General features: G+C 64.3%; 54 protein-coding genes, 1 tRNA gene and 1 pseudogene (2 of these 56 only partly in view). 30 read left to right on the top strand and 26 right to left on the bottom strand.

Features of this window, described 5'->3' with window-relative positions; all coding sequences use genetic code 11:
* A protein-coding gene (locus XH85_RS20955; protein WP_128933293.1) for an AzlD domain-containing protein crosses the window boundary here: on the top strand, positions 1-110 show its end. Its footprint begins 241 nt before the window's first position; 110 of the gene's 351 nt are visible here — the last part of the coding sequence; its start codon lies off the left edge, out of view; its stop codon occupies positions 108-110.
* 31 nt (positions 111-141) lie between these two features.
* Positions 142-633 carry a tRNA (N6-threonylcarbamoyladenosine(37)-N6)-methyltransferase TrmO gene (tsaA, locus tag XH85_RS20960; RefSeq protein ID WP_091889533.1) on the top strand — a complete coding sequence of 164 codons (492 nt, stop codon included), beginning with the start codon at positions 142-144 and terminating at the stop codon, positions 631-633.
* A 213-nt stretch (positions 634-846) separates the two neighbouring features.
* Here tsaA and XH85_RS20965 read toward each other — a convergent pair whose 3' ends face one another.
* The 4 genes from XH85_RS20965 to XH85_RS20980 all read right to left on the bottom strand — a co-directional run bounded on the left by XH85_RS20965 (position 847) and on the right by XH85_RS20980 (position 4009).
* On the bottom strand, positions 847-1275 hold the full coding sequence (locus XH85_RS20965; RefSeq protein ID WP_128933294.1) for an HIT family protein: 429 nt from the start codon (positions 1273-1275) through the stop codon (positions 847-849).
* A 60-nt stretch (positions 1276-1335) separates the two neighbouring features.
* A complete protein-coding gene (locus XH85_RS20970) occupies positions 1336-2577 on the bottom strand; it encodes a GNAT family N-acetyltransferase (RefSeq protein WP_128933295.1) in 1242 nt (413 codons plus the stop codon).
* Positions 2578-2789: 212 nt separating this feature from the next.
* A complete protein-coding gene (locus XH85_RS20975) occupies positions 2790-3536 on the bottom strand; it encodes a glycerophosphodiester phosphodiesterase (RefSeq protein ID WP_128933296.1) in 747 nt (248 codons plus the stop codon).
* A gap of 5 nt (positions 3537-3541) precedes the next feature.
* Positions 3542-4009, bottom strand: coding sequence for a RidA family protein (locus tag XH85_RS20980; protein ID WP_018321130.1), 468 nt, complete (start codon positions 4007-4009; stop codon positions 3542-3544).
* A gap of 228 nt (positions 4010-4237) precedes the next feature.
* Here XH85_RS20980 and XH85_RS20985 point away from each other — a divergent pair, with 228 nt between their 5' ends.
* Positions 4238-5083 carry a cell envelope integrity EipB family protein gene (locus tag XH85_RS20985; RefSeq protein WP_128933297.1) on the top strand — a complete coding sequence of 282 codons (846 nt, stop codon included), beginning with the start codon at positions 4238-4240 and terminating at the stop codon, positions 5081-5083.
* Positions 5084-5287: 204 nt separating this feature from the next.
* Positions 5288-5689, top strand: coding sequence for a RidA family protein (locus XH85_RS20990; RefSeq protein ID WP_128933298.1), 402 nt, complete (start codon positions 5288-5290; stop codon positions 5687-5689).
* A 90-nt stretch (positions 5690-5779) separates the two neighbouring features.
* Here XH85_RS20990 and XH85_RS20995 read toward each other — a convergent pair whose 3' ends face one another.
* A complete protein-coding gene (locus tag XH85_RS20995; RefSeq protein ID WP_128933299.1) occupies positions 5780-6187 on the bottom strand; it encodes an ACT domain-containing protein in 408 nt (135 codons plus the stop codon).
* A 199-nt stretch (positions 6188-6386) separates the two neighbouring features.
* On the opposite strand from XH85_RS20995, the gene XH85_RS45245 reads away from it, so the two are divergent.
* Positions 6387-6542, top strand: coding sequence for a hypothetical protein (locus XH85_RS45245; RefSeq protein ID WP_008548553.1), 156 nt, complete (start codon positions 6387-6389; stop codon positions 6540-6542).
* Between the two features lie 16 nt (positions 6543-6558).
* Here XH85_RS45245 and XH85_RS21005 read toward each other — a convergent pair whose 3' ends face one another.
* Positions 6559-7848, bottom strand: coding sequence for a DNA polymerase IV (locus tag XH85_RS21005; RefSeq protein WP_128933301.1), 1290 nt, complete (start codon positions 7846-7848; stop codon positions 6559-6561).
* Positions 7845-8156 (bottom strand): DUF3572 domain-containing protein, encoded by a 312-nt coding sequence (locus XH85_RS21010; RefSeq protein ID WP_091895933.1) that lies wholly within the window; start codon positions 8154-8156, stop codon positions 7845-7847. Before XH85_RS21010 ends, XH85_RS21005 begins: the two co-directional genes overlap by 4 nt.
* Positions 8157-8396: 240 nt before the next feature.
* Between XH85_RS21010 and XH85_RS21015 the strand changes: the two genes are divergently transcribed.
* Together XH85_RS21015 and XH85_RS21020 are read left to right on the top strand one after the other, a co-directional pair.
* Positions 8397-8762 carry a response regulator gene (locus XH85_RS21015; RefSeq protein WP_008566616.1) on the top strand — a complete coding sequence of 122 codons (366 nt, stop codon included), beginning with the start codon at positions 8397-8399 and terminating at the stop codon, positions 8760-8762.
* A 14-nt stretch (positions 8763-8776) separates the two neighbouring features.
* The gene (locus XH85_RS21020) at positions 8777-10150 is read left to right on the top strand and encodes a PleD family two-component system response regulator (protein ID WP_128933302.1); all 1374 of its coding nucleotides are present in this window, start codon (positions 8777-8779) and stop codon (positions 10148-10150) included.
* Positions 10151-10446: 296 nt separating this feature from the next.
* On the opposite strand, the gene XH85_RS21025 is transcribed toward XH85_RS21020, so the two are convergent.
* Positions 10447-11055: a TetR family transcriptional regulator gene (locus tag XH85_RS21025; protein WP_128933303.1), complete on the bottom strand. Its 609-nt coding sequence runs from the start codon at positions 11053-11055 to the stop codon at positions 10447-10449.
* A 130-nt stretch (positions 11056-11185) separates the two neighbouring features.
* On the opposite strand from XH85_RS21025, the gene XH85_RS21030 reads away from it, so the two are divergent.
* From XH85_RS21030 to XH85_RS47405, 3 genes are all read left to right on the top strand, one after another.
* The gene (locus tag XH85_RS21030; RefSeq protein WP_091895942.1) at positions 11186-12418 is read left to right on the top strand and encodes an MFS transporter; all 1233 of its coding nucleotides are present in this window, start codon (positions 11186-11188) and stop codon (positions 12416-12418) included.
* A 216-nt stretch (positions 12419-12634) separates the two neighbouring features.
* Complete coding sequence (locus tag XH85_RS21035; RefSeq protein ID WP_276486175.1) at positions 12635-14341, top strand: adenylate/guanylate cyclase domain-containing protein; 1707 nt, start codon at positions 12635-12637, stop codon at positions 14339-14341.
* Between the two features lie 121 nt (positions 14342-14462).
* Positions 14463-14585: a hypothetical protein gene (locus XH85_RS47405; RefSeq protein ID WP_276339337.1), complete on the top strand. Its 123-nt coding sequence runs from the start codon at positions 14463-14465 to the stop codon at positions 14583-14585.
* 192 nt (positions 14586-14777) lie between these two features.
* Here the strand turns inward: XH85_RS47405 and mdoH are convergent, their stop codons facing one another.
* From mdoH to topA, 8 genes are all read right to left on the bottom strand, one after another.
* Positions 14778-16946: a glucans biosynthesis glucosyltransferase MdoH gene (gene mdoH / locus XH85_RS21040; RefSeq protein WP_245474187.1), complete on the bottom strand. Its 2169-nt coding sequence runs from the start codon at positions 16944-16946 to the stop codon at positions 14778-14780.
* On the bottom strand, positions 16934-18394 hold the full coding sequence (locus tag XH85_RS21045) for a glucan biosynthesis protein G (RefSeq protein ID WP_128937367.1): 1461 nt from the start codon (positions 18392-18394) through the stop codon (positions 16934-16936). Before XH85_RS21045 ends, mdoH begins: the two co-directional genes overlap by 13 nt.
* A 526-nt stretch (positions 18395-18920) precedes the next feature.
* Positions 18921-19088 carry a 50S ribosomal protein L33 gene (rpmG, locus tag XH85_RS21050; protein ID WP_007603295.1) on the bottom strand — a complete coding sequence of 56 codons (168 nt, stop codon included), beginning with the start codon at positions 19086-19088 and terminating at the stop codon, positions 18921-18923.
* Positions 19089-19212: 124 nt separating this feature from the next.
* A complete protein-coding gene (locus XH85_RS21055; protein ID WP_128933305.1) occupies positions 19213-20538 on the bottom strand; it encodes an LLM class flavin-dependent oxidoreductase in 1326 nt (441 codons plus the stop codon).
* Positions 20539-20819: 281 nt separating this feature from the next.
* On the bottom strand, positions 20820-21572 hold the full coding sequence (locus XH85_RS21060; RefSeq protein WP_128933306.1) for an NUDIX hydrolase: 753 nt from the start codon (positions 21570-21572) through the stop codon (positions 20820-20822).
* Positions 21573-21603: 31 nt separating this feature from the next.
* Complete coding sequence (locus XH85_RS21065) at positions 21604-22044, bottom strand: DUF983 domain-containing protein (RefSeq protein WP_128933307.1); 441 nt, start codon at positions 22042-22044, stop codon at positions 21604-21606.
* A complete protein-coding gene (gene rnr / locus XH85_RS21070) occupies positions 22038-24392 on the bottom strand; it encodes a ribonuclease R (protein WP_128933308.1) in 2355 nt (784 codons plus the stop codon). The genes XH85_RS21065 and rnr overlap by 7 nt, the downstream gene beginning before the upstream one ends.
* Positions 24393-24399: 7 nt before the next feature.
* Positions 24400-27153, bottom strand: a complete 2754-nt coding sequence (gene topA, locus XH85_RS21075; protein WP_128933309.1) for a type I DNA topoisomerase — start codon at positions 27151-27153, stop codon at positions 24400-24402.
* A gap of 322 nt (positions 27154-27475) precedes the next feature.
* Here topA and XH85_RS46765 point away from each other — a divergent pair, with 322 nt between their 5' ends.
* Positions 27476-27619 (top strand): hypothetical protein, encoded by a 144-nt coding sequence (locus XH85_RS46765; protein ID WP_245474189.1) that lies wholly within the window; start codon positions 27476-27478, stop codon positions 27617-27619.
* Between the two features lie 280 nt (positions 27620-27899).
* Here the strand turns inward: XH85_RS46765 and XH85_RS21085 are convergent, their stop codons facing one another.
* Positions 27900-28370, bottom strand: a complete 471-nt coding sequence (locus XH85_RS21085; RefSeq protein WP_128933311.1) for a winged helix-turn-helix transcriptional regulator — start codon at positions 28368-28370, stop codon at positions 27900-27902.
* 123 nt (positions 28371-28493) lie between these two features.
* On the opposite strand from XH85_RS21085, the gene XH85_RS21090 reads away from it, so the two are divergent.
* Together XH85_RS21090 and XH85_RS21095 are read left to right on the top strand one after the other, a co-directional pair.
* Positions 28494-29267, top strand: a complete 774-nt coding sequence (locus tag XH85_RS21090; RefSeq protein WP_164940802.1) for an SDR family oxidoreductase — start codon at positions 28494-28496, stop codon at positions 29265-29267.
* A 166-nt stretch (positions 29268-29433) separates the two neighbouring features.
* A complete protein-coding gene (locus XH85_RS21095) occupies positions 29434-29604 on the top strand; it encodes a hypothetical protein (RefSeq protein WP_128933313.1) in 171 nt (56 codons plus the stop codon).
* Positions 29605-29670: 66 nt separating this feature from the next.
* Here XH85_RS21095 and XH85_RS21100 read toward each other — a convergent pair whose 3' ends face one another.
* On the bottom strand, positions 29671-30279 hold the full coding sequence (locus XH85_RS21100) for an FMN-dependent NADH-azoreductase (RefSeq protein WP_128933314.1): 609 nt from the start codon (positions 30277-30279) through the stop codon (positions 29671-29673).
* 83 nt (positions 30280-30362) lie between these two features.
* On the opposite strand from XH85_RS21100, the gene XH85_RS21105 reads away from it, so the two are divergent.
* The gene (locus XH85_RS21105; RefSeq protein WP_128933315.1) at positions 30363-30809 is read left to right on the top strand and encodes a winged helix-turn-helix transcriptional regulator; all 447 of its coding nucleotides are present in this window, start codon (positions 30363-30365) and stop codon (positions 30807-30809) included.
* Between the two features lie 167 nt (positions 30810-30976).
* Here XH85_RS21105 and dprA read toward each other — a convergent pair whose 3' ends face one another.
* Positions 30977-32119 (bottom strand): DNA-processing protein DprA, encoded by a 1143-nt coding sequence (dprA, locus tag XH85_RS21110; RefSeq protein ID WP_128933316.1) that lies wholly within the window; start codon positions 32117-32119, stop codon positions 30977-30979.
* Between the two features lie 91 nt (positions 32120-32210).
* Between dprA and XH85_RS21115 the strand changes: the two genes are divergently transcribed.
* The gene (locus XH85_RS21115) at positions 32211-33455 is read left to right on the top strand and encodes an amidase (protein WP_128933317.1); all 1245 of its coding nucleotides are present in this window, start codon (positions 32211-32213) and stop codon (positions 33453-33455) included.
* Here the strand turns inward: XH85_RS21115 and XH85_RS21120 are convergent.
* From XH85_RS21120 to XH85_RS21135, 4 genes are all read right to left on the bottom strand, one after another.
* Positions 33447-34652, bottom strand: a complete 1206-nt coding sequence (locus XH85_RS21120; RefSeq protein WP_128933318.1) for a patatin-like phospholipase family protein — start codon at positions 34650-34652, stop codon at positions 33447-33449. The genes XH85_RS21115 and XH85_RS21120 overlap by 9 nt on opposite strands.
* Before the next feature lie 212 nt (positions 34653-34864).
* A complete protein-coding gene (gene plsY, locus XH85_RS21125; protein ID WP_128933319.1) occupies positions 34865-35461 on the bottom strand; it encodes a glycerol-3-phosphate 1-O-acyltransferase PlsY in 597 nt (198 codons plus the stop codon).
* 32 nt (positions 35462-35493) lie between these two features.
* Entirely contained in the window at positions 35494-36795 is a 1302-nt protein-coding gene (locus XH85_RS21130) for a dihydroorotase (RefSeq protein ID WP_164940927.1), read from the bottom strand.
* A 5-nt stretch (positions 36796-36800) separates the two neighbouring features.
* Positions 36801-37748, bottom strand: coding sequence for an aspartate carbamoyltransferase catalytic subunit (locus XH85_RS21135; protein WP_128933321.1), 948 nt, complete (start codon positions 37746-37748; stop codon positions 36801-36803).
* A gap of 250 nt (positions 37749-37998) precedes the next feature.
* On the opposite strand from XH85_RS21135, the gene XH85_RS21140 reads away from it, so the two are divergent.
* Genes XH85_RS21140 through XH85_RS21150 form a run of 3 tightly spaced genes read left to right on the top strand, consistent with a single transcriptional unit; the run spans position 37999 to position 41171 of the window.
* Positions 37999-38718, top strand: coding sequence for a M15 family metallopeptidase (locus XH85_RS21140; RefSeq protein ID WP_128937368.1), 720 nt, complete (start codon positions 37999-38001; stop codon positions 38716-38718).
* A gap of 22 nt (positions 38719-38740) precedes the next feature.
* Positions 38741-40384 carry an acyl-CoA dehydrogenase family protein gene (locus tag XH85_RS21145; protein WP_128933322.1) on the top strand — a complete coding sequence of 548 codons (1644 nt, stop codon included), beginning with the start codon at positions 38741-38743 and terminating at the stop codon, positions 40382-40384.
* A gap of 22 nt (positions 40385-40406) precedes the next feature.
* Positions 40407-41171 (top strand): CPBP family intramembrane glutamic endopeptidase, encoded by a 765-nt coding sequence (locus tag XH85_RS21150; RefSeq protein ID WP_128933323.1) that lies wholly within the window; start codon positions 40407-40409, stop codon positions 41169-41171.
* A 133-nt stretch (positions 41172-41304) separates the two neighbouring features.
* On the opposite strand, the gene XH85_RS21155 is transcribed toward XH85_RS21150, so the two are convergent.
* Together XH85_RS21155 and ruvX are read right to left on the bottom strand one after the other, a co-directional pair.
* A complete protein-coding gene (locus XH85_RS21155) occupies positions 41305-42228 on the bottom strand; it encodes an AEC family transporter (protein ID WP_128933324.1) in 924 nt (307 codons plus the stop codon).
* 3 nt (positions 42229-42231) lie between these two features.
* Complete coding sequence (gene ruvX, locus XH85_RS21160; protein WP_164934948.1) at positions 42232-42723, bottom strand: Holliday junction resolvase RuvX; 492 nt, start codon at positions 42721-42723, stop codon at positions 42232-42234.
* A 46-nt stretch (positions 42724-42769) separates the two neighbouring features.
* Between ruvX and XH85_RS21165 the strand changes: the two are divergent.
* A pseudogene (locus XH85_RS21165) lies at positions 42770-42995 on the top strand (hypothetical protein).
* Between the two features lie 309 nt (positions 42996-43304).
* On the top strand, positions 43305-45512 hold the full coding sequence (locus tag XH85_RS21170) for a DNA/RNA non-specific endonuclease (RefSeq protein ID WP_128933325.1): 2208 nt from the start codon (positions 43305-43307) through the stop codon (positions 45510-45512).
* A 42-nt stretch (positions 45513-45554) separates the two neighbouring features.
* Here the strand turns inward: XH85_RS21170 and XH85_RS21175 are convergent, their stop codons facing one another.
* Positions 45555-46445 carry a LysR family transcriptional regulator gene (locus XH85_RS21175; protein WP_128933326.1) on the bottom strand — a complete coding sequence of 297 codons (891 nt, stop codon included), beginning with the start codon at positions 46443-46445 and terminating at the stop codon, positions 45555-45557.
* Between the two features lie 96 nt (positions 46446-46541).
* On the opposite strand from XH85_RS21175, the gene XH85_RS21180 reads away from it, so the two are divergent.
* The 10 genes from XH85_RS21180 to XH85_RS21245 all read left to right on the top strand — a co-directional run.
* Positions 46542-47561: an NAD(P)H-dependent flavin oxidoreductase gene (locus XH85_RS21180; protein ID WP_128933327.1), complete on the top strand. Its 1020-nt coding sequence runs from the start codon at positions 46542-46544 to the stop codon at positions 47559-47561.
* A gap of 147 nt (positions 47562-47708) precedes the next feature.
* Positions 47709-48785, top strand: a complete 1077-nt coding sequence (locus XH85_RS21185) for an NAD(P)H-dependent flavin oxidoreductase (RefSeq protein WP_128933328.1) — start codon at positions 47709-47711, stop codon at positions 48783-48785.
* A gap of 77 nt (positions 48786-48862) precedes the next feature.
* Positions 48863-49150 carry an Asp-tRNA(Asn)/Glu-tRNA(Gln) amidotransferase subunit GatC gene (gatC, locus tag XH85_RS21190; protein WP_007611211.1) on the top strand — a complete coding sequence of 96 codons (288 nt, stop codon included), beginning with the start codon at positions 48863-48865 and terminating at the stop codon, positions 49148-49150.
* Positions 49151-49171: 21 nt separating this feature from the next.
* Entirely contained in the window at positions 49172-49384 is a 213-nt protein-coding gene (locus tag XH85_RS21195) for a hypothetical protein (protein ID WP_027547180.1), read from the top strand.
* Entirely contained in the window at positions 49381-50856 is a 1476-nt protein-coding gene (gene gatA, locus XH85_RS21200) for an Asp-tRNA(Asn)/Glu-tRNA(Gln) amidotransferase subunit GatA (RefSeq protein WP_128933329.1), read from the top strand. The genes XH85_RS21195 and gatA overlap by 4 nt, the downstream gene beginning before the upstream one ends.
* Positions 50847-51149 carry a hypothetical protein gene (locus XH85_RS21205; RefSeq protein WP_128933330.1) on the top strand — a complete coding sequence of 101 codons (303 nt, stop codon included), beginning with the start codon at positions 50847-50849 and terminating at the stop codon, positions 51147-51149. The genes gatA and XH85_RS21205 overlap by 10 nt, the downstream gene beginning before the upstream one ends.
* The gene (gatB, locus tag XH85_RS21210; protein WP_128933331.1) at positions 51146-52624 is read left to right on the top strand and encodes an Asp-tRNA(Asn)/Glu-tRNA(Gln) amidotransferase subunit GatB; all 1479 of its coding nucleotides are present in this window, start codon (positions 51146-51148) and stop codon (positions 52622-52624) included. Before XH85_RS21205 ends, gatB begins: the two co-directional genes overlap by 4 nt.
* Positions 52625-54195: 1571 nt before the next feature.
* Positions 54196-54462, top strand: a complete 267-nt coding sequence (locus tag XH85_RS21225; protein ID WP_092193244.1) for a hypothetical protein — start codon at positions 54196-54198, stop codon at positions 54460-54462.
* 485 nt (positions 54463-54947) lie between these two features.
* Positions 54948-55041: transfer RNA gene (locus XH85_RS21235), tRNA-Ser, on the top strand.
* A gap of 576 nt (positions 55042-55617) precedes the next feature.
* Positions 55618-55836, top strand: the 5' portion of a protein-coding gene (locus XH85_RS21245) for a porin (RefSeq protein ID WP_128933333.1). Its footprint extends 1320 nt past the window's final position; only the first 219 of its 1539 coding nucleotides appear in the window; it begins with the start codon at positions 55618-55620; the stop codon falls past the right edge of the window.

Below are 55836 nucleotides of genomic sequence, written 5' to 3' on the forward strand. Positions count from 1 at the left end.
GCGCGGTGGGAGCGGGGCTCGTCGTCTTCCTGCTGACCCGCCGCGCGATCTTTGCCGGCGTGGTCACGGGCGAAGTCTTCATGCTGGTCGGCAAGTGGTGGTTGGGCTAAAACCGCCGGCGAACAGCAAGGAACAGGAAATATGGTTCGCGAACAGGAGCTCCGCGAGGGCGAGGTCGCCATCGAACTGCCGCCCGCAGAGGATGCCGGCCTCGTCTTCATCGGCCGCATCCGCACGCCCTGGACGTCGCGGCTGGAGACGCCGCGGCAGGGGCGTCACGACGGCCCGGTGTGCCGGCTCGAAATATTCGAGCCGTTCGTGCCGGCCATCAAGGGCGTCGATTTCTACAGCAACCTCGAAGTGCTCTACTGGCTCGACAAGTCGCGCCGCGACATCATCCTGCAGAGCCCAAAGAACAACGAGAAGACCCGCGGCACCTTCTCGCTACGCTCACCGGTACGGCCCAATCCGATCGGCACCTCGATCGTGAAGCTGGTCGGCATCGAGGGCAATGCGATCCTGGTGCGCGGACTCGACTGCCTCGACAACACGCCGCTGATCGACATCAAGCCGGACCGTTGCGAGTTCACGCCCTTGGCGGCGCCGCAGAAGGGCGACTTCGAGACGGAGTGAAGTCTCTCCTCCGTCATTGCGAGGAGCCCTTGCGACGAAGCAATCCAGAGGACGTCTCCGCGGAAGCAGTCTGGATTGCTTCGCTTCGCTCGCAATGACGAGCAGGAGCCAGCGTAGCCCGCATGGAGCGAAGCGGAATGCGGGGACAGTCCCGGATTGCGCTTCGGTCCATCCGGGCTACGGGGCGCGCCCCGGAATGACGAGCGGAGAGATCTACCCCGCCTTCAACGCCGCCATCAGCTTGGCCGCGTGCTCTTCCAGCACCTTCGCGTCTTCCTTGCGGCTCGCGGGCGGCAGCATGGCGACGCCGTCGCGGCGCGGCATCACGTGCATGTGGAGATGAAACACCACTTGTCCGCCGGCGGGCTCGTTGAACTGCTGCACGGTGATTCCGTCGGCTTCGAACGCCTTCATCGCTGCCGCCGCGATCTTGTGCGCGCCGCGGGCGACATGGGCGAAGTCGTCCGGTCTGATGTCGAGGATGTTGCGGGCAGCGGCCTTCGGGATCACCAGCGTGTGGCCAGGCACGCGCGGCATGATGTCGAGAAAGGCGAAGACGTGCTCGTCCTCGTACACCTTGTAGCAGGGCAGCTCGCCGCGCAGGATCTTTGCGAAGATGTTGTTGGTGTCGTAGGCGGTCATGCTAGCTCCTCGGCGGCTCCTCGAGATTTTGCGCTTACTGTCACCAGCAACGGCGAGGCGTCAAGGCGCCTCGTCGGCGCCTTTGCGGAACGGGCCGAGCTCGGCGAGTTCGCGTCCGGCTTCCGCAACATAGGCGCGCTCGCGCTTGAGGTAGTCGTCGATGGCGCGCCGCAGGCCCGGATCGGCGATGAAGTGGGCGGAATAGGTCGTCTTCGGCAGGTAGCCGCGTGCGATCTTGTGCTCGCCCTGTGCGCCGGCCTCGACGTGCCGGAGGCCGCGCTTGATGGCGAAATCGATCGCCTGATAGTAGCAGACCTCGAAATGCAGGAACGGATGATGCTCGACCGCGCCCCAGTTGCGGCCGAACAGCGTGTCTGAGCCGATGAAGTTGATCGCGCCCGCGATCCAGCGATTGTTGCGGCGGGCCATCACCAGCAGCACGTCCTCGCTCATTGTCTCGCCGATCAGCGAGAAGAACTCGCGCGTCAGATACGGCCGGCCCCATTTGCGCGAGCCGGTCTCCATGTAGAATTCAAAGAACGCGTCCCAGGCATCCTCGGTGATGTCTTTGCCCGTGAGCCAGTGGATGGTGATGCCGGCGGCGAGCGCATCGCGTCGCTCCCGCTTGATCGACTTGCGGTGGCGCGAGTTCAGCGTCGCCAGGAAGTCATCGAAGCTGGCAAAGCCGTCATTATGCCAGTGGAACTGCTGGTCGGTGCGCTGGAGGAAGCCGTGCCCGGCGAGCAGCTTCCATTCGGCCTCGCGGGCGAAGGTGACGTGCACCGAGGAGGCCTTGCTGACCCCGCACAGCGCCACCAGCCCGCTCGCCAGGGCCTCGGTGATCCGCCCGCGGTCGACCCCGTCGCGGACCAGCAGACGCGGTCCTGTGGCCGGGGTGAACGGAACCGAGACCTGGAGCTTGGGATAGTAGCGCCCGCCGGCGCGCTCATAGGCGTCCGCCCAGCCGCGGTCGAAGACATATTCGCCCTGCGAGTGCGACTTGAGATAGCAGGGCACTACGCCGGCGACGCTACCGCCGAGCTTGGCCACGAGATGCCGCGGTCCCCAGCCGGTGCGGATCGTCGCTGAGCCCGATTTCTCAGCGGCGGAGAGAAATGCGTGTGAGACGAACGGGTTATAGGCCGACTTTAAGAGACCGGCGGAATCGCCTGGAAGGGCGGATGAGGTTCCCGTGCTATTCCCATTGCAGGCCTTGCCGGGATTGGCGCAGGCGTCCCAATCCTCCGGTGCCACTTCGCCAATCGAAGGTACGGCCTCGAGCGTGATTTCGGATGATGCCATCGTCCCCAAGATCGTGCATTGCAGCAGCGACTTCAAGGGTGGGGAACGCCTCTCTCGTGCCCCGGACGCAGCGCAGCGCTCCTTCAGCGGGGCGCTGCAGAGCCGGCGCCCTTGTGGCAGCACGTTCGCGGAGGGATGGGTCCCGGCTCTGCGCCGCAACGCTTGGAGCGTTGCAGCTTGTCCGGGACACGACCGCGTTCGCATGCCGCACCCTACGGCACGAACCCCTCGAAGATCATCTGATCCGCATATTGACCGACCCGCGTCCGCTGCTCCGGCGTGCGCACGGTCCAGCCGAGCAGGGCGCAGCCGAAGACGTTGCGGGCAATCCAGGGGGCGGGGGCCGGCAGGTGGTCGACTTTGAACGCTACGAAGTGGGGCTGGGTCTGGAAGCCGTGACGCAGGTACAGCATGCTGTCGCGCTGCGCCTGGGTCAGCTTGGCCCAGTACTCGTCCTCATAGGTCCGCTGCGCGACGATGCCGCGCGGGCGGGAGGGCAGCAACTCGCGCAGTGCCAGCACCTGGTCGGGATCGAAGGACATGCCGACAGCGGGACCGTCGTAGGACGCCAGCACCTCGGCCATCCGCTTCACCAGCTTGCGGTCGCCGCCAAAATGGCTCTTCACCTCGATCACCAGCGGTACCCGGCCGGCGACCAGGGCGCAGAGGTCGCCGAGCGACATCATCCGCTCCGGCGTGTCCTTGAACTTGATGGCTTTCAACTCGGCCGCGGTCTTCTCGATCACCTCTCCGGTGGCCTCGGTGAGGCGGCCGAGCGCATGGTCGTGATGCACCATGGCCTCACCGTCGGCGGAGAGCTGGATATCGACCTCGATCGAAAAATTGCCTGCGATCGCGGCCTGGACCGCGCCCGGCATGTTTTCCACGATGCCGCGCGAAATGTCATGCAGGCCGCGATGGGCGACCGGCCGGGCTATCAGCCAATCCGGAGCGCGCATTCGTGTCAGGCGACCTCGAACACGCCATCGACCTCGACCGCCGCGTCGGCAGGCAGCGAGGCGACCCCGACGGTGGTCCGGGCATGGCGGCCCTTGTCACCGAAGGCCGCGACCATCAGGTCGGAGGCACCGTTCAGCACCTTGGGCCCGTCCAGGAAGTCGGGCGCCGAGTTGATGAAGCCGCCGAGGCGGACCACGCGCACGACCTTGTCGAGGTCGCCGAGCGCGGCCTTGACCTGGGCCAGCAGGTTCACCGCGCAGCCGCGGGCGGCCGCAGCGCCGTCTTCGATCGAGACGCCGGCACCCAGCTTGCCCTTGGCGATCAGCTTGCCGGCAGGATCGAAGCAGACCTGGCCGGAGACGAACAGCAAATTGCCGGTGCGCACGAACGGGACATAGTTGGCGACGGGAGTGGGGGCTTCATGCAGCTTGATGCCTTGTTCCGCCAGTTTCTGCTCGACTGTGCCAGCCATGTTCGACCTCGTTGTCCAAGAATTCATCTGCCCCGACGCCTCTGGAGGCCGACGGTCCTGTTTCGCTCATCGTGCCGCCACATGCAAGCAACCGAAGGGGACTGCATTTTGTTGAGGCAGGGGAGGAGGTTCAACACGCGAGCCGCAACTTTACGTGAAACGGCCTCAGTTGCGACGCAATGGATCGGTCATTAAAATGTCGAATCTGCGCTTCCCCAGGGAATAGACATGGTGCACCTTTTCCGGACTTCGCTCGGTGTGATGGCGCTCGCGGCGGCCACTGTCGGCCTTGGGGGCTGGGCGCAGGCCGCCAACGGTCCGTTCCTCGCGCATCAGGCGCTTTATGACCTCAGCCTCGTGAAATCGCGCTCCAACTCGGTCAACAGTGCCCGCGGCCGCATCCTCTACAATTTCACGGGGAATGCCTGCGAGGGCTATACCTCGGAATTCCGTCAGGTCTCCGAGCTCGACAGCGGCGAGGGTAAGGTCACGCTGAGTGACCTCCGCTCCAATTCCTGGGAGGACGCTGCCGGCAAGAGCTACCGCTTCAACATCGAGACGCGGATGAACGAGGCCGATGCAGGCCGCGTCGACGGCTCGGCCGAGCGCGACGGCGACCACATCAACGTCAAGCTGAAGCTGCCGGCGCCGAAGACATTTACCCTCGACGGCAAGATCGTATTCCCGACCGAGCAGATCCAGCGCATCATCGCTGCGGCCAACGAAGGCAAGTCGCTGCTCGAGCTCTCCGTCTATGACGGCTCCGACGACGGCCAGAAGGTCTACAACACGCTGACCGTGATCGGCCAGCCGATCCCGGCCGACCGTGCCACGGCGTCCGACCCGTCGATCTCCGACGAGCATATGAAATCGCTCAAGCGCTGGCCCGTCACCGTCAGTTACTTCGACCGCGAGGCCCAGCAGAAGGAAGGCGAGCAGACGCCGGTCTACGCGATGGCGTTTGAGCTCTACGAGAACGGCGTTTCCCGCCAGCTCGTGCTCGATTACAACGATTTCGTGATCTCCGGCGCGATGGGCAAGTTCGACGTGAAGGACAGCAAGCCCTGTAATTGAGGGGCTGTCTCTCCTCCGTCATTGCGAGCCACCGGGTCCGCGCGCAGCGCGGCCCGATGATAGGCTCGGCGAAGCAATCCAGAATCTCTCCGCGGAAAAATTCTGGATTGCTTCGTCGCAAGAGCTCCTCGCAATGACGGGGCTGGCTCTCCGCGCGCTCTCCCGCTACGCTCCGCCCCAATCACAAACATCCGGGAGCCAACCATGCCCAAGCTCGACCATCTCCGCCCCAGCGGCCTGCATCACAATCCCGCCTATTCCCACGTCGTCACCGCTTCCGGCGCCCGCACCATCTACATCTCCGGCCAGGTCTCGGTGGACGAGGAGGGGCGGATCGTCGGCGAGGGCGATATTGCTGCACAGACGACGCAGGTGATGCAGAATCTCGGCCACGCGCTGAAGGCGGCGGGGGCGAGCTACGCCAACATCGTCAAGATCACGACCTTCGTCGTGAACTACAAGCCGGAGCTGCGCCCCATCATCGGCAAAGCCCGCTCCGTCTTCTTCGAAGGCATGGAGCCGCCGGCCTCGACGCTCGTCGGTGTCACCGCGCTGGCCGCGCCGGAGTGGCTGATCGAGATCGAGGCGGTGGCCGTCGCGGATTGAGGTCCCTCTTGTAGCCCGGATGGAGCGAAGCGTAATCCGGGGTCTGCTGCTAGGATGCGCTGTCCCGGATTGCGCTCCGCTCCATCCGGGCTACGAGTGTCTCGCGCCAGAGATATTCTGTAGAACAGCCATCGCTTCATCGGCCTTGTCGACAGGCACGAAGAGGTGATCGTGATGGAAGGCCGAAACGGCATTCACGCTGATGCCAGCTGCGGCGAGATGGGCTGTGATCGCAGCCAGGAATCCGACCGCGTCCAGCGACGAATAAACCGTCAGGGTGATCAGGCGCGAGGCGAACTCGTAGCGCAGGCCTGCCGCTTCGGCCTCTTCGCGAGGGATCACGAGTGTCGTTCCTTCGCGTTCGCGGAACGTCAGGATCGGGCTGATGGTGGCTGGAATGCTCGCGCTCGGCGCAACCGTGCAAAACACGAAGATGCCGTCCAGGATCTCCGGCTTCATGTTGCTCAGCAGCGCTTCGAGATCGCGTTCGCCTGTCACGGTGCCAGCCCCTGAAGCGGTAGGATCGTTTGAGCCCTTGCGAAGCTATCGGCGACAGAGGCTGTCGGAGCCATTGTCAACATACCTTTGTATATCTCCTCTAATCCTTCTCATGCGCTGACCTTACGCTGGTAGAATTGAGCGACGGCGGGAGATTCTTACAATTTGAGCCCACTCGGGTCACTGCGAGGAGGCTCAAATGAACGTCGTCATTCGAAAGCTCAACGGCTTGTGGCACCTCATCGTCGGGTCTTGTCAGATCCGAACGCCGTTCCTGGAAACTCAGGATCGGCAGTTGGTCGTTCAGTATGCCCGGCGCGCCTATCCGGGTGCACGGATCTTCGAACGCGACTGAGTTGAGCAGGACTCGATCACTCCTGCGCCTTCTCCGGCCCCTCATACGCAATGCCGCGGATCACCGCGGCACTGCCGAACTTCTTGCGCAGACTGTCCACCGCGCGCTCGGCGTGCGCGGCGCGGCGGTCGAGCATGTCGGTGTCGTCGGAGGCCGAGCCGTCACGCAGCGCGCTGACGCCGGCGCCCATCAGGCGGAAGGCGGTGCCGTCGATCTCTTTCGCCAGCATCTCGCGGCAGATCGAGAAGATCTTTGCGGCGAGCTGCGTCGGGGCGGCGATCGACTGTGAGCGCGTGCGCTGGCGGAAATCGGCGGTCTTCAGCTTCAGCGTGACGGTCGAGCCGGCGAGCTCGCTGCTCTTGAGACGCGACGACGTCTTCTCGCACAGCCGCCACAAGATCTTCTCCAGCGTCGCGAAATCGCGGATGTCGCTCTCGAACGTGGTCTCGCTGGAAATCGTCTTGGCGCCGCGATCAGGCTCGACGCGGCGGTCGTCGATGCCGCGCGCAAGCCGCCACAGCCGGCGGCCGTCACTCGGAAACTGCCGCATCATCTCGATCTCGTCGGCCTTCTGCAGATCGGCGATGATGCGGAAGCCGCGCTGCACAAGGCGTTCCTGCGTGGCCGGTCCGACGCCAAAGATGAAGCCGACCGGCCTCGAAGCCAGCATCAAGCGCGCTTCGTCCTGGTCGAGCGCGGCAAAGCCGCGCGGCTTGTCGAGGTCGGAGGCGATCTTGGCCAAGAACTTGTTGCAGGACAGGCCGACCGAGACGGTGATGCCGATGTCGCGCTCGACCTCGCGCGCAAAGCGCGCCAGCACCTTTGCCGGGATCATGCCGTGGACGCGCTCGGTGCCGGACAGATCGAGGAAGGCCTCGTCGATCGAGAGCGGCTCGACCAGCGGCGTCAGCGCCTGCATGGCCTGGCGCACCTCTCGGCCGACCCGGACATATTTCGCCATGTCGGGGCGGATTACCGTCGCATGCGGACAGGCCTCCAGAGCCTTGAACATCGGCATGGCCGAGCGCACGCCATAGGTCCGGGCGATGTAGCAGGCAGCCGACACCACGCCGCGCTTGCCCCCGCCGATGATGACGGGCTTATCGGCGATAGCAGGATCGTCGCGCTTCTCGACGGTCGCATAGAAGGCGTCGCAGTCGATATGGGCGATGGTCAGGCCCGCGAGCGCGCGGTGGCGGACCAGGCGAGGGGATCCGCAGGAGGAACAGCGCCGCACGCCCATGTCCAGATCGGCCAGACAATCCCGGCAGAAGCAGCGGGGCCCGGCCGGATCGGGGGAGGTCACGGCACGTCGCGCTCCCAGGAGGGGTCGCCGAGCGCGTCGCCCAGCACCTGCCGCGCTGCGGCAACGTTGGTCGGATGCAGTTCCGCGGTCTTCGCAAAGGCCTTCACGGTCTCGTCATCGCGCAGCACGAAATCGAGCACGCTGAGCAGGAAATTGGGGTCGGAAGCGGCATTGCGCAGGGTCTCCGGACCGACCCCTGTCTCAGCCAGGAACAGGCCCAGCCGCTCGGGCTCGCCGGCGACGAAGGACAGGGCCTGAATCGCAACGATTTCAGCGACTTCGCGGGGGTTGTGAACAGGCTTTTTCACGGGGCCGGTTTGCCTTTCCGTTAACTTTCGGTCTCTAATTTGGAATCATCATGCCCGAGTCTTCGCCTCGAGTCTTGCGAGCCCGACAAGCAACTGGAAACCACATCGCAGAAAGTCGGCCCTCGGGTTTAACGAAACTAGAGCGAATCTGGGGCTAGTTTGAATCCAGTTTTCGAAGCGCCGGCGAGCGGCGCCTGAGGCGTCACATGTATGGGTCTGCGGACCAATCAGGAGGGCGGGATGGCTAAGACCGTCCTGATCGTGGAAGACAACGAGCTCAACATGAAGCTCTTCCGCGACCTGTTGGAGGCGCACGGCTACCAGACCTCCGGCACCAGCAACGGCTACGAGGCGCTCGATCTCGTTCGCAAGATGCGGCCCGACCTCGTGCTCATGGACATCCAATTGCCGCAGGTCTCGGGCCTCGAGGTGACACGCTGGATCAAGGACGATCCGGAGCTGCGCGCCATTCCCGTCGTCGCGGTCACCGCCTTCGCGATGAAGGGCGACGAAGAGCGCATCCGCGAGGGCGGCTGCGAAGCCTATTTGTCCAAGCCGATCTCGGTCGGCAAATTCATTGAGACGGTCCGGCGTTTTATCGGATAGGAAGTGAGTTCAAAGTGTCCGCGCGTATCCTGGTTGTCGATGACGTTCCTGCCAACGTCAAGCTCCTCGAAGCCCGCCTGTCTGCCGAATATTTCGACGTGATGACTGCGGCGAACGGCGCCGAGGCGCTGGCGATCAGCCGGCGCGCCGAATGCGACATCATCCTGCTCGACGTGATGATGCCCGACATGGACGGCTTCGAAGTTTGCCGCCGCCTGAAGACGGATCCTGCCACCCACCACATTCCCGTCGTGATGGTCACCGCGCTCGACAGCCCGTCCGACCGCAACCGCGGACTCGAAGCCGGCGCCGACGATTTTCTGACAAAACCCGTCTCCGACGTCGTGCTGATCGCGCGCGTGCGCTCGCTGACGCGACTGAAGATGATGACGGACGAGCTGCGCATGCGCGCCATCACCTCGCTCGAGATCGGCATGCAGGCGCCGGAGCGCAGCGCGGTGGCCGATACCGGCAAGGGCGGCCGCATCCTGCTGGTCGACGACCGCGAGTCCTCCTATGAGCGGCTGGCGACGATCCTCGCCGCCGAGCACACCATCGACGTCGAGCCGAACCCGACGGAAGCGCTGTTCCACGCCGCCGAGGGCAATTACGACCTCCTGATCGTCTCGCTCGACCTGAACAATTTCGATGGCCTGCGGCTCTGCAGCCAGGCGCGCTCGCTGGAGCGCACGCGGCACGTGCCGATCCTGGCGATCGCCGACCCCGAGAACTCGACGCGGCTGCTCCGCGGCCTCGAGATCGGTGTCAACGACTATCTGCTGCGCCCCATCGACAAGACCGAGCTGCTGGCGCGGGCCCGCACCCAGATCCGCCGCCGCCGCTACACCGATCACCTGCGCGACAACGTGCAGAACTCGATCGAGATGGCGATCACCGACGCGCTCACCGGGCTGCACAATCGCCGCTACATGGAGAGCCATCTGGCGACGCTCGCCGAGCAAGCCGCGACCCGCGGCAAGCCGCTCGCGCTGATGATTCTGGACATCGACTACTTCAAGTCGATCAACGACAATTACGGCCACGACGCCGGTGACGACGTGCTGCGCGAGTTCGCGGTGCGGGTGCGCAAGTCGATCCGCGGCATTGACCTTGCCTGCCGCTATGGCGGCGAGGAGTTCGTCATCGTGATGCCCGAGACCGATCTGCACGTGGCCGGCATGGTCGCCGAGCGCCTGCGCCGCTCGATCGCGGGCGAGCCGTTTGCGATCCACAAAGGGACGAAGCGTATCGAGGTCACGATCTCGATCGGCCTGACCACGCTGGAGCAGAAGGGTGAGGCGGTCGCCGACGTCCTCAAGCGCGCCGACACCGCGCTCTACCGCGCCAAGCACGACGGCCGCAACCGCGTGGTGGCGCAGGCGGCGTGAGCTGCCGGCACAAAAAGTGCGAAAACAACCCCATGCACAGTAGCCGGCGGTAGCAAGATCAACGGCTTACGCGAGGAGCAGCGCGGTTTGCGCTGGCGGCAGCGCCATTTGACACGTCGGGCAAAACAGGGGCATTCTGCTATCATCCCGAACGGATCCTACAAACTCCGCTGTCATTCCCCGCGCATGCGGGGAATCCAGTACGCCGCGGCTTCTCGGTTCTAGCCTCACCGTCTCTGGAATACTGGATCACCCGCCTTCGCGGGTGATGACACCGAATGGTGCGGCGACGGCGGTTATTGTTGTGGCGCGGGCTTGCGTCCTTTCGCGGCCTTCGCATCAAGCCCCACATCCACCCCCGCATTGCGCAGCAGCACCTTCGCCGCCTCCTTTGCCGCCCTGGCCATCGCCGGATCGTCGCGGACGAGGTCCTGGGCGATGGAGCCGTCGACGAGCAGCACGAGCTGGGTTGCGAGCGCGTCGGCATCGGCGACGCCGAGCTCGGTCAGCCGATCACGAAACCAGAGGCGGCGGCTTTCCTTGAAGGCGATTGCGATCTTCTTCACGGCGCGGTCGGAAGGCCCGAGCTCGGCGACCGCATTCACGAACGGGCAGCCGCGAAAATCCTTGGCGGCGAAGCGTCGCTCCAGCGAATCGAACGTCGCAAGGATCTGCTCGGCCGGCGGCTTGTCGGAGGGGCGCTGAGCTACGAAGCGGCGTTCCAGATAGGCGGCGATCAGCGCGTCCTTGGAGGGAAAGTGGTTGTAGAGCGTGCGCTTGGAGATGCCGATCTCGGCCGCGATGGTGTCGACGCCGATGGCGCGAATGCCTTGCAGATAGAACAGCTTGTCGGCGGTCTGAAGGATCCGCTCTTTCATCGTCTGTGGGGCGGGCGGGGGAGCCATGCGGTAGCGCGCGTCCTGTTCGCTTGACAGCACCGGCCCTTTATAGCCTAAGTACACAGACCTGTGTAACCAAAATCAACGGCAAAAGCAGACGGCGGCTTTCGCGCCGCGCCCAAAAGGGAGAAGAAGAATGCCCCTGTTGCAGGTTCTGCGTCCGACCTTGCCCATCCTGATCGGCGCCTCGATCATGCTGACGCTGAGCATGGGGCTGCGGCAGTCGCTCGGCATCTTCCTGCAACCGCTGACGCATGACATCCACATCTCGGTGTCGGATTTCACACTGGCGCTGGCCGTGCAAAACCTCGCCTGGGGCTTTCTCCAGCCGCTCGCCGGCGCCATGACCGAGCGCTACGGCTTTCGCCCGATCATGATCGTGGGCGCGCTGATGTACATCGTCGGCCTTGCGCTGATGGCGACCGCCAACGGGCTTGTCAGCATCATGATCGGCGCCGGCGTTTTGATCGGCACCTCGCTGGCCTGCACGGCGGCTGCGATCGCGATGTCGGTGGCGGCGCGCGCGGTGCCTGAGACGGTGCGCTCGACCGTGCTCGGCATCGTCTCCGGTGCGGGCTCGCTCGGCGCGCTGCTGTCGGCGCCGATCGGGCAGATGCTCAACGAGGGCTTTGGCTGGCGCATTGGCCTTGCCGGCTTCGTCATCATGTCGGTGCTGATGATCCCCGCCGCCTGGTATGCCGGGCGCGTCGACCAGATCCCGCTGCCCAAGCCGGCCGCCGACGAGATCGACGATGCTACGGCTGCGATCGCGGCGCGGACTGCGTTCGGCAATGCGTCCTTCGTGGTGATGACCTGCGCCTATCTCGTCTGCGGCATGCAGCTGGTGTTCCTCACCACGCATCTGCCGTCGTATCTGGCGATCTGCGGCCTCGACCCGATGCTGAGCGCGCAGACGCTCGGCATGATCGGTGGCTTCAACGTGCTGGGCTCGCTGTTCTTCGGCTGGGCCGGGCAGCGCTGGAATAAGCTGGCGTTGCTGGGCGCGATCTACATCCTACGCTCGCTGGCGCTTGCCTGGTATTTCATGCTGCCGGCGACGTCGTTCTCGACGCTGCTGTTCGGCGCCATCATGGGCTTCCTCTGGATGGGCGTTGGTCCGCTGGTCGCGGGCGCGGTCGCCGAGATGTTCGGCCTGCGCTGGCAGGCGATGATCCAGGGCCTCGCCTTCATGAGCCACCAGATCGGCAGCTTCCTCGGCGCCTACGGGGGAGGGCTGCTCTACGACGCGCTCGGCTCCTACACCATGGCCTGGCGCATCGGAGTGGCACTGGGCCTCGCGGGCGGCATCGTGCAGGTCGCGTTCGCGCTGATCAGGCCGTCGCAGCCGCCGGTGTTGAAGGCGGCGTAGCGAGGGGCGTTGTCGTAAGCGCTAGCCCACGAGTTCAAGCAAACCTCGCGCCGCTTGGCCGCGAATAGCCGCTCGTGCCCCTGAAGCCGACCTGGCGCGCTGTCCAGACCCCGGCCTTTCGTCCGGCTGGGACGGAAGATGTTCATCCTGCTATATTAATTCCAAACTGGCAGGGTGGCGGTGGCTATGGCGCGAGTTGAGAGACGGTTAGCGGCGGTGCTGGCAGCGGACGTTGCCGGTTATTCGCGGTTAATGGGCGCCGATGAGGTCGGCACGCTCGAAGCCCTTAAGGTCATCCGCCGCGAAATCGTCGATCCAGCCATTGCGGAGCACAAGGGCAGGATCGTCAAGACAACTGGCGATGGCCTCCTGGTCGAATTCGCCAGCGCCGTCGACGCGGTGACATGCGCCATGGCCGTTCAAGAGAAGATGGCCGGCCGGGAAGGACAGATTGCCTTTCGCATCGGCATCAACATCGGCGACATTATCAGCGACGAAAACGACATCTTCGGTGATGGCGTGAATGTGGCCGCACGCGTTGAGAACGAGTGCGCACCAGGCGGCGTGTGTCTGTCGGGAAGTGCGTTCGAACAAGTCAGGGGAAAAACGACATTCGAGTTCGATGATCTAGGCGAACGATCGCTGAAGAACATCGATCGGGCGGTTCGACTATATGGGGTCAAACCTGCCAATGCGAAGCCAGCGACGGCGGAGAGCAATCGACTGCTGTCATTACCCGACAAACCTTCAATTGCGGTTCTGCCGTTTCAGAATATGTCCGGCGACCCGGAACAGGAGTACTTCGCCGATGGCATGGTGGAGGACATCATCACTGCGCTGTCGCGCTTCAAATGGCTGTTCGTGATCGCCCGCAATTCGACCTTCACGTACAAGGGGCGGTCCGTTGACATCAGGCAGGTTGGACGCGAACTGGGGGTTCGTTACGTGTTGGAAGGCAGTGTGCGACGGGCAGGCGACCGCGTACGGATCACAGCGCAGCTGATTGACGCGGAGACCAGGGCCCATATCTGGGCAGATCGCTACGACCGCGCGCTCGACGACATCTTTGCCTTGCAGGACGAAATTACCGTGAGCACTGTCGCCGCGATCGAGCCCAGCGTGCGTCAGGCCGAAATTGAACGGGCGAAGCGCAAACGGCCTGACAATCTCGACGCCTACGATCTCGTGTTACGTGCGACGCCGCTGGTGGATACTGGGATGCCGGAAGGCGCGTCGCAGGCAGTGCCACTCCTCGAGCGCGCACTTCTACTTGAGCCGAACTACGCGCTCGCGCACGGCCAAACGGCGTTTTGCAATGAAATACTGTATCTCCGAGCGGGAAGGCGTGAAGACAATCGCACGGCCGCGATAAGGTACGCGCATACTGCAGTGGCGCTTGGTCCCGACGATGCCCCGGCACTTGTCTACGCCGCAATCGCTATCGGTCTTGTCGAACATGACCGTATCTTGGCTCTGGAAACCTTCGAGGCCGCCCTGGCAATTTCCCCGTCGGCGGCGTGGGCCTATTCCTGGGGCGCGTTGATTTTGGGCTGGGGAGGGGAAGCCGAGCGCGCCATCGAATGGGGCGAGCGGGGTATCCGCCTTAGTCCATTCGATCCGTGGATTACCGCTGCGCTGCATGGCATTTGCATGGGCCATTTTCTTCGTGGACGCTATGAAGATGCCGCGGCGGCAGCGCAACGGGCCATTCGCAGCAAACCAGGCTTCAGCGTCTCGCACATGTTTCTGGCGGCGTCGCTTGCCAAACTCGGACGAATGGAAGATGCGAATGCAACCGCCGAGCGCGTGATGCAACTCCAGCCCAATTTCAGCAGCAATGGTCAGTGCTCCGCCATCGGCTGCGTGCCGTTGCTCGCAACACCCCTGATCGAAGCAATGCGCGCTTCAGGTCTGCCTGAATAACCGGGATCCGCCACCAGGCGGCCGATGCGTCAGCACAGTTGACTTTTAACCAAGGTTCCACAGGGCTAGGCTGCCAAGATTAATGATCGCGCTCCCGCCAGATGGTGAGAGGAGGCGTGGCATGATCGAACAGCCGCACTTTGATGCGTATTCAATCCCAGCACGTATCTGCTTTACCGTTGCATTGCTTGGTTGTGCCGTACTGATCGCCGTGTTGGTTACGAGCGTCTACTTCCTGGAATAAGGTGCTGGAGAACCTTCGCAACGAACCAGGCTCGCGCCATCGGCATGGCGGCTGGGAGAAGGCTGACCGCCGGTTCCGACATTGCGGCCACCGGGTCCGCGAAGCCATCGATGGCGGCCAGAGAACGGCGACCGGTGGCTTGGTCTTTGCGCAGCGAAGCAATGCAGAGTGCGTCCTGCTTGCGCGGGCACTCTACCGACGATCCCGAATACTGGGCTCCCTATTCTTACCTGCGCGAGGCATCTCAAGGACCCTCTGGAGCAGCATGGGATGGCCAAGAACGGCGCGCAATTCCGGCCTTTCGAGCCATGCGACTGCATCCTCCAAGCTTTCGCATTCCTCGAGCTTGGTGGTTGCCGTCGCCAAAGGCACGTCGACGGCGCCAAATTTGCGCGGCCTGGCAAGCGATAGCGATCCCAAATGCTGGCCTAGCAGTTCTGGATCCTGGCTGAGCTGGTGCAGGGCCCCGGTTATCGCTGTTGGCTCAGATGCGGCGAGTTCGTTTGCACGGAGCACCACAGCGGGCGGGTCGTTGGTTTCCGGCGTGGCAAAAAGTCCGGGCGTCTTCAGTCGTGCAGACGTCATGAGGCCCAACGGGATTGAAAGCAGAAGACCCAGCACGACAGGCGACATCCAAAGCAGCAGCGGCAGAGAGACCGCGTAGGCACTGAGCAACAGGGCCAATCCGCAGAGCGTGGGGCCGACGAGCTTGCGATAGATTTCGCCTCGAGCCAGGTAGCCATCGCTTCGGCGCTGCACCTGCCAGCCCGCGTCCCGGCCAGCTAGAATTTCAAACACGGCCTTGGTCTGGAGGATCATCATGCACGGAGCGATCAAAGCCGCAAGAAATGTCTCGCAAACGACTCCGGCCAATACGCGAGGATTCCCTGCGAATCCGATCCGCTCTCTTCGATTGCCGATCAGCACCAGATAGGCCAGCAGCTTCGGCAGGATCAGAAGTCCCATGGTCGCTGCAAAGATCTGGGCGGCAAGCACCGGGTCCTGTTGCGGCCAGGTCGGAAACAAGCTGAAGCCTTTGGGAAAATATTCCGGTCGGATGAAGTGCGCCTGCAGTGCAATCAGCAGGCCGAGCACCAGGAATAGAAACCACAGCGGCGCGGTGACATAGGAGCCGATGCCTGTAAGCAAATGCAGCCGCGACACCCAGTGTAGCCCGCGCGCGGGCAACACAGCGAGATGCTGAAGGTTACCCTGGCACCAGCGACGATCTCTTGCCGCAAAGTCCAGCAGTGACGGCGGGGCTTCTTCGAAGCTGCCGCCGAGGGTCGGTGCCAGATAGATTGCCCAGCCCGCGCGGCGCATCAACGCGGCCTCGACAAAATCATGGCTCAAGATGTGACCCCCGAAAGGCTTACGACCGCTCAGCTCCGGCAGGCCGGCCTCCGCAGCGAACGCCCGTACCCGGATGATGGCGTTGTGGCCCCAGTAATTGCTGTCGCCACCGTGCCACCAAGCATTGCCGGCTGCAATGATGGGGCCGTAAACGCGCCCCGAAAATTGCTGCAGCCTACTGAACATTGTGCGCGCGTTGACGATGACCGGCTGCGTCTGGATCAGCGCAGCAGCGGGATGGGACTCCATCGCGTTGACAAGGCGAACTATTGTGTCGCCTTCCATGAGGCTGTCCGCGTCGAGAACGATCATGTGATCATAGGCCGACCCAAACCTCATGACCCAGTCGGCGATATTGCCGGACTTGCGCGCGATGTTGTTGGAGCGATGCCGGTAGTACAGCCGAGCGGCGCCGCAGGCGCGGCGCAGCCGAATGAAGGTCAGCTCTTCACGAATCCAGATGTCGGGATCGGTCGTATCGCTCAGTAAAAACCAGTCGAACTGGTCCCCATATCCGGTCGCTTGAACTGATTCATACATTGCGCGTAGCCGCGCCATGAGATGATGCGGGTCCTCATTATAGGTGGGTAGCAGCATGGCTGTGCGCGAGGTGATAGGAGGCAGTGAGCCCGTCGCATCGATCGGCAGAAAAGACCGGCTGCGCGTGAGCAGCACGAAAAATCCGGCGAGCGCGGACATGAAGGAGAGCGCGACCCATGCGAGCAGCACGAGGAAAAAGCCGAGCAGCACCGCCTCGAGAAAGGTTACACCGCCAACTTTCACCACGTCATACATGCCGTAGCCGCCGGCAAGCGTCAGCACCCCAGTCCCGACAAAAATAAAGAGGCGGCGAACCATCAAAGTGGTACCCGAATGCACCGGCGACCGGTTAGCTTCAGTCGCGCGATCCAGCCGGCAAGGCAGCATCGGCAGCGGACTTTCCGGCGGCAGAAATGGGCTGCCAGGGGCGTTCGGCGAAGGCGTCGGCGACGGTCTCAGGGCGTCCATCGATAGGTCCACACTTCGGAGACTGGCGCTTCGTTTTGCGCCAGGAAAGCTCGTAATTCGATTGCGGCTTGCTTCTTGACCGAGCATTGGAAGCTCAGACGCCATCCGCCTGTCATGGGATTAGGTTGCGTGACGATGTTGCTGACTTCGGCTTTTGCAGCGGTCACCACGCCTTTGATGGTCTTGGCATCGATGCCTTTGAGTCGGTCCCCCATCAGTTCCAGCACGAACAATTTGCTATCGTCACCCCGGCTTCCGATCCCCGTTCGCGTGAACCGTGCGAGCGCCTCCGGTTTGGGGGCGTCCGGCCCCCAGTGCAGCCGATAGGTGAAGATGTGTTCGCTTTTGGCTGTCAGCGGCTGCTTCGGTTGCCACAGCGCTGCGATGTTGTCGTGGACCTCCTCCTTGGTAGGTATCTCGAATAATTTCACTGCTCCTTCGCCCCAATCGCCGATCGGCTCGAACCATAAGCTTGGGCGCTTTTCGAAGTTGGATTCGAGGTCCTGATAGGCGAAGAAATTCCTCTCCCGCTGCATGAGGCCGAAGCCGCCCGGATTGACGTCGGCAAAGCTGCTGACCTGCAGATCGTGCGGATTGTTCAGGGGACGCCAGAGTTGCTCACCTCTACCGTTGAAGATCGCAAGTCCATCCGAGTCGTGAACCGCGGGGCGGAAATCGTCAAAATCTTTGCGATCGTTCGGCCCGAAGAAGAACATGCTGGTCATAGGCGCGAGCCCGGCATGCTCGATGTCTACCCGCGGATAGAGAGCCATCTCGACGTCGAAAACCGTGCTTTGGCCAGGCCGGATCGTGAATCGGTAGCTTGCGGCCGCACTCTTACTGTCCAGCAGCGCGTGTACTACGATGGAAGAGGCATTCGGCACCGGCTTCTCCAGCCAGAAGGCCTTGAACGCCGGGAATTCTTCGCCCTTGCTCTCGCCGGTATCGATCGCTAGTCCGCGCGCGGACAGGCCATACGTCAGTCCTTTCGCGACTGCTCGGAAGTAACTGGCGCCCAGGAACACACAAACTTCATCGTAGTAATCCGGCCTGTTGATCGGAGCGTGAATGCGGAATCCGCTAAACCCGATGTCGACATCCGGCCATTGTCCGAGACCCTCTCCGAACGAGAAGTCGTCGCGCCGATACGGGATCGGCATGAAGCTCCCGTTCACCACCTGAAAAATCTCGACCCGGTTCTTGTAGAAAAAGCCGCGGTGAAAAAATTGCACTTCGAACGGTAGCTTCTCATCACGCCACAACGCCTTCTCAGGCCTGAAGCGAATTGATCGGTATTGATCGTAGTTGAGATTCTTCAGTGCATCCGGCAGCTTCTCGTCCGGAGGCTCGAACGATTTCGCGGCAAGGGCGCGGGCAAGCTCGCGCACGTAGGACGGGCTGAATGGCGGGGCGGAGCCCGTCTGAGCCTTCGCTGCACGCAGCAGCATGGTGGCAGCCGAGAAGGCAGCCGATGCGCGAAGGACTTGCCGGCGGTTCACGCTTGCGTCTCCCCGTTCAAAACAGGTGGGGAAACGGCCTATGTTCTCCGGAGTTCCATGCGGGTAAGGGGATGTGACACCGCTGACTCCAGAAAAAAATGTGCGGACGGACTCAGGAGAGGGTCTGCAGCAATGGCAGAACGGTCCTGGATTGCTTCGTCGCACCAGCGACAAAATTGCTTTGCAATATTGTCGCGGGCTCCTCGCAATGACGGCGTGGAGAAATGGTAGCGCGTCAATTTCTGTCTCGTGCCCCGGACGCAGCGCGGCGCCTCTTCAGCGGTACGCTGCTGAGCCGGGGCCCATGTATCAGCATCGCGTTGTGTTGCTTCCTGGGTCCCGGCTCTGCGGCGCAGCGCGACCGGACGATGCTACGCATCGCCTAGGCTGTATCACGTTCGGGACACGACAGGGGTCGCAAAATAAAAACGGGGCCCGAAAGGGCCCCGCAAAACTCTTCAACGCTCAGCCGATCTTACTTGATCTTGGCTTCGCGGAATTCGACGTGCTTGCGCGCGACCGGATCGTACTTCTTCTTGACCAGCTTGTCGGTCATGGTGCGCGAATTCTTCTTGGCGACGTAGTAGAAGCCGGTGTCAGCCGAGGACACGAGCTTGACCTTGATGGTGACCGCTTTGGCCATGTTCAGAACCTCAGGAATAAAGGGAATCTGGAGCCGGCCAAACGGCCCGCGTTGGCCGGCAACCTAGCCAGAAACCGTCTGATGTCAAGGTTTTGGGGCCGGAAATCTACCCGAAACGGCCCCATTATGCCTCAAAGAACCGATTTTTCGGCCGCGGCAGGCCCAGATTCTCCCTCAAAGTGGGCCCTTCATACTCTTTGCGGAAAATCCCGCGGCGCTGCAGCTCCGGCACGACCTTGTCGACGAAATCGTCGAGGCCGGCGGGCAGGAACGGGAACATGATGTTGAAGCCGTCCGAGCCGAGCCCGACCAGCCATTCCTCCATCTGGTCGGCGATGGTCTTGGCGGTGCCGACGAAGGACAGCCCGCCATAGCCGCCGACGCGCTGGGCGAGCTGGCGGACGGTGAGCTTCTCGCGCGCGGCGAGATCGACCATGCGCTGGCGGCCGCTCTTGCTGGCGTTGGTCTCGGGGATGTCCGGGAGAGGGCCGTCCGGATCGAAGCCCGAGGCATCGGTACCGAGAATGACGGACAGCGAGGCGATGGCGCTGTCGTAATGCACGCGGCTGTCGAGCAGCGCGCGCTTCTCCTTGGCTTCATCGACGCTGTCGCCGACCACGACGAAGGCGCCGGGCAGGATCTTGAGGTGCTCAGGATCGCGGCCGACCTTCTCCATGCGACCTTTGATGTCGGCATAGAGCTTTTGGCCGTCGGCGAGGCTGCCGCCGCCGGTGAACACGGCTTCCGCGGTCTCGGCGGCGAGCTGCTTGCCGTCTTCGGACGCGCCGGCCTGCACGATCACCGGCCAGCCCTGCACCGGGCGGGCGATGTTGAGCGGACCGCGCACTTTGAGATATTTGCCGTTGTGGTCGAGCGTGTGCATCTTCGCGGGATCGAAGAACAGGCCGCTCTCGACGTCGCGCACGAACGCATCGTCGGCGAAGGAGTCCCAGAGGCCGGTGACGACGTCGTAGAATTCGCGGGCGCGCCTGTAGCGCTCGGCGTGCTCCATGTGATCGTCGAGGCCGAAATTCAGCGCCGCGTCCGGATTCGAGGTGGTGACGATATTCCAGCCGGCGCGGCCGCCGCTGATGTGATCGAGCGAGGCGAAGCGGCGCGCGACGTGATAGGGCTCGTCGAACGTGGTCGAGCCCGTCGCGATCAGGCCGATGCGCTCGGTGACGGCGGACAGCGCCGACAGCAGCGTGAACGGCTCGAACGACGTCACCGTGTGGCTGCGCTTGAGCGCATTGATCGGCATGTTCAAGACGGCGAGGTGATCGGCCATGAAGAAGGCATCGAACTTGCCGGCCTCGAGCTTTTGGATCAGCTGCTTGATGTGACTGATGTTGAAATTGGCGTCGGGCCAGGCGCCGGGATAGCGCCAGGCGCCGGTGTGGATGCTGATCGGGCGCATGAACGCGCCAAGCTTGAGTTGCCGTTGTGCCATCGCCCGGTGTCCGTTTTGGGTGTCGTTGGGGAAAGACATAGGCACGCGGCGGAACTCCGCCATTGGCGGCGGCGGGAAGATTATTTTGTTTTTTGCAGATCTCTCAGCACGTCATTCCGGGGCGCGCCTCTTGGCGCGAGCTATGATGCGCAATCGCGCATCTGAGAATCCATCGAGCCGCAGACACGGTGGATGAATGGATTCCGGGATCGCGCTGCGCGCGCCCCGGAATGACCAGTGGAGAGAGGCGCGCCCCGGAATGACGGAGAGGGGAGCGCCGATCAGCTCAAAACATCCTTTTGCATCTTGCCGCCGTAGAAATGGAAGAACGGCACCGGCGCATCGTGGCGGAGCGGGCCGCTGGCAAGGCGGGTGTCGAGCTCGTTGAGCACGTTGCGCGTCATCGGATGCAGATCCGCGAGCGGTTTTGAGCCGAGCTCGACCCAGACCAGCTCGACCAGCTCGGCATCGGCATGGATCACGCCGTCGACGCGGTGAGTGATCGCGGAGGCATCCGCCGTGAAGAAGCGCGTATCGAAGCGCTTGACGCGGCCGGGCGGGGTGATGGCGCGGGCGATCAGGAACAGGCCGGATGGGTCGGGCAGGAGGCCGGCATCCGCGAATGGCTTCCAGGGGCCTTCGAGCTTGGGCACCTTGCCCTCCGCTTGGCGGCCGAGGCACAGACCAGTCTCCTCGCAGGCTTCGCGGATCGCAGCAATGGCGAGCGACTTCGCGCGCGAGGCCGGGGTCTTCGGGCTGCCCTTGGCGAGATTGGCTTCGAGCTCCGTGGTGATAGGGGCGGCGCAGGGCACGCGATAATCGGCCTTGTCGACGCGGCCGCCGGGGAAGACGAACTTTCCGGGCATGAACACCACCTTGTCGTGGCGCTTGCCGACCAGCACTTTCGGAATGGGCCCGCTGCGATCGACCAGGATCAGCGTCGCCGCATCCCTCGGGCGAAAATAGGGATGGTGGTCGGCTTCCTTCTCATCGTGAACCTTGGCCTTCTCCACTGCTTGCGCAATATCCGTCATATCCTCACCCAAACCGTTTTTTGCTTCTTACTTACACAGGCGGAATACCATCGGGAGGGTTCTCGTCAAACCCGTGCATGCGCAGAGCCCATTGCAAGCCGACCACAGCTCCCTTCACGGGCTGCAATAGCGCGAGTGAGGCGACGAAGGTGAAGGGCAGATAGGCCACGAAACTGAGCCAGATCGGCGTAGTGTAGTTGGTCTCGATCCAGAGGATGGTCGGCACCACGATGTGACCGACAATGACGATGACGAGATAGGCGGGCAGATCGTCGGCGCGATGCGGGGTGAAGTCGAGGCCGCATTTGGCGCAATTGTCCGCCGTCTTCAGGAAGGCGCGGAACAGCTTGCCCTCGCCGCAGCGCGGACAGCAGCCGCGAAAGCCGCGCTTCATCGCAGCCCACACGTCGCGCTTCTCGACGAGACCGGTCTCGCGCGTCCAGATCTTTGGGGCCGTGCTCATCGTCACCATACCTTGCCCTTCTGTCCCTTGCCTTTGCCCTTGCTCTTTCCCTTGACCTTCCTGCCCTTGGCAGATTTTTGCTTTTCCGGCTTGCGTTTTCTCTCCGGACTGCGCCCCGGATGCGCCTTGGACAATTTGCGCTGCGGACGGAACGGCCGGCGCTCGCGGGGACTGGTCTCGCGTTCTGACGACAGCAGTTCGAAGCGTAGCGCGCCTGCGATAGGAGCTGCTTCTATCAGACGGACGTCGACGACGTCACCCAGCTGATGCATGGTGCCGCTGCGCGTGCCGACCAGCGCGTGGCGGCTCTCGTCATAGTTGAAATATTCCGTGCCGAGGGATCGGATCGGGATCAATCCGTCGGCGCCGGTCTCGCTCAGCTTGACGAACAGGCCGGCGCGCGTGACGCCGGAGACGCGGCCCTGGAAGCTGGCGCCGATGCGGTCGGCGAGATGATGCGCGATCAGGCGATCGACGGTCTCGCGCTCTGCCTTCATCGCGCGCCGTTCGGTCAGCGAGATATGCGCGGCGACTTCGCCGAGACTTTCCGGCGTCTCGCTGTCGGGCAGGGCGCCTTCGCCGAGGCCGAGCGCGCGGACCAGTGCGCGGTGCACGATGAGGTCGGCATAGCGGCGGATCGGCGAGGTGAAATGCGCATAGCGGCGCAGGTTCAGGCCGAAATGACCGTAATTCTCCGCGGAATATTCCGCCTGCGCCTGGGCGCGCAGCACGACCTCGCTCACCAGCGGGTAATAGTCGTGACCTTCGAGCTGGGCCAGCACGCGGTTGAACAGGGTGGGGCGCAACGCGCCTGATTTCGCGAAGGGAACGTCCAGCGTCTCCAGAAACTCGCTGAGCGCGTGGACCTTCTCCAGCGTCGGCTCGTCGTGCACGCGGTAGATCAGCGGCAGCGATTTCTTCTCCAGCATCTCGGCCGCGGCGACGTTGGCGAGGATCATGAACTCCTCGATGAGCTTGTGCGCATCGAGACGTTCCGGCACGACGACGCTGTCGACCGTGCCGTCGCTCTTCAAAAGGATCTTGCGCTCGGGCAGATCGAGATTGAGCGGATCGCGCTCGTCGCGGGCGCGCTTGACGCAAGCATAGGCGGCGTAGAGCGGCCTCAGGATCGGATCGAGCAGCGGGCCGGTGGTGTCATCGGGTCGACCGTCGATCGCAGCCTGTGCCTGCGCATAATGCAGCTTCGCCGCCGAGCGCATCAGGATGCGGTGAAAGGTGTGCGAGCGCTTGCGTCCGTCGGGTCCGATCACCATGCGTACCGCGAGCGCGCCGCGCGGCTCGCCCGGCACCAGCGAGCAGAGATTGTTGGAGATGCGCTCGGGCAGCATCGGCACGACGCGGTCAGGGAAATAGACCGAGTTGCCGCGATCGAGCGCGTCGCGGTCGAGCGCGGTGCCCGGCCGCACATAGAAGCTTACGTCGGCGATGGCGACGTTGACGATGAAGCCGCCCTTGTTGTTGGGATCATCGTCGGCCTGCGCATGCACCGCGTCGTCGTGATCCTTCGCATCCGGCGGATCGATGGTGACGAGCGACACGTCGCGCCAATCCTCGCGCCCTTTCAGGTTCGCCGGCTCGGCCGCCTCCGCCTCGCGCTCGGCCGCAGGCGAGAATTGCAAGGGGATGTCGTGGGCGTAGATCGCGATCAGGCTGATCGCCCTCTCCGACTTGACCGAGCCGAGCCTCTCCTTGACGCGGCCGGAGGCGAGGCCAAAGCCGCGCGAGCGGACGATGTCGACGCTGATGAGGTCGCCGTCCTGTGCGCCTTGTGTGTCGGCCTTCGCGATGTTCAATTCGCGGTCGGCGAACTTCTTGTCGACGGGGACGAGCCGTCCGCCGCCTTCGGGCAGTGCTCGGAATACACCGAGGATGCGGCTCTTGGCCTTGTCGATGAGCTTGATGATGCGGCCGCGATAGGCGGGGCCTTCGTCCTCGTCGGTGCGTTCGATGCGCAGCAGCGCGCGGTCGCCGACACCGGCGGCGGTGCCAGGCTTGGGCCGGCGCGGCATCTCAATCAGGATTTTGGGCGGCTCGCCGCTTTCGACCTCGTCCCATTCGGCGCGGGAGGCGATCAATTCGCCGTCGCTGTCGCGCCCGGTGATGTCGGCGAGCAGCGTCGGCGGAAGCGTGTCCGGCTCGGAGACCTTGTGGCGCTTCTTCTTGATGATGCCGTCGTCGGCGAGCTCGCGCAGCATGCGCCTGAGCTCGGCGCGATCGGCATTCTTCAGGCCGAACTCGCGCGCAATTTCGCGGGTCCCGACCTTTCCGTGGTTTGCCTTGATGAAGGCGACGATGGCTGTCCGGTCGGGAAAGCCACGGTCATTCTTGCGTTTCACTTAACCTCTAATTCTTGCCGGCACTCTTCTTGGCCGGAGCCTTGGTGGCGGCTGCCTTGGTCGGCGACGGCTTTGTGGCAGAAGTCTTGGCCGTCGACGGCACGGCGGCGCGCGCCTTGCTGGTGGATTCGGTTTTCGATTTGGCCGCGGCTTTCTTCGCGGCCGGTTTCTTCGGCTTTGGCGCGGCGTCCTCGCCGTCCGTAGCCTTCTTGGCCTTGGCGGGCTTGGCCGCCTTCTTCGCCTTGGTCTTGCCGCCGCCCTTGGCCGCGCGTTCGTCGATCAGCGCGATCGCCTGCGGCAGCGTGATGGCGTCCTTTTCGAACTCGGCCGGGATCGTGGCGTTGACGCCGCCTGCGGTGACGTAGGGGCCATAGCGGCCGCTCTTCACGGTGACGGTGCCGAGCGTCGGATGATCGCCGATTGCCTTGCCGGGATCGGCGCCGAAGCGGCGGCTCGGGCCCTTCGCGACCTTTTCCGCGATCAGCGTCACCGCGCGGTTGAGGCCGATGTCGAACACCTCGTCGCCGGCCTCGAGGCTGGCGTAAGTCTTCTCGTGCTTCACGAACGGCCCGAAGCGGCCGAGGCCGGCGGTGATCGGCTGACCGGTTTCCGGGTGCTTGCCGATCTCGCGCGGCAGCGACAGCAGTTTCAGCGCAAGCTCGAGGTCGACATCGCTGGGCGAGGTGCCCTTCGGAATGCCGGCGCGCTTCGGCTTCTCGCCTTCCGCATAATCATTCTGCTCGCCGAGCTGGATGTAGGGGCCGAAGCGGCCGGCCTTGATCCAGACATCGAAGCCGGTGTCGGGATCCTGGCCGAGCGAGCGGTCGGCGTTGGCTTCACCATCGGCGGCGAGCTGGCGAGTGTAGCGGCACTCCGGATAGTTCGAGCAGCCGACGAAGGCGCCGAACTTGCCGGCCTTGAGGTTCAACCGGCCGGTGCCGCAATTCGGGCACTGCCTGACGTCGCCGCCATCGGCGCGAGGCGGATAGATGTGCGGGCCCAGCATCTCGTCGAGCACGTCCAGGACCTGCGCGACGCGCAGATCCTTGATGTCGTCGACGGCCCCGATGAAGTCGCGCCAGAAGTCCTTCAGCACCTCCTGCCAGGAGATCTCGTTGTTGGAGATGCGGTCGAGCTGCTCTTCGAGGCCAGCGGTGAAATCATATTCGACGTAGCGGCTGAAGAAGCTCTCGAGGAACGCGATCACGACGCGGCCCTTGTCCTCGCCATGCAGGCGCTTCTTCTCCAGCTTGACGTAGCCGCGGTCCTTCAGGACCTGGAGGATCGAGGCATAGGTCGAGGGCCGGCCGATGCCGAGCTCTTCCATGCGCTTGACGAGGGATGCCTCAGAGAAGCGCGGCGGCGGCTCGGTGAAATGCTGGGTGACGGCGAGCGACTGCCGCTTCAGGGCTTCGCCGGCGCTCATGCTGGGCAGGCGGCGGGAATCCTCGTCCTCCTCGTCGTCGCGGCCTTCCTGGTAGAGCGCGAGGAAACCGTCGAACTTGATGACCTGGCCGGTGGCGCGCAGCTCCAGCGTCCGGCCGCCGGCTTTCGCGGTGATGTCGACCGTGGTGCGTTCCAGTTCGGCCGCCTCCATCTGGCTCGCGATGGTGCGCTTCCAGATCAGCTCATAGAGCCGGGCCTGATCGGCATCGAGCTTGCGGCTCATGCTGTCGGGGCGGCGCGAGAGATCGGTCGGACGGATCGCCTCGTGCGCTTCCTGGGCGTTCTTGGCCTTGGCCTGGTACTGGCGGGGAGCGTCCGGCACATAGGCGTTGCCGTAATCCTCGCCGATCACCTTGCGTGCCTGGGTGATCGCCTCGGGGGCGATCTGCACGCCGTCGGTACGCATATAAGTAATGAGTCCGGTGGTCTCGCCGCCGATGTCGATGCCTTCATAGAGGCGCTGGGCGATGCGCATCGTATGGGCCGGCGCGAAGCCGTATTTGCGGCTGGCTTCCTGTTGCAGCGTCGAGGTGGTGAAGGGCGCCTGCGGATTGCGTCGCGCAGGCTTGGCATCGACCGCGGTCACGGCATAGGCGGCCGCTTCCAGCGCCTTCTTGAAGTCTTCGGCCTCCGCGCCGGTGCCGATGTCGAGGCGCTGGATCTTCTTGCCGTCGGCGCCGACCAGGCGGGCCTCGAAGGCATCGCCGCGCGGGGTCAGCAGGGTCGCGACCAGCGACCAATATTCGCGCGGGACGAACTTCTCGATCTCGAGCTCGCGGTCGCAGACGAGGCGCAGTGCCACCGACTGCACGCGGCCGGCCGAGCGCGCGCCGGGCAGCTTGCGCCACAGCACGGGGGAGAGGGTGAAGCCGACCAGATAGTCGAGCGCGCGGCGCGCCATATAGGCATCGACCAGAGCGCCGTCGATCTGCCGCGGATGCTTCATGGCTTCCGAGATCGCCTGCTTGGTGATGGCGTTGAACACCACGCGCTCGATCTTCTGGTCCTTCAGCGCGCGCTTCTCTTTCAGCACCTCCAGCACGTGCCAGGAGATGGCCTCGCCCTCGCGATCAGGGTCGGTGGCGAGAATCAGGCGGTCAGCGCCCTTTAGCGACCTCGCGATATCGTTCAGCCGTCCGGCGGCCTTGGGGTCGACCTCCCAGATCATCTTGAAATTGGCGTCGGGATCGACGGAGCCATTCTTGGCGGGGAGGTCGCGGACATGGCCGAACGACGCCAGAACCTCGTAGGACGAGCCTAGATATTTGTTGATCGTCTTGGCTTTCGCCGGCGACTCCACAATGACGATATTCATGTAGTTCCAGTAACTTATGGGAAAATCTTGGGCCGAAAACGAAAGGACTCGGGTCGGCCGTTTCGACCCGAACATGGGTGGTGAGGCCGGTCCTGTCAAATCGGCGGGTGTTGAAAGCCGCCGCAATGGGAAAAGTTTCATATCGAGAAAGTTGCAAAATACCACCTTGGAGTTGCGGTCGATGTCGGCATAATGTTTCTCCGGGGCATGGATTCGGGGTGGGCTGGTGACTAGGCCAGGAAAGAAACGGGCGCGCGCTTCATCGGGCGCGCCGGGAGGCGCGCGCAACGAGGAACCGGGGGAAGGCGGGGCGGATGAGGCGGTGGCCTTCATTGCCGAGCAGACCGCCGCCCTGCGCAAGCTCGCCGAGCGCCACAAGCTGCACGTGTTACATTATCTCTTGGGCATGACACAGGTCGAGGCCGACGAGCATCTGAGGCTGCGGAGCAGGCGCAAGCTGTCGTAGCGGTGCGGCCAACATCAGATCCGTCATCCTGAGGCGCGAGTGGAGCGATGCCGAGCATCGCGTCGGGAGCCTCGAAGGATGAACGGCCGAGTTGCCAGCCGGGCCGTCGCCCTTCGAGGCTCGCCGAAGAGGCGAGCGCCTCAGGGTGACGGTGATAAAAATGAGTACGCTGCATCAACGTCGTCATTGCGAGCGTAGCGAAGCAATCCAGACTGCCGCCGCGGAAAGACTCTGGATTGCTTCGCTGCGCTCGCAATGACGGTGGGGCGGCAGCGCGTTGCTATCCCGCCGACCGCCGCCGTCGCGCCGGCCGCGGCTTCAGCGCGGTATCGGCGGGGCTGAGCAGGCGGCCGTCCTCGGCGCGCATTTCGAGCTTCTTCACCGGGCGGCCCTTCTCGCGATCGACCAGGATCGTCGCGATCCCCGCGGGGTGATCGTCGAACTCCTCGCTCCATTGCCGTAGGGCCACCAGGATCGGGAAGGTGCCGCGCCCCTTGGGCGTCAGCACGTATTCCTGGTAGGCGCTGCCGTCGGAGGCGGGGGCGGTTTCCAGAATGCCGTGATCGGCCAGCGCGCGCAGCCGCGCCGCCAAGATGTTCTTGGCCATGCCGAGCTTGCTCTGGAATTCGCCGAAACGGCGTAGGCCGAACAGCGCCTCGCGGATGATCAGCAGCGACCACCAGTCGCCGAGCGCCTCCAGCGATCGCGCGATCGGGCAGGCATCGCCCTCAAAGCTCGTTCGTTTCACCATGGTCTCGTCTCTATCGCTTCCGTCGGAGTGGGCGGGTCCGATCACGCGCTTGTGTGGTTGCATCATAAAACCATTTGCCCTAGATGGCAATGTAGTTTCATCATGCAACTACTGGAGGCGAGCGTGAGACTGAAGAACAAGACGGCCCTGATTACCGGCGGCAACAGCGGCATTGGCCTTGCGACCGCAAAGCTGTTCGTGGCCGAGGGCGCCAGGGTCGTGATCACCGGGCGCAACAAGGAGACGCTGGAGGCGGCTGCGAAGGAGCTCGGGCCGAATGCGCTGGCGCTCGCCGCCGACGCCACCGACATCGCCGCGACGGAAGCCGCGATCAAGAAAGGCACCGAGACGTTCGGCAAATTCGACATCGTCTTTGCCAATGCCGGTATCGCCGGCGGCACGCCGCTCGGCTCGGCGACGCTGGACGTCTTCGAGAAGGTCATCAGCACGAACCTCACTGGCGTGTTCTTCACCGTTCAGTCGGCGCTGCCCTATCTCAACGACAATGCCTCGATCATCCTCAACGGTTCGGTGATCTCCGTGCTCGGCATTCCCGGCTACTCCGCTTACGGCGCCGCGAAGGCCGGCGTGCGCGCGATGGCGCGGACCATGGCCTCGGAACTGTCGCCGCGCGGCATTCGCGTCAACGTGGTGGCGCCCGGTGCGATCCGCACGCCGATCTGGGGACCTGCGGTCGCGACGCCCGAGGCCGAGAAGGCGTTCGAGAAGCGGATCGCGCTATCGACGCCGCTCGGGCGGATCGGCGAAACGGATCATGTTGCGAAGACGGTGCTGTTCCTCGCCTCCGATGATTCCGCCCATGTGCAGGGCCAGGAGATTTTCGTCGACGGCGGCGCGGTGGCCTCGCCGAGCGGCGCGCCGATCTATCGCGGCTGATCAAATCAAGCGCAAATTGAATCGGCCGGCGCGGTGCACGCAGTTGCGCCAGCTGGTTCCTGTGCCTTGCGGGATGTTTCCAAAATCTTGCGTAAGGCGTTGAACCTTCGCGCATACCGCCAATACATTCTTACGGGGTCAGAAGACTCATCTGAGGGAGTCTGCGATGCCGAAAGCAGCCCGTATTTTTTCCGCGATTCCATCACCGCGAAGATCCGCCGTTCCGGTGAAGCGCTCCGGTACATCCGAACTCGTCGCGGTCGCATTATTTTCCGCAATTGGCCTGTTCGTCTCGCTCGTCGCCGTGATCCTGGGCATGCAGGGCGTCTGGATCTAGCTTCGCAGATCGTGCGACCGACGACCGGCCGCCGCAGACGATTTCGCGGCGACCGGTCACGTGATCTCAAGCGGCGCGCAGGCTGGTTGCGGCCTGGAGCGCGCCGGTGAGAGCCTTCTCGCGATGGTCCGGCCCGACCTGGATGCCGTCGGCAGGGATGAATTCGACGCTAGTGATACCCATGAAGCCGAACACCCAGCGCAGATAGGTTTCGAGATGCTCGCCGGCCGCGTATGGCGTCTCGGAGCCGTAATAGCCGCCGCGTGAGATCGCGACGATCACGCGCTTGCCGCCGGCGAGCCCCTCAGGTCCGGTCGCGCCGTATTTGAACGTCTTCCCCGCCACGAGAATGCGGTCGATCCAGGCCTTGAGCTGGCTTGGGATCGTGAAATTGTACATGGGCGCGCCGATGACGACGATGTCGGCGGCCAAGAACTCGTCCAGCGCGGCTGCGCTCGCGGCAAGATCGGTTGCGAGTTCCGCTGGCGCCGGCGCGCCTTGCGCGGCGGCCAGATGCGAGCCGGAGAGATGGGCGAGCGGGGTCTGGGTCAGGTCGCGATAGGTGATGTCGAGCCCGGGCGTCGCCTGGCGCAGCCGGTCGACGATGGCGGCGGAAACCTGCCGGCTGACGGAGTGGGGGCCGAGGACGCTGGAGTCGAGGTGGAGGAGTTTCATTTGGGGTCACCCTGGTATAAGATTGTAACCAGCGCTACATGAGTGACTATCGAAATCCTCGCAAGAACGCACTTTTTTGAGCCATGGGCACATTATTGAAACCTGAAAACACCGATTTGCCTGCTCCGCCGAGGCCAAATCCAAAACCAGATACGAGGCCCGGCCCAAGGCCGGATCCCAACCATGCGGATTGTCGTGGGGTCGCCTCCGTGCTGTCCCGTGTCGGCGACAAATGGAGCGTGTTCGTCATCATGATGCTCAGCGACGGGCCGAAGCGCTTCAATGAGCTGAAGCGCATGATCAACGGCATCTCGCAGCGGATGCTGACCTTGACGCTGCGCGGGCTGGAGCGCGACGGCCTCGTCACGCGCACGATCTTTCCGACCATCCCGCCGCGCGTGGACTATGAGCTGACCGATCTCGGCCACGGACTGTCGCAGCCTGTCGAGGCGCTCGGCAAATGGGCAAAGGACCATCTGGGCCAGATCGAGGCGGCACGGACGCAGTTCGATCAGCGCAACGACGGCTAGGGTTGCGACTCCGACGATCCATTCCGTCATTTCGGGGCCCGAGCGGAGCGAGGGAGCCCGGAATCCATCTAGCCGCAGAGTGCGTGGACGAATGGATTCCGGTCTCGCGACTTCGTCGCGCCCCGGAATGACGTCTCTCCAGTGAACAAGACGTCAGAGACCCAGCACTAGAGCAGCGACACCAGCCCGCCGCCGTGACGCTCCAGCTTGCCGGCGAGCTCGAGCTCCAGGAGCACGGTACGCACGATTGCGGGCGAGGCGCCGGACATCCGCACGAGATCGTCGATCGAGATTGGGGCGGGGCCGAGCAGGCCGGTGATCTGGTCGCGGTCGTGGCCTTGCGGATCGCTCTCGAACGGCTCGCTGTTTGGCTCGCTCGCCGGATGCATCAGCGGGCGCTCCATGATCGGCTGTACCGCATTGACGATATCGTCGGCCTCGGTGACGAGCGTTGCGCCCTGCTTGATCAGATCGTTGGTGCCGGCGGCGCGCGGATCGAGCGGCGAGCCGGGCACTGCGAACACCTCGCGGCCCTGTTCGGCCGCCATGCGCGCGGTGATCAGCGAGCCCGAGCGGTGCGCCGCTTCCACCACGACCACGCCGAGCGATGCACCGGAGATCAGGCGGTTGCGGCGGGGAAAATCGCGGGCACGCGGCTCATGGCCGAGCGGCATCTCGGAAATCGCGGCGCCCTCGTGATCGAGGATCGCGGCGAGCAGGTCGCCATGCTCGGGCGGATAGATGCAATCATGCCCGCCGGCGAGCACGGCGATCGTGCCGCCTTCGACGCTCGCGCGATGCGCGGCCTGGTCGACGCCGCGGGCGAGGCCGGAAATGATGACAAAACCGGCTTCGCCGAGCTCGCGCGCAAGCTGGCCGGCAAACTTCAAGCCGGCACCGGAGGCGTTGCGCGAGCCGACGATCGCGATCATCGGTCGCATCAAGGTTTTCGCGTCGCCGCGCACCGCGAGCAATGGCGGCGCATCGTCGAGCGTTGCGAGCCGCGCCGGATAGCCGTCTTCGCCGGGCGCGCGCCAGGCGATGCCGAACTTGCGGCTTGCGGCGAGCTCGGCCTTCGCTTCATCGGCGCTACAAATGCGCCCCGATCGCTGCGCACCGCCGCGGCGCGCCAGATCCGGCAGCCGCTCCAGCGCGGCGCGCGCGGTGCCGAAATGGTCGACCAGCGAACGGAAGGTGCGCGGCCCGACATTGTCGGAGCGGATCAGCCGCAGGTGGTCGATCCGCTCAGCCTCGGTCAGGTCCACGCTCGGATTGATGGCGTCCACGGCGTCTCCTTGTGAGTGCAGCATGGAACAACCTGAGGGCGTTGCGCAACAGTGACGTGCGCTTGCGCGGCTTCGCCCCAATGCTAAAAGCGATGCCAATAAGAAGGATTTTGCCATGATCTCACTCGCCGACCTCCAGCGCCGCATTGAAGCCGGCGAGTTGTCGCCCGATGCCGCGATAGCCCAATCGCATGCGGCGATCGAGGCCAAGGAGAAGGACGTCCGCGCCTTCGTCCGCCACGACAAGGCCGCGAAGGCGCAAGGCGCCGGTCCGCTGCGCGGCATCGCCGTCGGGATCAAGGACATCATCGACACCGCCAATATGCCGACCGAGATGGGCTCGGAGATCTATCGCGGCTGGCAGCCGCGCTCGGATGCGCCGGTCGTGATGATGCTGAAGCGGGCGGGCGCCACCATCATCGGTAAGACCACGACCACGGCGTTCGCCTCGCGCGATCCCACGCCGACGCGCAATCCGCACAACACGGGCCATTCGCCAGGCGGCTCGTCCTCCGGCTCCGCGGCAGCCGTCGGCGCCGGCATGATCCCGCTGGCGCTGGGCACCCAGACCGGCGGCTCGGTGATCCGCCCCGCCGCCTATTGCGGGACCGCCGCGATCAAGCCGTCGTTCCGCATGCTGCCGACGGTCGGCGTCAAATGCTATTCGTGGGCGCTCGACACGGTCGGCCTGTTCGGCGCGCGCGCGGAGGATCTCGCGCGCGGACTGCTGGCGATGACGGGGCGCAGCGAATTCTCCGGCATCGCCGCAGCGAAGTCGCCGCGGATCGGCGTCGTCAGGCAGGAGTTCGCCGGCGCTGTCGAGCCGGCGGCCGAAGAGGGACTGCAAGCCGCGATCAAGGCGGCGACGCGCGCCGGCGCCAGCGTGCAGACCATCGATCTGCCCGAAGCGGTGCAGGAGGCCTGGCACATCCATCCGATCGTCCAGGATTTCGAGGCGCATCGCGCGCTGGCCTGGGAGTTTTCCGAACGCCACGACGAGATCGCGCCGATGCTGCGCGCCAGTCTCGACGCGACGGCCGGCCTGACGCCGAAGGAATATGACGAGGCGCGGCGGATCAGCCGGCGCGGCCGCCGCGAGCTCGGCGAGCTGTTCGAGGGCGTCGACGTGCTCCTGACCTATTCCGCGCCGGGCACGGCGCCGGCCAAGGAGCTCGCGACCACGGGCGATCCCCGTTACAACAGGCTCTGGACGCTGATGGGCAATCCTTGCGTCAACGTACCGGTGCTGAAGGTCGGCGGCCTGCCGATCGGTGTGCAGGTGATCGCACGCTTCGGCAACGATCCGCTCGCACTCGCAGCGGCCTGGTTCCTGGAGGACGCGCTGGCGAAATCAGGCTAGTGCGGGTTCGTCGGCAACAATGCGCTGGCCGGATGCTGCCAGCGCGGCGCTGCTATCCGCACCTTGCTTCAGCCAGCGCTCCGCGGCCTCGCGGCCGCTGCGGTGCCGGAGGCGAATGAAGCCGCGGCCGAGATCGGTGGACGAGCGCTGCGCCAGCCCATCAACAAAGTCTTCTGCCGCGATCCTGGAGAGCCGCAGCGATGGCGCGGCATGAGCCTGCGCCCATTCGATCGCGGCGATCTCGGCGTTGAGCGCGGCGTTGGCCGCGATCTGGTCGAGCCGGCGGTCGATCGCGGCGAGCGTGATCGGCACGTAGCTGTCGCGCGCCGGCGTGACCTGGACCAGCAGGACATCGGACGTGGTCGTTTCCTGCGCCAGCCGCAGCAGCGGCGGGTTGCCGCCAAAGCCGCCGTCCCAATAGGCCTCGCCGTCGATCTCGACGGCGCAGTGGACGAGGGGCGGGCAGGTCGAGGCCAGCGCGACGTCGGCGGTGACAGCGTCATTGCGGAAGATCTGTTGCTGGCCGTCGTGGATCCGCGTCGCTGCGATCAAGAGCTTCGGACAGTTCGGATGGCGCAGGGCGGCGAAATCGATGTCGCGCGACAGCGCCTGCCGCAGCGGATCGAGATCGAACGGATCGAAGTGGCCGGAGCGCAGCGTCGGCCCGAACGCGACCGAGCTTCCCGCCGGCGAGAAGCCGCCGACCAGCATCAGCGCGCGGAACGAGGCTTCGTGCATCAGGCGGAGCCAGAACCGGTTCAGCCGTGACCGGGCGCCTTCGCGCCCGCCTTCGGCAAAGCCGGAGGCGAGCAGGAGTGCGTTGATGGCGCCGGCGCTGGCGCCACTGATGGTGTCGATCGCGATGGAGGGCTCTTCCAGCAGCCGCTCGAGCACGCCCCAAGTGAAGGCGGCGAAGGTGCCGCCGCCCTGAAGCGCCAGCGACAGTTTTCGCGGCGGCCATTGATCGGAATGCGTCCGCGCGGGCGCGACCGGTGCAGCCGGCTCGACTGTCGCAGGTGCTTGCACAACGAGATCAGGCTGCGGTGCTTGCGGTAAAGCGGGAGCAGGTTCTGGTGCGGGAGGCGGCGAGGCCGCATCGGACCAGATGTTGGTCATTGACAGCAGTCGGCTCGCTGCGGTGCCCGGAGCACCCTGCGAACCAACCCCGTCATGCGCGCCGACAATCTTCTCGCTCATTCTGAGCTACCGCGTAACGCTATCCACGCTGTCAGGATGACAGCCCCAGAACCCCGCTGGCCAATACAACAGTGATTCGGCCGCAAGTTGCGAACAGGATTTGGGATTTAATGTGGAAGGACCGCTTCGGTATCCGTAGACGCCCGGCTTTGGATTCTTGTTTTGATGCGTTGTCTTGACGCGAACCGGCATCCGCTTCGCTCGAAAACACTCTAGGCCTTCTCGCCGATCCGGCTTTCTTTGCCCGCTTGCAAGCGCTTGATGTTCTCGCGATGCGCGTAGAACAGCAACAGCGTCAGCACCGCTGTCAGAGCAGACAGTGCGAGGTGCCCGAACCACCACAGGAACATCGGCGTGATGAACGCCGCCACCAGCGCGGAGAGCGAGGAGTAGCGGGTGGTGAAGGCGGTCGCCAGCCAGAGCAGGCAGAACACGACGGCGCCAGGCCAGAACAGGCCGAGCAGGATGCCGATATAGACGGCCACGCCCTTGCCGCCTTTGAACTTGAGCCAGACCGGGAAGAGATGGCCGAGGAAAGCGCCGAGCCCGGCCACCATGGCGGCATTGGGGCCTGCAATGTAGCCGGCGATCACCACGGCCACAGTGCCCTTGAGCGCGTCGAACAGCAAGGTGCCCGCGGCAAGGCTCTTGCGTCCCGTGCGCAGCACATTGGTGGCGCCGATGCTGCCGGAGCCGATCGAGCGGATATCCTGCGTGCCCGCGAGCTTGGTGAGGATCAGCCCGAACGGAATCGAGCCGAGGAGGTAGCCGATGACGAAGGCCACCGGCAAAAATGCTTCAAGCCCCATGGCTGAATCTCCATGTCGAACGATCGCGCGCGTCAGACATGCTCGTACACCGTCCGTCCGCCGACAATGGTGCGCACCACGCGGCCTGTAAAGCGCGCCTCGTCGAACGGGGTGTTCTTGCAGGGTGATTTGAGGTCGGCGGGATCGACCACCCACGGCGTATCGGGGTCGATCACGATGACATCCGCCGGGCTGCCGGCGCGCAGGGTTCCGCCTTGTAGCCCGAGCAGCTCCGCCGGTCGGGTCGACATCGCGCGGATCAGCGTCTTCAGTTCCATCTCGCCATTGTGCACGAGGCGCAGGCCCGCGGGCAGCATGGTCTCGAGTCCGACGGCGCCGGGAGCGGCTTCCGCGAACGGCAGGCGCTTGACCTCGACGTCCTGCGGATTGTGGTCGGACATGATGACGTCGAGAAGGCCGGAGCCGAGCGCCGCCACCAGCGCGCGGCGGTCGTCCTCGGTGCGCAACGGAGGCGACAGCTTCAGGAACGAACGATAGGGCCCGATGTCGTTCTCGTTCAGCGCCAGATGATTGATCGAGACCGAGGCGCTGACGGTAAGCCCGGCGTCGCGGGCGCGCTCGAGGATCTCGAGGGAGTCGATGCAGGTCAGCGACGCCGCGTGGTAGCGGCCGCCGGTGAGCGCGACGAGCCGCAGATCGCGCTCCAGCATCACGGCTTCGGCGGCGTTCGGAATGCCCATCAGGCCGAGCCGGGTGGCGAACTCGCCCTCGTTCATCACGCCTTCGCCGACGAGGTTGGGATCCTCGGTGTGATGAACGATCAGCGCGTCGAAGTCGCGGGCGTAGGTCAGCGCGCGGCGCATCACCTGGGCGTTGGTCACGCTCCTGTCGCCGTCGCTGAAGGCGACCGCGCCGGCGGCTTTCAACAGGCCGAACTCGGTCATCTCCTCGCCGTGCATGCCCTTGGTGAGGGCCGCCATCGGCTGGATGTTGACGATCGCGGTGTCGCGCGCGCGCCGCATCACGAAGTCGACCGTCGCAGAATTGTCGATCACGGGCGAGGTGGCGGGCTGGCAGATGATGGTGGTGATGCCGCCGGTCGCGGCGGCCTGGCTCGCCGAGGCAAAGGTCTCGCGGTGGCTGAGGCCGGGCTCGCCGACGAAGGCGCGCATGTCGATCAGGCCCGGCGCCACGATCTTGCCGGTGCAATTGACGATGTCGGTGCCTTCGGGGACGCCGGCCGCACCAATGCCGCGACGAGTCTCGCGGATGGTGCCGTCGGCAATGAGGACGTCGGCGACACCATCGAAATCCCTGGAGGGATCGACGACGCGGGCGTTGGCGAGCAGGATGGGGCGGCGGTCGGTCAACATCGGCATCACGCGTTCGGCAGGTTGCGGGCGAGCGCTTCCAGCACGGCCATGCGCACGGCAACCCCCATCTCCACCTGTTCGCGGATCAGGGACTGGGCGCCATCGGCCACGATCGAGTCGATCTCCACGCCGCGGTTCATCGGGCCGGGATGCATCACGAGCGCGTCCGGCTTGGCGTAGGCGAGCTTCTTCTGGTCGAGCCCGAAATAATAGAAGTATTCGGATGACGAGGGCACGAAGGAGCCGTTCATGCGCTCGCGCTGCAGCCGCAGCATCATGACGATGTCGGCGCCTTCGAGGCCCTCGCGCATGTCGCGCGCGACCTCGACGCCCATCCGCTCGATGCCGGGCGGCAAGAGCGTGGAGGGGCCGACGACGCGGACGCGGGCGCCCATGGTGTTGAGCAGGATGATGTTGGAGCGGGCGACGCGCGAATGCAGCACGTCGCCGCAGATCGCGACCACGAGGCCCTCGATCCGACCCTTGTTGCGGCGGATGGTGAGCGCGTCGAGCAGGGCCTGCGTTGGGTGCTCATGCGCGCCGTCGCCGGCATTGATCACGGAACCGTCGACCTTGCGCGCCAGCAGTTCCACCGCACCGGAGGCGTGATGGCGCACCACCAGGATGTCAGGGTGCATCGCGTTCAGCGTCACCGCGGTGTCGATCAGGGTCTCGCCCTTGCGGATCGAGGACGAGGACACCGACATGTTCATGACGTCGGCACCCAGCCGCTTACCGGCGAGCTCGAACGAGGACTGGGTCCGGGTGGAGGCCTCGAAGAAGAGGTTCACCTGCGTCCGTCCCCGCAGGACGGTGCGCTTCTTGTCAACCTGGCGGTTAAGCTCGACATATTCTTCGGACAGGTCGAGGAGGCCGGTGATGTCGGCCGCGGAAAGGCCCTCGGTGCCCAGCAAATGCCGGTGGCCGAGGACGAAGGTCGATTTCGATGTCATTAAAAGCAGAGCTATAGGGGGGGACGGGGGGGGGAGCAAGGGGCAAAGACGGGGAAGTGAGTTATCCCCTGATCTGTCGGCGCGGGCGGCGCGACGTCATCCTCCCTGTCATGCCCGGGCTTGTCCTGGCTTGTGCCGGGCATCCACGTTCTTCTATCGCATTTGACGCAAAACAACGTGGTCGGGACAAGCCCGGGCATGACGGTCCGGAGGCCATAGCGTGAGATCACTTCTGATTGCGATTGTCGTGATGGCTATCGTTTCGCCTACCCACGCCCAATCGCTGCCCGGCGGTTTCGTGTACCTGCGCGACATCGATCCCAGCATCATCCAGGACATCCGCTACGCCACATCGAACAATTTCGTTGGCCGTCCGCTCGCCGGCTATGGCGCCGGCGAATGCGTGGTGAAGCGGGAGGTGGGGCTGCGGCTGAAGGCAGTTCAGGAGGAACTGGCGGCGCAAAATCTCTCGCTCAAGATGTTCGACTGCTACCGGCCGGCGCGGGCCTCGCTCGACATGGTGAAGTGGTCGCAGAACGGCCACGAGACGGCCGCCGAGCGGCGCTACAATCCCAAAATTCCCAAGACCGAGCTGTTCCGCCTCGGCTACATCGCGAGCCGTTCGCAGCATTCCACCGGGGCGGCACTCGATCTCACTCTGGTCGATCTGAAGGGCGACAATTCCGCCAAATATGATCCGTCAAGGATCTATGCCAATTGCACGGCACCGGCCGAGGCGCGGGCGCCGGAGGGCAGCGTCGACATGGGCACCGGCTATGACTGTACCGATGCGCTGGGCCATACTGCGGCACCATCGATCAACGCGGCCCAGCGCGCCTGGCGCAAGCGGTTGGTGGCTGCGATGGCCAGGCAAGGCTTTGTGAACTATTCGAAGGAGTGGTGGCATTTTTCCCTGCCGGGGGCGGGCGGGGCGGCCTATGATTTCCCGATCCAGCCGCGGCGGAACTAAGGCCCCGTTCGAGGAAGCGCAGATGACCCAGCCGAGCTTTGCGACCCACGAGGTCTTCAACCAGTCGCCGCCGTTCGAGAACGTCGACCTGTTCGCGGTGGATCGGCCGCTGGTCGAGGCAGTCAAGGCCAATGGCGGCGCGGCGGCGGAACGCGAGCTGTCGGAGTTCGGCAAGCACTGGGGTTCGGCCGCGATGGCTGATCGCGGGCGCGTCGCGAACGAGAACACGCCAAAACTGCGCACCTTCGATGCCAAGGGCAATCGTCGCGACCAGGTCGAGTTTCACCCCTCTTATCACGAGCTGATGGCGCACAGCGCGCATGCCGGCGTGCACAATTCGACGTGGACGGCGGACGGGAAGCCCGCGGGCGATGCCGCCGAGGTCATCCGCGCGGCAAAATTCTATATCGCCGCGCAAGTCGAGACTGGCCATCTCTGCCCGATCACCATGACGCGTGCCTCCGTGGCCGCGCTGGCGATGCAGCCGGATCTGCTCGCGCGCGTGATGCCGGTGCTGTCGACGAAAAGCTACGATCCCAGCTTCGCGCCGTGGTGGGAGAAGCGCGGCATGACGCTCGGCATGGGCATGACCGAGAAGCAGGGCGGCACCGACGTGCGCGCCAACATGACGCGCGCAGTGCGCGACGGCGATGCTTACCGAATCACCGGCCACAAATGGTTCATGTCGGCGCCGATGTGCGATGCGTTCCTGGTGCTGGCGCAAGCCGACACTGGGCTGACCTGCTTCTTCATGCCGCGCTTTGCGCCGGATGGCTCGGTGAATGCGATCCAATTCCAGCGGCTGAAGGACAAGCTCGGCAACCGCTCCAATGCCTCCTCCGAAGTCGAATTCGTCGGCGCCTATGCGCAAGCGGTCGGCGAGGAGGGCAAGGGCATCCGCACCATCATCCAGATGGTGCAGCTGACGCGGCAGGATTGCGCGATCGCCTCCGTCGGCCTGATGCGCTCGGGCCTCGCACATGCGCTGCATCACGCCCGTCACCGCAGCGTGTTCCAAAAGCATCTCGCAGACCAGCCCTTGATGCAGGCGGTGCTGTCGGACATGGCGCTGCATGTCGAGGCGAGCACAGCCCTGGTGATGAGGCTCTGCCGCGCCTTCGACCGCACGCCGCACGATGCGGCGGAGGCCGCGTACATGCGCCTGCTGACGCCGGCGATCAAATACTGGACCTGCAAGAGCGCGCCGCCGTTCCTCTACGAGGCGATGGAGTGCCTCGGCGGCAACGGCTATGTCGAGGACGGCATTTTGGCGCGTCACTATCGCGAATCTCCCGTCAACGCGATTTGGGAAGGCTCAGGCAACGTCATGTGCCTCGACGTGCTGCGCGCGCTCTCGCGCGAGCCGGAGGCGGCGATGGCGGTGCTGCAAGCGCTTGCCGCCGAGACGAAGGGGCTACCAGGGGCAGGAGATGCGGTGGCGTTCATCGGCAAGACCTTCCGCCGCGCCGACGGCGAACGGGTCGCGCGGCTTGCGGTCGAGAAGCTGGCGTTGCTCGCTGCGGCTGCGGCGCTGAACGGCGTGTCACCGCACGATGCCGAACTGTTCGCGAGCACGCGTCTCGCTGCCAATCACCCCAGCATGTACGGTGCCGTGGAGCTCGACAGCGCCGACGTGCGCGCGTTGCTGGAGCGCGCGCTGCCGTGAGTCTCCCAAAGAAAGCCTTTTGATGGACTCCGTTAATCCCGATCATCCGCCATTGAGGGTAACGCCTGCGACGCCGCACGTCTGGATGTTCTGGGGCACGGCGCTGTGGGGCCTCCTCATCTTCGTCGCGATGTTCGTCGGGCAGATCGGCGCGATCGTTCTGCTGGTGGCGGCGCGTGGTCTGCCGGTGGACCTCGCCTCGCTGCAACTCGTCGGCCGTGAGCCTCAGGCGCTGGCGCTGTCGGTCACCATGGGCCTGCCGGCGACGCTGGCCGCGGTCTGGCTTGCCATTCGTATCAAGCAGGCGTCCTTCGTCGATTACCTCGCGCTGCATTGGCCGGCCTGGAGGCAACTGCTGTTCGGCGCCGTGGGGCTCATCCTGCTGGTACTGGCCTGGGAGACGATGTCACGCGCGCTCGGGCGCGAGGCGACGCCGGGCTTCATGGCCGATCTGTTGAAATCGGGCCGCGACAAGGGCGCCGCAATGGTGCTGCTGTTCGCCTTCAGCGTCGCGGCGCCGATGTCGGAAGAAGTCCTGGCGCGGGGCTTCCTCTATCGCGGCTGGTCGGCAAGCTTCCTGCGGGTGCCTGGCGCGATCCTCCTGTCGTCGCTGGTGTGGACGGTCGTGCACCTGCAGTATGACATGTACTTCCTCGCCGAGGTCTTCACCATCGGATTGTGGTTCGGTTACATGCGCTATCGCGCCAATTCGCTCTGGCTCACGACCGTGCTGCATGCGCTCAACAATCTGACCGCAGTGGTGCTGACGATGTGGCTGGGTGTCTGACGGCAGTTGCCCCACGTTCCGTCATGCGAGCGCAAGCGAAGCAATCCAGAATCGTTCCGCGGAGGTATTCTGGATTGCTTGGTCGCAAGGGCTCCTCGCAATGACGAGGTGAGGGAGCTCGCAATGACGAGTCTTAGGCCGCCAGCGCGATCGCGACCGGCATCGTGATGGCCGCAAAAATCGTCTGCAGCGTGATGATCTGCGCCAGCAGCGGCGCATCGCCGCCCATCTGGCGGGCCAAGACATAGGCGCTGGGCGAGGTCGGCACCGCTGCGCAGATCGCCACGATCGCGAGGCTGTTTCCGGAAAGCCCGAACCAGGCACCGAGCACCAGCGCGAGCGCGGGCATCAGCGCGAGCTTGAAGACGACGCCGATCGCCGCTCCCATGCTCGGGCGCAAGAGGCCGTCGAGATGCAGGCCGGCGCCGGTGACGAGCAGGCCGATCGCGAGCGAGGAGCGGCTCAGCGCATCCGCCACTTCGTGCCAGAGCTTCGGCAGCGGCAGATGCGTCAGATTGACGGCAAGTCCGATCACGCAGCTCCAGATCAGGGGATTGCGGATCACCGTCATGACGATGGCGCGTGCGGACTGCTTTTCAGGCGCGGCGTAATGGGCGAGCACCACGACGCTGAGCACGTTGACCAGGGGAATGATCGCGACCATCGCCACGGAGGCGAGCGCCAGCCCGACGTCGCCGAACAGGTTGGCGGCGACCGACAGCCCGACGAAGGTCTGCCAGCGCGTTGCGCCCTGAAAGATCGAGGTGAAGGCGGGGCCGTCGATGCCGAGCCGCGACAAAGCGGGGCGCAACGCGAGGCACAGCAGCGACATCGCGAGCGCCGACAGCAGTAGCGCGCCGCCGACGCCGGCGACCGGCACCTTGGAGAGGTCGGCCTTCACCAGCGTCTGGATCAGCAGCATCGGAAACAGCACGAAATAGGTCAGCCGCTCCAGTCCGTGCCACTGCGTGTCGAGCCGCATCAGGCTGCGCTTCAGCACGACGCCGAGCACGATGAGGACGAAGACCGGCAGCAGCGCCGCGATGACGACGGCCATGGATCAGTCGATCCCCGGGCTAGCGCGAAGATTGGCGAGGCGGTCGAGCGCGCCCTGCAGGATGAAGATCGCGGCATGCTCGTCGATCACCTCGGCGCGCTTGGCGCGGCTGACATCCATGCCGATCAGCTCGCGCTCGACCGCAGCGGTCGAGAGCCGCTCGTCCCAGAGGCCGATGGGGAGCGCGGTCAGGCCGGCGAGATTGCGGGCGAAGGCGCGCGTCGACTGCGCGCGCGGGCCCTCGCTGCCGTCCATGTTGATGGGCAGGCCCAGCACGAAACCGGTCGCCTTGCGCTCGGCCGCGATTGCGAGCAGTCGGGCGGCATCCTGCTTGAATGCCTTGCGTTGGATCGTCTCGACGCCGGTCGCTAGCCGCCGGTCGGGATCGGACACGGCAACGCCGATGGTCTTGGTACCGAGGTCGAGCCCGATCAGCGCGCCGCGTGCGGGCCAGTGGGTTGCAGCATCGACGAGTGGCAGGATAAGAGCCGGCATGGCCTTAGCGCATATCACGCGTCGCGCTGCGGAGTGAACCCTGGACATGGATGCACTGACACTATTCGGCCTGTTTGCCGTGACGGCGATGCTGGTCTGCTATGCACTGGAAGACCGCAGCCATTGGTTCGTGCTGCTGTTTGCGGTGTCCTGCGCACTCGGCTCGGCCTACGGCTTCCTGCAGGGCGCCTGGCCGTTCGGCCTGGCCGTTCGGCCTGGTCGAGGCGATCTGGGCTCTGGTGGCGCTGCGGCGGTGGCACCGGAAGGGCTAGCGACGGAAGCTCGTCTTTGGACCCGTCTGAGCCTTTCGAAACCGTGACGCACACATGCGCGAAGATCGATCATTTGTTGCGTAGTTCACACAAGCAAAGCACTCCCCATGACATGATGCCGCGCGCGCAGCCGGCATCAATTGACGCGTTGGTTGTGGCGCGATAGGATTATGAGGCTAAAGTAGTAGGGGGGCCAACCCCGATTTGAACAATCATTGGCAGTGAACGGCAGATCAGGCCGCATTGCAGCCTTGGCGCAATTTTCAGCGTCCGCACGTCGATATTCATCCGAATTTTCGAGAGGTCATCATGTTCATCAAGCCAAGCCTGATCGCGGGCTCAGAAAGGCGATTCAAGCAAGCCGAGTTTTCACCGGAAGCCTTGAACCGGAAATTGGGCGACGGCCCGATCGAGATGACGGTCGAGAAGAAACGCCTGCGCCAGCGCCAGCTTTTCGCCGAGACACGGGACGTGCAGGCGGCCGAGATCGGCCTCGAGCGGATCATCCAGGGCAACGATCTCGACAGCATCAACTACCTCGCCAAGGGTACGGCGGCCTCGCGCCCGGTCTGTCGCATCCAGCTCAGGGATATGAGGTCAAATCTGCTCGGCTATGGCTCGGGCTTTCTGATCGGGCCGGGCCTGCTGCTCACGAACCATCATGTCTTCGGCAAGCCGTCCGACGCAGCCAATTCGATCGCCGATTTCAACTACGAACTGGACATTTCGGGACAAGAGCGCGTGCCGGTCAGATTCGGATTCGAGCCGGGCAAATTCTTCTACACCAACGACAGGCTTGATTTCTCGCTCGTCGCGGTGGCGCCGACCTCGCTGTCAGGCGATGAACACCTCGAGGATTGGGGATGGCTGCCGCTCAGTGGCGCGCCCGGCAAGGCTGACCCTGGCGAGTACCTCACCATCGTCCAGCATCCCAGCGGGCAGATGAAGCAGGTCTGCGTCCGCGAGAACAAGCTGCTCAAATATGTCGGTGACTTCCTCTGGTACAACACCGATACCACGGCCGGCTCGTCGGGCTCGCCGGCGTTTAACCGCTTCTGGCAGGTGGTCGCGCTGCACCACAGCGGCGTCCCGAGGAAGGACGCGCGAGGCCGCACGCTGACCAAGGATGGCAGAGTGTGGGATGCCTCGATGGACGAAACCTCGATCGACTGGATCGCCAACGAGGGCATCCGGATCAGCGCGATCGTCGCCGATCTCAAGGTTTCCGTGGGCTCACACCCTCTGATCAAGCCGGTGCTCGACGAGGAGGAGCCGCCGATCCGGCAGGAGGTCGCGAAAGTCCCGCGTCCGGCCGCCGCAGCTCCCTTCGGAGCGAGTGTCTGGGTCGAGCAGTCTGTCGACGGAAGCTCGCTGGTGGTCCCGATCCGCGTGCCATTGCCAATGTTCAGGAAGGACATTGCTCCGCTGGCGCCCGTTTCGAACCTTGGGGGCAATGGCGGAGCGCCGAACGGCGGCATGCAGAACGGCGGCAAGCCCTTGATCGTCCCGCCGGTCGGCCTGTTGCCTCACATCAGCGCGAAGAACGGCCTGCCCATGGAGGCGGTGCATATCGATCAAAGCACGCTGAAATCGCGGCCCGGCTACAAGGCGAATTTTCTCGGCAGCGGCAAATTTTCCGTCCCCTTGCCGAAGATACCCGCCGCCCTCAAATCCCGGGTTGCGATGTTGAAGGGTAGCTCCAAGCAGTCCGAGCTGAAATATTTCAACTATAGCGTCGTCATGAACAAGGCGCGCAGGCTCGCCTTCTTCAGCTGCGTCAATATCGACGGCGGCGAGCAGCAGGACGTCGGCAAGCGCGAAGGCGATTCCTGGCTGCGCGATCCACGCATCGACGATGAGGCCCAGATCGGCGACGAGTTCTACCGCAAGCAGGCCACGTTCGAGGCCGACCGCAGCAAGAATCCGTTCGATCGCGGTCATCTCGTGCGCCGTCTCGATGCGACCTGGGGCGACACCGTCGCCGCCGCCAAGCAGCATGGCGACGATTCTTTCCATTTCACCAATTGCTCGCCGCAATTCTTCTCGTTCAACCAGGGCAAGCAACTCTGGGCCGGACTGGAGGATTATACGCGCGATGTCCTGCTCGAAGGCGAGGAGAAGGGCATCGTGATGAACGGTCCGGTCTTCGACGGACCGGATGCCGACGGATCGGATTTGCCCAATCCGGCCGGCAAGTCGCACAAGGATCCGAGCTTCGGTGGCGTTCAAATTCCGAAATACTTCTGGAAAATCCTGATCCGACGCGACGACGACGGTCTCAAGGCGGCGGCATTCCTGATGAGCCAGCGAAAGCAGGTCATGGAGATCGACCGGATCCAGGAGGCGGATCTGCTCGAGCGGTTGTCCGAAGAGGATGTCAGCGTCTTCCAGGTCTCGATCGCAGACCTGACGAAATTGACCAAGCTCGACTTCGGCAATCTTGTCGACGCGGATTCGCACGAGGCGACCTCGGTCGGCCCGCGCCGGATCGAGTCGTATGAGGATATTCGAATATAGGACTTCTATTCCCGAGCATCGGATTGCCACGACGTCATCGCGTCAGGCCGCGATGACGTCTTCATCCTTCTTCAGGCACGCGGCAAAGCCACTGAGCGCGCTGGTTTGATGGCCGGCGCAGCGCTGGATGAAGAGGGTCTCGACGCGCGCGTGCGAGGCGCTCAACGTGTGGATCGACACGTTGCCGTTCATCGCGCTGCATTCGACCACCGCGCGCGGCAGCAGCGTCACGCCCATGTCGGCGGCGACGCAGCCGATCATGCCGTCGAGCGTGCCGAGCTCGAAGCGCGCGGCCGACGGCCAGCCGAATTCGACGAACACTTGCTCGAGCCGCTGACGGTAGGTGCAGCCGGTGCGGAACACCAGCGCGGTCGGGCCGGATTCCGGTGTGCCGGCGCGCAGCTCGGCCAGCGAAGCCCAGCGCCGCGCGCTGACCAGCACCAGCTCCTCCCGGAAGGCGCTCGTCGCGATGAGGTCGGCATGCGCGATCGGGCCCGCGACGAAGGCGCCGTCCAGCGTGCCGTCAAGCACGGCGGCGACGAGGTCGGCGGTCGGCGCGGTGCGCAAGGAAAGTCGCACGGCGGGGAAACGGCGATGGAAGTCCGCCAGCAGCGGTGGCAGCCGCACGGCCGCCGTCGTCTCCATCGATCCGATCGCGAGCGGTCCCTTCGGCTCGCCATCGTCACGCGCGGCGAGCAAGGCTTCGCGCGACAGCGCCGCCATTTTTTGCGCGTAGGGCAGGAGGCGCTTGCCGGCGCCGGTCAGCGTCATGCCGCGGCTGTGACGTTCGAAAAGCGGCGTCCCGATCTCCGCCTCCAGCGCCTTCACGCGCTGGGTGACGTTGGACTGCACCGTGTTGAGCTCTTCGGCCGCGCGGGTGATGCCGCCGGTGTGGGCGACGGCGGCAAAGGTCTGGAGATCGCTGAGTTCCATGGCGTCGTTCCGTTTTTGAGATGGTAGCGTTCTCTAGAATTCAATTTTAGAGAATGCTATTCGCGCCTAATCTTCCTGTCCAGAGTGGGAGGACGCATGCCGATCGCGACGTCGCTGACGAACCTTCTTGGGATCAAGCATCCGATCCTGTCGGCGCCGATGGACACCATCGCCGGCAGCCGGCTGACCCGCGCTGTCAGTGGGGCTGGCGGATTCGGCATCCTGGGTGGTGGCTACGGCGACCGTGCCCGGCTTCAGACAGAGGCCGCAGAGCTGAAGGGCTTTGCGCCGTTCGGTATCGGCTTGATCACCTGGAGTCTGGCAAAACAGCCCGAATTGCTCGACATCGCACTCGACGCTCGCCCGCAGGCCATCATGCTGTCATTCGGTGATCCCGCGCCGTTCGCGCCGCGCATCAAGGCGGGCGGCGCGCGATTGATCTGCCAGGTGCAGAGCGAGGACATGGCGAAGCAGGGGCTCGATTCCGGGGCGGACATCCTGATTGCACAAGGTACCGAGGCCGGCGGCCATGGCGCATCACGCACCACGATCGACATCGTGCCTGCGATCGTCGATCTCGCGGCAGGGCGCGTGCCGGTCGTCGCGGCCGGCGGTATCGCCGATGGCCGAGGCCTCGCCGCAATGATGATGCTCGGCGCATCTGGCGTGCTGATCGGCACGCGCTTTTATGCGAGCCTGGAGGCCAATGGCGCGGAGGAAGCGAAGCGACGCATTCGTGAAGCCGATAGCAATGACACCGTGCGCGGCGTCGTGTTCGATTGGTCGCGAAATCTGTTCTGGCCGGCGCCATTTACCGCGCGCTCGCTGGTCAATGATCACATCAAGCGCTGGACCGGTCGTGAGATCGAGTTGATGCAGCGCGCAAGCGAGGTCGCCGTGGAGTATGCTGCGGCGAAGGCCGCAGGCAATTTCGAGATTGCTGCGGTTTTTGCCGGCGAGGCGGTCGGCCTGATCCATGACATTCCGTCTGCCGCGGAGATCGTCGAACGCATTGCGGCTGAAGCCGAGCAGCTGCTTGCCGGACGGCGCAACTCGGTGAGAGGTACGCACGCTCTTCCACCCTCCCCTGGAGGGGGAGGGTCGCTTCGCATGTAGCGAAGCGAAATGCGTGGCGGGGTGGGGTGATCTCTCCAGGTGGGCAGTGCCTCCGAGGAGAGACTGTCACCCCACCCCGCTCGCGCTACGCGCGATCGACCCTCCCCCCCCAGGGGAGGGTAAGGAAAATAAGTAGTGAGAGAACCCATGTGGCCTGACCGTCGACTGATCGATCTCTTCAAGACCGAATTCCCGATCGTGCTGGCGCCGATGGCGGGCGTGATGGATGCGGAGCTGGTGATTGCGGCCGCGCAGGGCGGGGCGCTGGGGTCGCTGCCTTGCGCGATGATCTCGGCGGAGAAGGCACGCGAGCAGGTTGGCCTCATCCGCCAGCGCGTGAAGGCGCCGGTCAACATGAACTTCTTCTGCCACACGCCGGTCGAGCTCACGGCCGAGGCGGAGGCGCGCTGGAAGCAGCGGCTGGCGGGCTATTACACCGAGCATGGCCTCGATCCCGCCGCGCCGATCGCTGCGGCGAACCGTGCGCCGTTCGATGCTGCCTTCTGCGAGGTCGTCGAGGAGCTGAAGCCGGAAGTCGTCAGCTTTCACTTCGGCTTGCCGGAGCAAACTCTGCTCAAGCGCGTCAAGGCAGCCGGCTGCCTCGTGATCTCGTCCGCCACTACGGTGAAGGAAGCGGTCTGGCTCGAGCAGCGCGGCGTCGATGCCATCATCGCGCAGGGCGCGGAGGCGGGCGGTCATCGCGGCATGTTCCTGACCGACAAGATCGCCGAGCAGCCCGGCACGTTCGCGCTGGTGCCGCAGGTCGTCGACGCCGTGAAGGTGCCTGTCATCGCATGCGGCGGCATCGCGGACGGGCGCGGCATTGCCGCGGCCTTTGCGCTCGGTGCATCCGGTGTGCAGATCGGCAGTGCCTATCTGCGCTGTCCGGAATCCAAGGTCACGGCCGGAGGCCGCAAGGCGCTCGCCGAGGCGGGCGACGAGTCGACCGTCATCACCAATGTCATGACCGGCCGTCCGGCGCGCGGTGTCCAGAACCGCCTGATGCGCGAGGCGGGCCCGGTGTCGCCGGACGCGCCGCCCTTTCCCCATGCCGCGACCGCGCTGGGGCCGCTCAAGGCGGCTGCCGAAAAGCAGGGCAGGGTGGACTTCACCAATCTCTGGGCCGGCCAGGCCGTAGCCCTCGGCCGCGAGGTCCCGGCGGCCGAATTGACCCGGGATCTCGCCAAATCGGCGCTGGCCTGCATGAAAGCGCTTGCTGGCTAGGCGGGAAGCGCCGGTTGCGGCGCAAAAGCGGCCTCTGCTATACGGCGGTTAGGTTTTGCCGTGAGAGGCCTTATATAATGTCCGTCGACGCCGCTACCGTCCGCCGCATCGCGCATCTGGCGCGCATTGCGGTTTCCGAGGGCGAGGTTCCGCATCTGCAGGGCGAGCTCAACGCCATGCTCGCCTTTGTCGAGCAGCTCTCGGAGGTCAATGTCGAGGGCGTGGAGCCGATGACCTCGGTCACCCCGATGCAGATGAAGAAGCGGCAAGACGTGGTCAATGACGGCGAGATCGCCGACGATATCGTTGCGAACGCGCCTGCGACCGAAGGACACTTCTTCCTGGTGCCCAAGGTCGTCGAGTAATTTAATTCAGGACGTAGTCCGATGTGCCTGCTTTGCGACGATGAGAAGGCCTATCAGGCCTATATGAACTATCTCGACAAGATGGAGCGGCAGGGCAAGGCTGCCGATCCCAACGTCGCCGTCAATGCCGTGCTCGACGAGATCGAGGCCGCCGCGAAAGCAGCCGCCAAAAAAGACGACCCGGCCAACGACAAGACCCTGTCTCCGTTCTTCTGCAGCCCGATCAATAAATGACCGATTTGACATCGCTGACGCTCGCCGAGGCCCGCAAGGGCCTCGCGGCCAAGACCTTCACGTCGCTCGAGCTGACCGACGCGCATCTTTCCGCGATCGAAGCCGCGCGCGTGCTCAATGCCTTCGTCATGGAGACGCCGGACCAGGCGCGAAGCATGGCGCGCGAGGCGGACGCCAGGATCGCCAAGGGCGACGCCGGTCCGCTCGCCGGCATCCCGCTCGGCATCAAGGATCTGTTTGCGACCAGGGGCGTGCGCACCACGGCCTGCTCGAAGATCCTCGGCAATTTCGTGCCGACCTATGAGTCCACCGTGACCTCGCAGCTCTGGCGCGACGGCGCGGTGATGCTCGGCAAGCTCAACAATGATGAGTTCGCGATGGGCTCGTCGAACGAGACCTCGTGCTTCGGCCCGGTCGGCAATCCCTGGCGGCGCGACGGCTCGAACACGACGCTGGTGCCCGGCGGCTCATCCGGTGGTTCGGCCTCGGCCGTGGCGGCGCTGCTCTGCATGGGCGCGACCGCGACCGACACCGGCGGCTCGATCCGCCAGCCCGCGGCGTTCACCGCGACCGTCGGCATCAAGCCGACCTATGGCCGCTGCTCGCGCTGGGGCATCGTCGCCTTTGCCTCCTCGCTCGATCAGGCCGGTCCGATCGCGCGCAGCGTGCGCGATAGCGCGATGCTGCTGCGCTCCATGGCGGGTCATGACCCGAAGGACACGACCTCGGTCGACATCCCGGTGCCGGACTACGAGGCTGCGATCGGCAAGTCCGTGAAGGGCATGAAGATCGGCATCCCCCGGGAGTATCGCCTCGATGGCATGCCGGCGGAGATCGAAAAACTTTGGGAAGCGGGCGCGGCCTGGCTCAGGAGTGCCGGCGTCGAGCTCGTCGAGGTGTCGCTGCCGCACACCAAATATGCTCTGCCGGCCTATTACATCGTGGCGCCGGCGGAGGCCTCCTCCAACCTCGCGCGCTATGACGGTGTCCGCTACGGCCTGCGCGAACCGGCGAAGAACATCATCGAACTCTACGAAAACACCCGCGCCGAAGGTTTTGGCGCAGAGGTGAAGCGCCGCGTCATGATCGGCACCTATGTGCTCTCAGCCGGCTATTACGACGCGTACTATTTGCGCGCCCAGAAGGTGCGCACGCTGATCAAGAAGGATTTTGAGGACTGCTTCGCAAAGGGCGTGGATGCCATCCTGACGCCAGCGACGCCGTCGGCAGCCTTCGGCATCGGCGAGAAGGGCGGCGCCGATCCCGTCGAGATGTACCTCAACGACATCTTCACGGTGACCGTGAACATGGCGGGCCTGCCCGGCATCGCCGTGCCCGCCGGCAAGGACGCGCAAGGCCTTCCGCTCGGCTTGCAACTGATCGGCCGTCCCTTCAACGAGGAGACGCTGTTCTCGCTCGGCGAGGTGATCGAGCAGGCCGCCGGCCGCTTCACGCCCGCGAGGTGGTGGTGAATGTCGCGGCGTTCATTGCGAGCCTCGACGGCGCGGCGCCAGCGCCGGAATTGAACGCGCCGCTCGCCGGACTCTGGTGGGCGGCCAAAGGCGACTGGGACCGCGCGCACAAGATCGTTCAGGACGAGAGCAGCTGTGAGGCGGCTTGGGTGCACGCCTACCTGCACCGCGTCGAAGGCGATCTCGGCAATGCCGGCTATTGGTACCGCGAGGCCGGCCAGCCCACAGCAAAGGATTCATTGGAAGCAGAGTGGCAGCGGATCGCGGCCACGCTGCTCGGGAGCAAGACATGAGCACGGCCACGCACAAGCTTCTCAAGGGCGCCACCGGCGATTGGGAGATGGTCATCGGCATGGAGATCCATGCGCAGGTGACCTCGAACTCGAAACTGTTCTCGGCCGCCTCGACCGCGTTCGGCGGCGAGCCGAACAGCCACGTGTCGCTCGTCGACGCCGCGATGCCCGGCATGCTGCCCGTCATCAACGAGGAATGCGTCAGACAGGCTGTCCGGACCGGTCTCGGCCTCAACGCGAAGATCAATCTGCGTTCGGTGTTCGACCGCAAGAACTATTTCTATCCGGACTCGCCGCAGGGCTACCAGATCAGCCAGTACAAGTCGCCGGTCGTCGGCGAGGGCGAGGTGCTGGTCGAGCTCGACGGCGGCCGCAGCGTCACCGTCGGCATCGAGCGGCTGCATCTGGAGCAGGACGCCGGCAAGCTGCTGCACGACCGGTCGCCGACCATGTCCAATGTCGACCTCAACCGCTGCGGCGTGGCGCTGATGGAGATCGTCTCCAAGCCCGACATCCGCGATGCCGAGCAGGCCAAGGCCTATGTGACCAAGCTACGCTCGATCCTGCGCTATCTCGGCACCTGCGACGGTGACATGGAGAAAGGAAGCTTGCGCGCCGACGTCAACGTCTCGGTGCGCAAGCCCGGCGGTCCGCTCGGCACCCGCTGCGAGATCAAGAACATGAACTCGATCAACTTCATCGGCCAGGCGATCGAGTACGAGGCGCGGCGTCAGATCGAAATTCTGGAGGATGGCGGGGCGATCGACCAGGAAACGCGGCTCTATGACCCCAACAAGGGCGAGACGCGCTCGATGCGGTCCAAGGAAGAGGCGCACGACTATCGCTACTTCCCCGATCCCGACCTGCTGCCGCTGGAGTTCAGCCAGGAATTCGTCGACGAGCTGAAGGCTGAACTCCCCGAGCTGCCGGACCAGAAGAAGACGCGCTTCGTCGCCGACTTCGGCCTGTCGGCCTACGACGCCAGCGTGCTCGTCGCCGAGCGCGAGAGCGCAGTGTTCTACGAGACGGTGCTCGACAAGCTTGCCAACCGCGCCCGTGACGGCAAGATGGCGGCGAACTGGGTGATCAACGAGTTGTTCGGCCGTCTCAACAAGGAAGGCCGGGGTATTACGGACTCTCCCGTCAACGCCGAGCAGCTCTCAGGGATCATCGACCTGATCGGCGAGGGCACGATCTCAGGCAAGATCGCCAAGGATCTGTTCGAGATCGTCTGGCAGGAGGGTGGCGATCCCCGCGCGCTGGTGGAAAGCCGCGGCATGAAGCAGGTCACCGACCTCTCGGCGATCGAAAAGGTTGTCGACGACATCATCGCGGCCAATCCCGACAAGGCCGCGCAGGTCAAGGGCAAGCCGCAGTCGCTCGGCTGGTTCGTCGGCCAGGTGATGAAGGCGTCCGGCGGCAAGGCCAACCCGCAGAGCGTCAACGAGCTGCTCAAGTCCAAGCTCGGCGTCTAGCCTCGCGCGTTTGAATGAGGTGACGAACACGCTTCGTCACCTCCTCGCTTTCCGCTCTTGGTGCGACGCTCGCGCGCATCCTCGGCGGTAAACTTCATCCCGATCGACGGTGATGCGGCGGCCGAATCGCCAGCGCGCGATTCGCGCAAAACGGCGGCTTGCACACGCTCAGGCGAGCGTTCGCGCCGTTAAGCATGAAAATTTTTTCGTTGCCAAAAGTCGCGACTCAGAGTCCGCGAAACGCCTTCGCGAGGCGATCGCGCGACTCGCGACGCTCATCATCGCGTTGCTCATGCGCGATGCATGCGCGCGGAAAAATACTTGCTGCATAGTGTTTTTCTGCAATCGCATCCGTCGCAAATGCCGACGATGCGCCCACTCTCAGCGATCGCAAGCACACGAGATGCAGTGCGCTTGCGTCGCGCTCGCCAAGCGCACGCGCGTTGCGCCGTCAACACTTCTTTAAGCGAGACGCTGTTTTTTTCTTCGTGTTGGTGTATTCGGGATGAAGTGCATTCGATCCCCGAGTGCACGCAGCGATTAAAGCCATCTCACACATCGGAGGGCAACATGGCCAAGAAAGCGAAGAAGGCGAAGAAGGCGAAGAGCGCAGTGAAGAAGACTGCGAAGAAGACCCGCAAGGTCGCGAAGAAGAAGAAGTAACTTCGCTTCTGAAGTTGCCGGCTACATAGCCGGCACGTCATCAGCGCCTCCTAAAGGTTCTGGTCGACGATAGAGGGTGTCGGCGAGACATCAGGTCAACGGTCGGATCGTTTCTCTTTCGCGGTCCGGCAGAAGAAACGAGTTTTCTTCGTTCGGTGCGGTTCTCCTCAAGGGGCTCCGCAATTTCACAAGCGGCCTTCGGGCCAACGTGGAATCTGGTCCTGACGTGTTCGCCGACGCCCTCGTTCTCTTGAAGCCGGGGCATTGCCGGCATTCCTTTCCCGACATTGCTGATCTGACCGCGACGCGGCCGCGCGCCTTGCTCGCACTGCCTTGGGGCAGGCAAGGGCTGCGGCCTGATTGCACGCTGTTCGCACGCCGCTTCTCCGTTCGCGGCGTCATCGCCCGGCTCCGACCGGGCGATCCAGTATTCCGGGATGGCATTGGTCGAGTAGATCCGCCGCGGCGTCCTGCATTCCCCGCCGGAGCCTGTCATCGGGCTCGCCGGAGGCGAGACCCGGTGGCGGGGCATGACTGAGCGGGTGCGGCCACGACGGCGATCCGCTCCGACAAATCGTAACCGCAGGACATCCGCCACCGCGCGCGATGGTTATCGTTCCCCCAAAATCGCAAGGTAAACCGAATCTGACGAATTGCAGAAGTATCTGCAAGTCAGGGACTTTTCGAATTCCCTGCGCAGGCACCGCGCGTTCGCGTTTACGTCTGCTTCATCGCGATACTTAAACTGCCATTCAAATTTGCCCGCCATCATCGCCTCCAACAAGCCGGCAAACGGCAATGGGGATGAGTTGAACAGTGCACGATCCCGGGAAGGGTCATGCACATCAGAGTTGGACGGGAGCCGCGCTCGAGGGAACGAGACGGCATAAGAAAAAAGGGGATGCGACATGTTTCAGGGTACCTTCGATCTGGAGACCGCGACGCCGATCGACGCGAGCGCGCTCTCGGATGTGCTGTTCGAGCGCGGCATCTATTGGGCGAGTGGCCGCTCCGGCCTCGTCGATCTCGTTGCCGCGCATAAATGGTTCAACCTCGCCGCGCTGAAGGGCCGCAAGGACGCCGTGGCGCTGCGCCAGGAGGTCGCCGGGCAGATGTCGGACGCCGAGATCTCGGCCGCGCAGCGCGAGGCGAGGGCGTGGGTCTCCACCCACTGAACTGAGAATCGCATCCGCATCCGTGTTTCCACGGGTGAGTTCGGTTGCGCTGGATCAAATTCCCTCGTCGTGCGGTCCCCTAGATCCGCACGGTATGAGCGACCCCGACCAGAATAGGCCAAACAATGGCCGATGGCTTCCGATTCAGATCGCGCCCGACGACTGCGATCTGGAACTCGGGCGGTTCCACAAGACGGGCATTTTGCCCTGGACTTTTCCATGCCGGCGCAGGTCTGGCGTCTGGTTCAACGTCTGGGCGGGCGAGGCGGTGCTGATATCGCCCTCGCACTGGCGGATCTGGCGATCCAGCCGCTAGACGCGCGCACGCATATATAAGGTCAGTGCGAATCGCAGGAACTCGCCGCGAGGATCCATTCGCGAGGCTTGCGCCGCCGGCCGCTCGTCAGCTTTCAGGTGAAAAGAACCCGCCGCCCTCAATTCTGCCGCTTGCGGCCCGCCGCCGTGTCGGGCATACCCGGCACATTGGAGACGTGGCCGAGTGGCTGAAGGCGGCGGTTTGCTAAACCGTTATAGGCTTGTAAAGGCCTATCGAGGGTTCGAATCCCTCCGTCTCCGCCAGCCAAGCTGGCCCGGACATAGATACCCCTGCACCACACATAGATAGAGAGAGCTGACCTGGTCGAGATTTGGCCTCGCGTGTCGGGGCCAAGGCCGTTTCGCCGCCATCGATAACCGTTGGGCTGAGCGAGATTCGGACTGTGCTTGAGTCTCGTCCGATTCTACGATTCGAGCGCGCCAGGATCGCCACATCACAGCCCTCCGCTTGCCGCGCCCTAGGTGCGGAATTTTGACGGCAAGCGGAACCGCCTTGAAAACATAAATAAAAACAATGTGTTGTGAGCGTGCCGCGATCACATCTACGTGTTATTTGTGCAACACCCGTCGGAAAACACGTCTCATAGGCCCGCTTCGGAGCGTTCTTTTGTTGTGTGTGCAAGGACGTTCGGTAATTGTGACTGAGCGACGGAGGGGGGCATCCCAAGGTCGTCCCGTTTAGGTCATTCGCTTAAGTCCCTCGCGTTCATGCGGGTGTGTCCGAAGACGCGAAGGAGCCGAAAGCGGTGATTTAGAGGGGGTTGGGGAATTGGCCGTCCGGTCAGTGACCTTCCCTGAAGAGCAACTTGGAGGTTTAACATGAAGTTGGTTAAGAGCCTTTTGCTCGGCTCAGCGGCGGGTCTGATCGCCGTGGGCGGAGCGCAGGCAGCCGATCTGCCCGTGAAGGCCAAGGCGGTCGAATACGTGAAGATCTGCTCCCTGTACGGTGCAGGATTCTACTACATCCCCGGCACTGACACCTGCATCAAGCTGGGTGGCTACCTGCGCGCCGAAGTCGCGCTGGGCACCAACAGCGTC

The sequence above is a fragment of the Bradyrhizobium zhanjiangense genome (assembly GCF_004114935.1).
Taxonomy (GTDB): domain Bacteria; phylum Pseudomonadota; class Alphaproteobacteria; order Rhizobiales; family Xanthobacteraceae; genus Bradyrhizobium; species Bradyrhizobium zhanjiangense.

Coding starts and splice junctions, on each gene's coding strand:
- tsaA (WP_091889533.1), top strand. CDS start 142: ATGGTTCGCGAACAGGAGCTCCGCGAGGGCGAGGTCGCCATCGAACTG.
- XH85_RS20965 (WP_128933294.1), bottom strand. CDS start 1,275: ATGACCGCCTACGACACCAACAACATCTTCGCAAAGATCCTGCGCGGC.
- XH85_RS20970 (WP_128933295.1), bottom strand. CDS start 2,577: ATGGCATCATCCGAAATCACGCTCGAGGCCGTACCTTCGATTGGCGAA.
- XH85_RS20975 (WP_128933296.1), bottom strand. CDS start 3,536: ATGCGCGCTCCGGATTGGCTGATAGCCCGGCCGGTCGCCCATCGCGGC.
- XH85_RS20980 (WP_018321130.1), bottom strand. CDS start 4,009: ATGGCTGGCACAGTCGAGCAGAAACTGGCGGAACAAGGCATCAAGCTG.
- XH85_RS20985 (WP_128933297.1), top strand. CDS start 4,238: ATGGTGCACCTTTTCCGGACTTCGCTCGGTGTGATGGCGCTCGCGGCG.
- XH85_RS20990 (WP_128933298.1), top strand. CDS start 5,288: ATGCCCAAGCTCGACCATCTCCGCCCCAGCGGCCTGCATCACAATCCC.
- XH85_RS45245 (WP_008548553.1), top strand. CDS start 6,387: ATGAACGTCGTCATTCGAAAGCTCAACGGCTTGTGGCACCTCATCGTC.
- XH85_RS21015 (WP_008566616.1), top strand. CDS start 8,397: ATGGCTAAGACCGTCCTGATCGTGGAAGACAACGAGCTCAACATGAAG.
- XH85_RS21025 (WP_128933303.1), bottom strand. CDS start 11,055: ATGGCTCCCCCGCCCGCCCCACAGACGATGAAAGAGCGGATCCTTCAG.
- XH85_RS21030 (WP_091895942.1), top strand. CDS start 11,186: ATGCCCCTGTTGCAGGTTCTGCGTCCGACCTTGCCCATCCTGATCGGC.
- XH85_RS47405 (WP_276339337.1), top strand. CDS start 14,463: ATGATCGAACAGCCGCACTTTGATGCGTATTCAATCCCAGCACGTATC.
- mdoH (WP_245474187.1), bottom strand. CDS start 16,946: ATGGACGCCCTGAGACCGTCGCCGACGCCTTCGCCGAACGCCCCTGGC.
- XH85_RS21045 (WP_128937367.1), bottom strand. CDS start 18,394: ATGCTGCTGCGTGCAGCGAAGGCTCAGACGGGCTCCGCCCCGCCATTC.
- rpmG (WP_007603295.1), bottom strand. CDS start 19,088: ATGGCCAAAGCGGTCACCATCAAGGTCAAGCTCGTGTCCTCGGCTGAC.
- XH85_RS21055 (WP_128933305.1), bottom strand. CDS start 20,538: ATGGCACAACGGCAACTCAAGCTTGGCGCGTTCATGCGCCCGATCAGC.
- XH85_RS21060 (WP_128933306.1), bottom strand. CDS start 21,572: ATGACGGATATTGCGCAAGCAGTGGAGAAGGCCAAGGTTCACGATGAG.
- XH85_RS21065 (WP_128933307.1), bottom strand. CDS start 22,044: ATGGTGACGATGAGCACGGCCCCAAAGATCTGGACGCGCGAGACCGGT.
- topA (WP_128933309.1), bottom strand. CDS start 27,153: ATGAATATCGTCATTGTGGAGTCGCCGGCGAAAGCCAAGACGATCAAC.
- XH85_RS21085 (WP_128933311.1), bottom strand. CDS start 28,370: ATGGTGAAACGAACGAGCTTTGAGGGCGATGCCTGCCCGATCGCGCGA.
- XH85_RS21095 (WP_128933313.1), top strand. CDS start 29,434: ATGCCGAAAGCAGCCCGTATTTTTTCCGCGATTCCATCACCGCGAAGA.
- XH85_RS21100 (WP_128933314.1), bottom strand. CDS start 30,279: ATGAAACTCCTCCACCTCGACTCCAGCGTCCTCGGCCCCCACTCCGTC.
- XH85_RS21105 (WP_128933315.1), top strand. CDS start 30,363: ATGGGCACATTATTGAAACCTGAAAACACCGATTTGCCTGCTCCGCCG.
- dprA (WP_128933316.1), bottom strand. CDS start 32,119: ATGCTGCACTCACAAGGAGACGCCGTGGACGCCATCAATCCGAGCGTG.
- XH85_RS21115 (WP_128933317.1), top strand. CDS start 32,211: ATGATCTCACTCGCCGACCTCCAGCGCCGCATTGAAGCCGGCGAGTTG.
- XH85_RS21120 (WP_128933318.1), bottom strand. CDS start 34,652: ATGAGCGAGAAGATTGTCGGCGCGCATGACGGGGTTGGTTCGCAGGGT.
- plsY (WP_128933319.1), bottom strand. CDS start 35,461: ATGGGGCTTGAAGCATTTTTGCCGGTGGCCTTCGTCATCGGCTACCTC.
- XH85_RS21130 (WP_164940927.1), bottom strand. CDS start 36,795: ATGTTGACCGACCGCCGCCCCATCCTGCTCGCCAACGCCCGCGTCGTC.
- XH85_RS21135 (WP_128933321.1), bottom strand. CDS start 37,748: ATGACATCGAAATCGACCTTCGTCCTCGGCCACCGGCATTTGCTGGGC.
- XH85_RS21140 (WP_128937368.1), top strand. CDS start 37,999: ATGGCTATCGTTTCGCCTACCCACGCCCAATCGCTGCCCGGCGGTTTC.
- XH85_RS21145 (WP_128933322.1), top strand. CDS start 38,741: ATGACCCAGCCGAGCTTTGCGACCCACGAGGTCTTCAACCAGTCGCCG.
- XH85_RS21150 (WP_128933323.1), top strand. CDS start 40,407: ATGGACTCCGTTAATCCCGATCATCCGCCATTGAGGGTAACGCCTGCG.
- XH85_RS21155 (WP_128933324.1), bottom strand. CDS start 42,228: ATGGCCGTCGTCATCGCGGCGCTGCTGCCGGTCTTCGTCCTCATCGTG.
- ruvX (WP_164934948.1), bottom strand. CDS start 42,723: ATGCCGGCTCTTATCCTGCCACTCGTCGATGCTGCAACCCACTGGCCC.
- XH85_RS21170 (WP_128933325.1), top strand. CDS start 43,305: ATGTTCATCAAGCCAAGCCTGATCGCGGGCTCAGAAAGGCGATTCAAG.
- XH85_RS21175 (WP_128933326.1), bottom strand. CDS start 46,445: ATGGAACTCAGCGATCTCCAGACCTTTGCCGCCGTCGCCCACACCGGC.
- XH85_RS21180 (WP_128933327.1), top strand. CDS start 46,542: ATGCCGATCGCGACGTCGCTGACGAACCTTCTTGGGATCAAGCATCCG.
- XH85_RS21185 (WP_128933328.1), top strand. CDS start 47,709: ATGTGGCCTGACCGTCGACTGATCGATCTCTTCAAGACCGAATTCCCG.
- gatC (WP_007611211.1), top strand. CDS start 48,863: ATGTCCGTCGACGCCGCTACCGTCCGCCGCATCGCGCATCTGGCGCGC.
- XH85_RS21195 (WP_027547180.1), top strand. CDS start 49,172: ATGTGCCTGCTTTGCGACGATGAGAAGGCCTATCAGGCCTATATGAAC.
- gatA (WP_128933329.1), top strand. CDS start 49,381: ATGACCGATTTGACATCGCTGACGCTCGCCGAGGCCCGCAAGGGCCTC.
- gatB (WP_128933331.1), top strand. CDS start 51,146: ATGAGCACGGCCACGCACAAGCTTCTCAAGGGCGCCACCGGCGATTGG.
- XH85_RS21225 (WP_092193244.1), top strand. CDS start 54,196: ATGTTTCAGGGTACCTTCGATCTGGAGACCGCGACGCCGATCGACGCG.